The 57671-nt window shown below is 44.6% G+C and carries 46 protein-coding genes and 1 rRNA gene (1 of these 47 running past the window's edge); 32 read left to right on the top strand and 15 right to left on the bottom strand.

Features of this window, described 5'->3' with window-relative positions; all coding sequences use genetic code 11:
* Together ACYVE4_RS06175 and ACYVE4_RS06170 are read right to left on the bottom strand one after the other, a co-directional pair.
* Positions 1 to 2808 carry the 5' portion of a PVC-type heme-binding CxxCH protein gene (locus ACYVE4_RS06175; RefSeq protein ID WP_460996108.1) on the bottom strand. It extends 369 nt beyond the left edge of the window, so only the first 2808 of its 3177 coding nucleotides appear in the window; it begins with the start codon at positions 2806 to 2808; the stop codon falls past the left edge of the window.
* Positions 2809 to 2840: 32 nt separating this feature from the next.
* On the bottom strand, positions 2841 to 3698 hold the full coding sequence (locus ACYVE4_RS06170) for a sugar phosphate isomerase/epimerase family protein (protein ID WP_460996107.1): 858 nt from the start codon (positions 3696 to 3698) through the stop codon (positions 2841 to 2843).
* A gap of 159 nt (positions 3699 to 3857) precedes the next feature.
* Here ACYVE4_RS06170 and ACYVE4_RS06165 point away from each other — a divergent pair, with 159 nt between their 5' ends.
* The 10 genes from ACYVE4_RS06165 (at position 3858) to ACYVE4_RS06120 (ending at position 11830) form a co-directional block, all read left to right on the top strand.
* Positions 3858 to 4412: an RNA polymerase sigma factor gene (locus ACYVE4_RS06165; protein WP_460996106.1), complete on the top strand. Its 555-nt coding sequence runs from the start codon at positions 3858 to 3860 to the stop codon at positions 4410 to 4412.
* A 33-nt stretch (positions 4413 to 4445) separates the two neighbouring features.
* Positions 4446 to 6056: a hypothetical protein gene (locus ACYVE4_RS06160; RefSeq protein ID WP_460996105.1), complete on the top strand. Its 1611-nt coding sequence runs from the start codon at positions 4446 to 4448 to the stop codon at positions 6054 to 6056.
* 4 nt (positions 6057 to 6060) lie between these two features.
* Positions 6061 to 6534, top strand: coding sequence for a hypothetical protein (locus ACYVE4_RS06155; protein ID WP_460996104.1), 474 nt, complete (start codon positions 6061 to 6063; stop codon positions 6532 to 6534).
* Positions 6535 to 6616: 82 nt separating this feature from the next.
* Positions 6617 to 7855 (top strand): serpin family protein, encoded by a 1239-nt coding sequence (locus tag ACYVE4_RS06150; RefSeq protein ID WP_460996103.1) that lies wholly within the window; start codon positions 6617 to 6619, stop codon positions 7853 to 7855.
* The gene (locus ACYVE4_RS06145; RefSeq protein ID WP_460996102.1) at positions 7852 to 8310 is read left to right on the top strand and encodes an META domain-containing protein; all 459 of its coding nucleotides are present in this window, start codon (positions 7852 to 7854) and stop codon (positions 8308 to 8310) included. Before ACYVE4_RS06150 ends, ACYVE4_RS06145 begins: the two co-directional genes overlap by 4 nt.
* Entirely contained in the window at positions 8311 to 8772 is a 462-nt protein-coding gene (locus tag ACYVE4_RS06140; RefSeq protein WP_460996101.1) for an META domain-containing protein, read from the top strand.
* A 2-nt stretch (positions 8773 to 8774) separates the two neighbouring features.
* Positions 8775 to 9206: a hypothetical protein gene (locus ACYVE4_RS06135; protein ID WP_460996100.1), complete on the top strand. Its 432-nt coding sequence runs from the start codon at positions 8775 to 8777 to the stop codon at positions 9204 to 9206.
* A 129-nt stretch (positions 9207 to 9335) separates the two neighbouring features.
* A complete protein-coding gene (locus ACYVE4_RS06130) occupies positions 9336 to 10646 on the top strand; it encodes an LVIVD repeat-containing protein (RefSeq protein ID WP_460996099.1) in 1311 nt (436 codons plus the stop codon).
* 12 nt (positions 10647 to 10658) lie between these two features.
* On the top strand, positions 10659 to 11297 hold the full coding sequence (locus tag ACYVE4_RS06125) for a hypothetical protein (RefSeq protein WP_460996098.1): 639 nt from the start codon (positions 10659 to 10661) through the stop codon (positions 11295 to 11297).
* A 335-nt stretch (positions 11298 to 11632) separates the two neighbouring features.
* Positions 11633 to 11830 carry a hypothetical protein gene (locus ACYVE4_RS06120; RefSeq protein ID WP_460996097.1) on the top strand — a complete coding sequence of 66 codons (198 nt, stop codon included), beginning with the start codon at positions 11633 to 11635 and terminating at the stop codon, positions 11828 to 11830.
* 73 nt (positions 11831 to 11903) lie between these two features.
* Here ACYVE4_RS06120 and typA read toward each other — a convergent pair whose 3' ends face one another.
* Together typA and ACYVE4_RS06110 are read right to left on the bottom strand one after the other, a co-directional pair.
* The gene (gene typA / locus ACYVE4_RS06115) at positions 11904 to 13718 is read right to left on the bottom strand and encodes a translational GTPase TypA (RefSeq protein ID WP_460996096.1); all 1815 of its coding nucleotides are present in this window, start codon (positions 13716 to 13718) and stop codon (positions 11904 to 11906) included.
* Between the two features lie 231 nt (positions 13719 to 13949).
* Positions 13950 to 14156, bottom strand: a complete 207-nt coding sequence (locus tag ACYVE4_RS06110) for a hypothetical protein (RefSeq protein WP_460996095.1) — start codon at positions 14154 to 14156, stop codon at positions 13950 to 13952.
* 72 nt (positions 14157 to 14228) lie between these two features.
* Here ACYVE4_RS06110 and ACYVE4_RS06105 point away from each other — a divergent pair, with 72 nt between their 5' ends.
* Positions 14229 to 14657 carry a gamma-glutamylcyclotransferase family protein gene (locus tag ACYVE4_RS06105; RefSeq protein ID WP_460996094.1) on the top strand — a complete coding sequence of 143 codons (429 nt, stop codon included), beginning with the start codon at positions 14229 to 14231 and terminating at the stop codon, positions 14655 to 14657.
* A gap of 78 nt (positions 14658 to 14735) precedes the next feature.
* On the opposite strand, the gene ACYVE4_RS06100 is transcribed toward ACYVE4_RS06105, so the two are convergent.
* The 3 genes from ACYVE4_RS06100 to ACYVE4_RS06090 all read right to left on the bottom strand — a co-directional run bounded on the left by ACYVE4_RS06100 (position 14736) and on the right by ACYVE4_RS06090 (position 16534).
* On the bottom strand, positions 14736 to 15029 hold the full coding sequence (locus ACYVE4_RS06100) for a hypothetical protein (protein ID WP_460996093.1): 294 nt from the start codon (positions 15027 to 15029) through the stop codon (positions 14736 to 14738).
* 83 nt (positions 15030 to 15112) lie between these two features.
* Positions 15113 to 15529: a hypothetical protein gene (locus tag ACYVE4_RS06095; protein WP_460996092.1), complete on the bottom strand. Its 417-nt coding sequence runs from the start codon at positions 15527 to 15529 to the stop codon at positions 15113 to 15115.
* A 144-nt stretch (positions 15530 to 15673) separates the two neighbouring features.
* Positions 15674 to 16534 (bottom strand): dienelactone hydrolase family protein, encoded by an 861-nt coding sequence (locus ACYVE4_RS06090; protein WP_460996091.1) that lies wholly within the window; start codon positions 16532 to 16534, stop codon positions 15674 to 15676.
* Between the two features lie 387 nt (positions 16535 to 16921).
* On the opposite strand from ACYVE4_RS06090, the gene ACYVE4_RS06085 reads away from it, so the two are divergent.
* The 7 genes from ACYVE4_RS06085 (at position 16922) to ACYVE4_RS06055 (ending at position 25980) form a co-directional block, all read left to right on the top strand.
* On the top strand, positions 16922 to 20050 hold the full coding sequence (locus ACYVE4_RS06085; protein WP_460996090.1) for a SusC/RagA family TonB-linked outer membrane protein: 3129 nt from the start codon (positions 16922 to 16924) through the stop codon (positions 20048 to 20050).
* A gap of 91 nt (positions 20051 to 20141) precedes the next feature.
* Entirely contained in the window at positions 20142 to 21686 is a 1545-nt protein-coding gene (locus ACYVE4_RS06080) for a SusD/RagB family nutrient-binding outer membrane lipoprotein (protein ID WP_460996089.1), read from the top strand.
* A 14-nt stretch (positions 21687 to 21700) separates the two neighbouring features.
* Positions 21701 to 22492 carry a DUF4397 domain-containing protein gene (locus ACYVE4_RS06075; protein WP_460996088.1) on the top strand — a complete coding sequence of 264 codons (792 nt, stop codon included), beginning with the start codon at positions 21701 to 21703 and terminating at the stop codon, positions 22490 to 22492.
* A 344-nt stretch (positions 22493 to 22836) separates the two neighbouring features.
* Positions 22837 to 23532: a response regulator transcription factor gene (locus ACYVE4_RS06070; RefSeq protein WP_460996087.1), complete on the top strand. Its 696-nt coding sequence runs from the start codon at positions 22837 to 22839 to the stop codon at positions 23530 to 23532.
* Entirely contained in the window at positions 23529 to 24890 is a 1362-nt protein-coding gene (locus ACYVE4_RS06065; protein ID WP_460996086.1) for a HAMP domain-containing sensor histidine kinase, read from the top strand. Before ACYVE4_RS06070 ends, ACYVE4_RS06065 begins: the two co-directional genes overlap by 4 nt.
* A 232-nt stretch (positions 24891 to 25122) precedes the next feature.
* The gene (locus ACYVE4_RS06060; RefSeq protein WP_460996085.1) at positions 25123 to 25512 is read left to right on the top strand and encodes a hypothetical protein; all 390 of its coding nucleotides are present in this window, start codon (positions 25123 to 25125) and stop codon (positions 25510 to 25512) included.
* 114 nt (positions 25513 to 25626) lie between these two features.
* On the top strand, positions 25627 to 25980 hold the full coding sequence (locus ACYVE4_RS06055) for a TerB family tellurite resistance protein (RefSeq protein WP_460996084.1): 354 nt from the start codon (positions 25627 to 25629) through the stop codon (positions 25978 to 25980).
* Positions 25981 to 25987: 7 nt separating this feature from the next.
* On the opposite strand, the gene ACYVE4_RS06050 is transcribed toward ACYVE4_RS06055, so the two are convergent.
* The 6 genes from ACYVE4_RS06050 to recF all read right to left on the bottom strand — a co-directional run bounded on the left by ACYVE4_RS06050 (position 25988) and on the right by recF (position 35423).
* Positions 25988 to 27277 carry a metallophosphoesterase gene (locus ACYVE4_RS06050; protein WP_460996083.1) on the bottom strand — a complete coding sequence of 430 codons (1290 nt, stop codon included), beginning with the start codon at positions 27275 to 27277 and terminating at the stop codon, positions 25988 to 25990.
* 86 nt (positions 27278 to 27363) lie between these two features.
* Positions 27364 to 30798 (bottom strand): efflux RND transporter permease subunit, encoded by a 3435-nt coding sequence (locus ACYVE4_RS06045; protein WP_460996082.1) that lies wholly within the window; start codon positions 30796 to 30798, stop codon positions 27364 to 27366.
* Between the two features lie 74 nt (positions 30799 to 30872).
* The gene (locus ACYVE4_RS06040; protein ID WP_460996081.1) at positions 30873 to 32000 is read right to left on the bottom strand and encodes an efflux RND transporter periplasmic adaptor subunit; all 1128 of its coding nucleotides are present in this window, start codon (positions 31998 to 32000) and stop codon (positions 30873 to 30875) included.
* 86 nt (positions 32001 to 32086) lie between these two features.
* Positions 32087 to 33487, bottom strand: a complete 1401-nt coding sequence (locus ACYVE4_RS06035; RefSeq protein WP_460996080.1) for a TolC family protein — start codon at positions 33485 to 33487, stop codon at positions 32087 to 32089.
* Positions 33474 to 34088 carry a TetR/AcrR family transcriptional regulator gene (locus ACYVE4_RS06030; protein WP_460996079.1) on the bottom strand — a complete coding sequence of 205 codons (615 nt, stop codon included), beginning with the start codon at positions 34086 to 34088 and terminating at the stop codon, positions 33474 to 33476. The genes ACYVE4_RS06035 and ACYVE4_RS06030 overlap by 14 nt, the downstream gene beginning before the upstream one ends.
* A 216-nt stretch (positions 34089 to 34304) precedes the next feature.
* Positions 34305 to 35423, bottom strand: a complete 1119-nt coding sequence (recF, locus tag ACYVE4_RS06025) for a DNA replication/repair protein RecF (RefSeq protein ID WP_460996078.1) — start codon at positions 35421 to 35423, stop codon at positions 34305 to 34307.
* A 249-nt stretch (positions 35424 to 35672) separates the two neighbouring features.
* On the opposite strand from recF, the gene pdhA reads away from it, so the two are divergent.
* From pdhA to ACYVE4_RS05990, 7 genes are all read left to right on the top strand, one after another.
* Positions 35673 to 36719, top strand: coding sequence for a pyruvate dehydrogenase (acetyl-transferring) E1 component subunit alpha (gene pdhA / locus ACYVE4_RS06020; protein ID WP_460996077.1), 1047 nt, complete (start codon positions 35673 to 35675; stop codon positions 36717 to 36719).
* Positions 36720 to 36861: 142 nt separating this feature from the next.
* Entirely contained in the window at positions 36862 to 37800 is a 939-nt protein-coding gene (locus ACYVE4_RS06015; RefSeq protein WP_460996076.1) for a ring-cleaving dioxygenase, read from the top strand.
* Positions 37801 to 37887: 87 nt separating this feature from the next.
* The gene (locus ACYVE4_RS06010) at positions 37888 to 38538 is read left to right on the top strand and encodes an alpha/beta hydrolase (RefSeq protein WP_460996075.1); all 651 of its coding nucleotides are present in this window, start codon (positions 37888 to 37890) and stop codon (positions 38536 to 38538) included.
* Positions 38539 to 38548: 10 nt separating this feature from the next.
* The gene (locus ACYVE4_RS06005; protein WP_157584116.1) at positions 38549 to 38845 is read left to right on the top strand and encodes a muconolactone Delta-isomerase family protein; all 297 of its coding nucleotides are present in this window, start codon (positions 38549 to 38551) and stop codon (positions 38843 to 38845) included.
* A 191-nt stretch (positions 38846 to 39036) separates the two neighbouring features.
* Complete coding sequence (locus tag ACYVE4_RS06000; protein ID WP_460996074.1) at positions 39037 to 39483, top strand: barstar family protein; 447 nt, start codon at positions 39037 to 39039, stop codon at positions 39481 to 39483.
* A gap of 101 nt (positions 39484 to 39584) precedes the next feature.
* The gene (gene mfd, locus ACYVE4_RS05995; protein ID WP_460996073.1) at positions 39585 to 42941 is read left to right on the top strand and encodes a transcription-repair coupling factor; all 3357 of its coding nucleotides are present in this window, start codon (positions 39585 to 39587) and stop codon (positions 42939 to 42941) included.
* Positions 42942 to 42980: 39 nt separating this feature from the next.
* On the top strand, positions 42981 to 44243 hold the full coding sequence (locus tag ACYVE4_RS05990) for an SUMF1/EgtB/PvdO family nonheme iron enzyme (protein WP_460996072.1): 1263 nt from the start codon (positions 42981 to 42983) through the stop codon (positions 44241 to 44243).
* Positions 44244 to 44306: 63 nt separating this feature from the next.
* On the opposite strand, the gene ACYVE4_RS05985 is transcribed toward ACYVE4_RS05990, so the two are convergent.
* Entirely contained in the window at positions 44307 to 45017 is a 711-nt protein-coding gene (locus ACYVE4_RS05985) for a ComF family protein (protein ID WP_460996071.1), read from the bottom strand.
* A gap of 66 nt (positions 45018 to 45083) precedes the next feature.
* Here ACYVE4_RS05985 and ACYVE4_RS05980 point away from each other — a divergent pair, with 66 nt between their 5' ends.
* The 5 genes from ACYVE4_RS05980 (at position 45084) to ACYVE4_RS05960 (ending at position 54012) form a co-directional block, all read left to right on the top strand.
* Entirely contained in the window at positions 45084 to 45428 is a 345-nt protein-coding gene (locus ACYVE4_RS05980) for a hypothetical protein (protein ID WP_460996070.1), read from the top strand.
* A gap of 18 nt (positions 45429 to 45446) precedes the next feature.
* On the top strand, positions 45447 to 48749 hold the full coding sequence (locus ACYVE4_RS05975; protein ID WP_460996069.1) for a DUF4175 family protein: 3303 nt from the start codon (positions 45447 to 45449) through the stop codon (positions 48747 to 48749).
* A gap of 143 nt (positions 48750 to 48892) precedes the next feature.
* Positions 48893 to 50755: a tRNA uridine-5-carboxymethylaminomethyl(34) synthesis enzyme MnmG gene (mnmG, locus tag ACYVE4_RS05970; protein WP_460996068.1), complete on the top strand. Its 1863-nt coding sequence runs from the start codon at positions 48893 to 48895 to the stop codon at positions 50753 to 50755.
* A 47-nt stretch (positions 50756 to 50802) separates the two neighbouring features.
* Positions 50803 to 51717: a class I SAM-dependent methyltransferase gene (locus ACYVE4_RS05965; protein ID WP_460996067.1), complete on the top strand. Its 915-nt coding sequence runs from the start codon at positions 50803 to 50805 to the stop codon at positions 51715 to 51717.
* 486 nt (positions 51718 to 52203) lie between these two features.
* Positions 52204 to 54012, top strand: coding sequence for a tetratricopeptide repeat protein (locus ACYVE4_RS05960; RefSeq protein WP_460996066.1), 1809 nt, complete (start codon positions 52204 to 52206; stop codon positions 54010 to 54012).
* Between the two features lie 93 nt (positions 54013 to 54105).
* Here ACYVE4_RS05960 and thrC read toward each other — a convergent pair whose 3' ends face one another.
* Positions 54106 to 55416: a threonine synthase gene (thrC, locus tag ACYVE4_RS05955; protein ID WP_460996065.1), complete on the bottom strand. Its 1311-nt coding sequence runs from the start codon at positions 55414 to 55416 to the stop codon at positions 54106 to 54108.
* Between the two features lie 201 nt (positions 55417 to 55617).
* On the opposite strand from thrC, the gene pruA reads away from it, so the two are divergent.
* Together pruA and ACYVE4_RS05945 are read left to right on the top strand one after the other, a co-directional pair.
* Positions 55618 to 57249 carry an L-glutamate gamma-semialdehyde dehydrogenase gene (gene pruA / locus ACYVE4_RS05950; RefSeq protein WP_460996064.1) on the top strand — a complete coding sequence of 544 codons (1632 nt, stop codon included), beginning with the start codon at positions 55618 to 55620 and terminating at the stop codon, positions 57247 to 57249.
* 332 nt (positions 57250 to 57581) lie between these two features.
* Positions 57582 to 57671 (top strand): 16S ribosomal RNA (locus ACYVE4_RS05945); the annotation flags it as partial.

The following is a 57671-nucleotide window of genomic DNA, read 5'->3' as shown; positions in this document are numbered from 1 at the left end:
CAATCGAAAGAGCGATTGACCGCGTTGTGCATCGCCCGTCAATAACGCAGCTTTTGCCAGCAGGGAATTCTCTTCTGGAGCGCTTGCCGTAGCTGTTGACTTTTCAGGGCCTGCATCAACCGAAGCCGTTTGGGGCTGAGCCTGCATCGGAACTGTTGATACGGGCGGGGTTTTAACCGGCTCATTATCAACTGGTTTATACTGTGTAACAACCTCCTTCGAAGCTATTGGTTCGGATGGCGCTGGCGCTACAGCCACGGCAGGCGTTTCGCTTTGCTTAGCTGGTTTGAAAGGAAAAAACTCTTTCCCCATTGTGCGAACCGTTTGGTCTTTGTTCGTACGAATGCCAGGTCCGGCTACTTTAATTAAATCGTCTGATAACTTCTTATCCGCAGCTAAGCCAATCAAAATCTGAGCCCCTTCCACATCGCGTGACATCTCAACGGCGATTTTTCGCTTTTCGCTATCCGATACATTCGGATCCAGTAACTGTTGCCGCTTGTCGAGCATTTTTTGCTCTTCAGCAGATACTTGTGGTTGCACCACGGCTACGTCATCCCAATTCAACAGCTTTGCCCAATCATTTCCTTTTCGGAAATCCAGCCAGTAGGCCGCCTGACTAGCGACATCTTTATCCGTTGATTTCGCTAAGTCAGCCATTGCTTTAGCGGCCTGCGGTGTTTTGATAAAGCCTAAAGCGACAATCGCCTTCTGACGGTCGGCGGGAGTCAGTTTATCACTCTCCGCGCGTTTTTTAAGCATGCCCACCGACGATGCAGGATGCAATTCCCAGACAAGATTGGCTGCTCGCTGATCCCAGGCTACAGGGTCTTCGGGAAATGTTTGACGTAGATCAAAAAACAGCGCTTCTTCTTTACCATCAGCGGCTTTGCCCAGTGCATCTAAATACCAGGCGTCCTGGCCATCGTACCCTTTGACCAGATTCAATAGCATGAACTTAGATTCGTCGTAAGGAATATCGCGCAAAGCAATAGCGACTTCCCGCCGAACTGCTGGACTACGATCTGTAGAGAGATTACCCAATAAGGGAAGTAATGCTTTCTGGGAGGCTGTTAATCCTGGATTCGATTTAGAGTTTTCGGGAGTAATGCTCCGTAACGCCCGTAGAGCGGCTATACGTATAGGAGGATCAACTGCCTTTAACAGTCTTTCTACTTCAAATTGACCTTCTGCTCCCAGTTGCGCTAACAGGAAAATAGCCCGCGCCCGGTGAAATTGGTTCGACGAACTAAGAAGTGCCTTTATCGGTTCGATTACCTTTTCGCCCTGTTCGCGTAAGGCTTCAAATCCTAGCATTCGTACGTTCACAGCCGGATTTAGCAGCGCAGCGATTTGGCCTTGGGTCGTCCGCAGATCAATTTTCGGCACTTTCAGATTCCTGCCTTTGGGGGTGATCCGGTAAATCCGGCCGTACCCTTTTTTATCCTGCATCTGATGCCCACCCACAATCGGATCATACCAGTCAGCAATGTAGATTGCCCCATCGGTTCCAACAGCTACGTCGCTGGGACGGAACCATTTACGAGTGTCTGCAGCGACAGCGTTCCATTTGTAATTAGCATCGACTTCGGGTAGCGAACTGATAAAATCGATTCGTGGCATCCGATAACCTGCACCCATGGGTTCGGGCTTGCAGCCAAAAATCACATTTCGCCCCGCATCGGCGCTGAGAAGCATACCCCGGTATTGAGCCCCTAATTCATCACCTTCGTACATCACCATCCCTGTAGGTGATCCAGCACCCGTAATATCGCCAACGGGCATAACGCCGGGATCCTGCTGGTGCCAGTGCGCGGTTGGCACTTCCTGGCCCGGTCGTTGGTCCGCTTTCCAGGTTCGGGTACCGTCAGAACTAAAGAAACCTGCATTTCCTCCTTCCATTAACCAACTCAACCGGCAAGCAACCACTTCGTCGTCGTTGTCGTTCTGCCACATAGTTCCGTATGAATCCAACGCGGTTTCGTAGTTATTCCGGAAATTATGGGCCATCACTTTCAGCTTCGAACCATCGGGATTGATACGTAACGCTAATCCACCCGTCCAGACTCGGCCGTCGTCACTTACCTGATTGCCGTGATTACGTTTGTTGTAGGGCGTTCCGCCAGCATACATACTTCCCGAACGCAGCGTCCAGCCGTCGATATCGCTTACGATGTGTGGGCCGGCATTACCAGTATTGAAATAATATTTTCCATCAGGGCCAGCTACCAGCGCATGAAGTGAATGATCGTGATCCATACCGCCAAATCCGCTGAGCATGATTTCTTTACGATCGGGTTTATCGTCGCCGTTTTCGTCAGTATAGATGATAAGATTGGGCGCAGCGGATACAATGACCCGGTTTCCGATAACAGCAATACCCAGGGGCGATACGATATCCGGATCAGTTATGTACACTTTACTGCTGTCTGCTTTACCATCGCCGTTCGTATCCTCCAGAATCATGATCCGCTCCCCTTCTGGATGGTCGAGCCGGTTTTCAGGTTTGTTATTGAATTTGCGGTAGTTGACAGCTTCTGTAACCCAGACACGGCCTCGGGCATCAATGTCCATATTGGTCGGATTATAGAACATCGGAGCTTCTGCCCAGAGCGTAGCTTCCAGATCGTCAGGCAAATAGAGTGTATTGGAATCCAGGTTTACCACAGCTGATGACTGCCGGGCAAATTCTTTAGGAGAAAAAGGTTCCGTCGATTTTTGACCTTGAAACCCCTGACCACTTAGGTATAAAATGCCAATAGTGGTCAGCGCAAGCGGGAATGGACTTAGAGAGAATATTTTTTTCATGTTCTGGGTTTCATGTTCACCGCAACAGTGTCTCAACCAAATAGCGACCGAACGGTCTTATTATTGTCAATATAGCTTTCCAGCATCGGCTTGCCTTTCGGCACAGCGCCTTCCAGGTGTAACCAGCCTGTATAACCAATCTCAGCAATCACCTGCCGCACTTTTGTTAAATCAACGATACCTTGTCCAAGCAAATGATCGTTTTCTTTTAGGTGAAATTCGCAGATTCGGTCTTTTCCGAGTTGGCGAATTTCATCAAAAATTGGATAGCCCTGAACTGATGAGTTACAAACATCATAATAAACCTTTACGGCTGGCGAACCTACCGCGTCCAGAATGGCCAAATGTTCACGTGTCGATAGCCACGACTCAATACCGAGTACGACGCCTAATTTCTCCGCTTTCGGGGCTACCGTTTTCAGGCGATCAATAACAACTTGTGTACCTTTCGGATCATTTCGCAAATCGTTGTTATTGAAAAAAGCCAGGAGAATATTCTTCACCCCCAATGCATGCGCTGCATCGACGCTATCCTGTACCCATTGCTCCGTACGCGGATCGGATTTGTAGGGAATGCTGTTCAATAAACCAATAGCCAGACCGCCAATAGCAATGCCCGTCTTTTGCGAGGCCTCTTTGTAAGCACGTTGCTTATCGGGATTACGCAAATGTTCGTGATCAGTAGCCGTATTCAGACTAACCTGAAGCCCATCGAGCCCGATTTGCTTCGCTACAGTAAACGCATTGATATCGCCAGCCGGGCCGATTGACCAGTCGCAGGCACCAATTTTGAACTGGGATTTTGTGGGAATGGAGCGTGAACGAGCGGGGAAAGCGAAAGCGGTTAATCCAATACCTAATGAGTAGCGTAATGCATCACGACGGTCCATAAGTTCTGACGGAGAAAGGGTTAACAAAGGTACGTATCAACGGTTCATTTAACAGTAATTATCGCAGACAGTATATAATTGTAACAAGAAAAAGTAAATATTTCGGGCAAATTCCAACCGTTCTTTACTAGATGTGGTCATGGAGCTGTCAACGTTGCTATGCAGGATGAATACGCGCTAGTTGAAGGATGCCGAAGGCAGGACCGAAGTACACAGCGAAAGCTCTATGAGCGGTTCGCCGGGAAGCTCTTTGTCGTTTGTAAACGGTATGTGAAAGATCCTGATGAAGCCGAAGATGTGTTACAGGATGCCTTTGTGAAGATTTATCGACATATCGATTCCTTTCGATTCGAGTGTCCGCTGGAAGCCTGGCTCAAACGGATAGTCATTAATACGGCTCTGAAGTATCTGCGAAAGCAGAAGCCCTGGGAGCATACGACTGACGTACAGGAACTAGCTCCCGTGTTGCCGCAAGCGGATGAAAGTTTGCCAACGCTAAACTATCAGTATCTGCTGCAACTGATTCAGGAACTTCCACCCGGTTGTCGAACCGTTTTCAATCTCTACGCCATTGAAGGTTATAACCACCCGGAAATTGCGCAGATGCTCGACATTGCCGAAGGAACCTCTAAATCGCAATATGCCCGTGCCAGAAGCCTATTGCAACAAAAACTACAATCCGATGGCCATCCTGCCGAAGGACGACCACTTTGATGATACAGGAAGATGGATGAATTAGAAAAAAACGTGCCGGACGATTTTTGGCGAAAGGCATTCGACGACGCGGCCGAAACACCCCCAACCCGCGTGTGGGATGCGATCGAACGTCGGCTGGATGAGTCTGACAGGACAAAAATACTACCGCTGTGGGGATTGGGCCTGACTTCGTCGAGATCGATGGCCTGGGGAATTGGTGTGGCTGCGGCTATTGCGGTATTACTACTTGGCTGGTGGTCTGTCAATACGCTGTCAACCAATCAAACGTCTGTTGCTACATCTGCAACCAGTTCTGCAAAAACAACGCAAAAATCAGTACCGCAGGAAGCAGAAAAGGAGGTTAGTGCGAATAATGCTATTGATCATAAATCGGCGGAAAAAGAATCAGAAACGATTATCTACGAGTCAAAGCCAAACACAACTGCCGCTACACTGCGAAACAAGAACAATAACGCTGACGTAAAAACGGGATTACAGTTAAAACGATCAGTTAATCATAAATTAGTTGCTAAAGCTACGCCAGATCGGTTGCCGGATCTACCCGGTGTGGAAAAATCAATAGCAGCTGCTTTTGCTCCGCAATCCAGACGACCCAATTCCAGCCCCAGCACTATTCCGACAGTAGACTTTTCATCCAGTACACCTGTGGTCGTGACGCCAGCTTATGGGCGATCAACATCCGGAAATTCGGAAGTAATCACCAGCCAATCGGCAACGTTAGCGGCCTTTGATCCACTTTCGAGTCGATCATTTCGTTTCCGCGATTTAGGACAGATTCACCGGATTGTCTGGTTCCGCGCTGCCGAACCTCTTTCACAACCGGAAGAAGTCAAGTCGAAGCAAAAAAGCCGCGAAGTTTGGGCATCGGCTAGTGTGATGCCAGGATCGTTTAATCCGATGGCCACCGTAAAAACGGCTTCATATACGGGTGCTTCGGCTACGGCATTAGATGCCTTAAAAGGGGCAAATATGAGTCAGCAATCAATAAGCAGCCGGGCGAATTTTTCGATTGCTTATCAGGCTGGAGCTGGTGTACAACTGTCTGATCATTGGTCCGTTGAATCAGGAATTGGCTACTTAGCAGGTCGTTCGACAGTAGAAACACCCGTTCAATTAGCATCGTCCTCGTTACAGGCGATGGCTGGAGGTGCTACAGCCAGCAATTTATATGTAGATGCACTGCGGAACAGCATTCATCAGGATGGCTTAGCCTATTCGATGCCGCAGGCAAATTTTGCGAATTCGAATTATGTAGCAGTAAACAACAATTACAATAATCCGACACGCCAGGTACTGACCAATGATTATCAGTATATGCAGGTGCCGGTTCAGGTAGGTTATCAACTCCGGCCCAAGAAACGGCTCAGCCTGGCTTTACTGGGTGGCTTGATCACGAATATCTTCATTCGGAATACTGTAGAAAATGAAGTAGTGATTACGGCAAAAGATGGCGTTTATCGACCTCTGTCATTTGCGGCTGCGATGGGAGCGCGATTCCGCTATCGGCCTACGCGTCAATGGTCAGCCTCTTTTGCGGGTATGTATCAACCGTCGTTAGGATTAGGCACGCAGTCTGATTCGCAGATTCAAACGCAACCAACCACAACCGGCATGAGTTTTGGCGTTGACTATCATTTCTAAAGAAATGAAACCAATTGCTATTGCGACCATATTGATCATTGCCTTTGGGGGCTGTATGAGTAGCTTCACTCCACAGGACCAGCCAGAAACAACCGGCCTGATTATCCGGACAGGTACGTCGGCTGGTATGTGTGTGGGATACTGCGCTTACGATTACGTATTCAACGGATCCAGTGTTACGCTCACGCAAAGTGGCAATCGTACCCAATCAACGGTTAGCCCGAAAAGCTGCCAGTCAACGATCAGTCAGGATGACTGGAATACGCTTCAGTCGGCGGCAAATCTGGACGCGTTCAGTAAGCAACCAACTGTGATCGGCTGCCCTGATTGTACGGATGCGGGCGCTGAATATGTGGAGCTCGAGTTAGGTGATAAAAAACACCGGGTTACGTTTCCATTTGCGCAAACAATTCCTGGGTTCGAATCCCTGCTAAAAGCATTACGAAGCCAGCGAGCCGCTTTTAAAGAATGCCAATAAACCAGTAAACAACAAAGGCAGGACATACACGTGAAAGGCGCCTTCACGTGTATGTCCTGCTCATAAACCCTGTAAATCAAGTATGAAAACGACTCTTTTTTCAACGTTATCCATTGTTATCACCGGCGTATTATTGACAGCAATCAGCTGTAAAAATGCCAACGTAGATCCCGGTACAAGCACGGCAGAAAACTTACGGGTATCGACTCAATTCGCCGATCAGACTTCCCAATTTGCGTTCGACGTAACGAAAAAAGTTATAGCGGAGGAAGGTCAGGCTAAAAATGTATTTATCTCTCCGCTTAGCCTGCACATTGCTCTGGGCATGATTATGAATGGTGCCAATGGGCAAACCGCTCAGGAAATTCAGAAAACGTTGAAACTCGACGCTCAAACCCTGACCGAAGCCAATCAGACGTATCAGAATCTGATGGAAAATCTGCCCGGCGTGGATTCGCAGGTGAAGCTTTCGCTGGCCAATTCGGTTTGGTACCGAAATGGCTTTACCGTCGAAAATTCGTTTCAGGATTTGCTGAAGCAATCGTTTCAGGCAGAAATTTCAGCGCAGAATTTCGATGATGCGGCCACTGTGGGGAAAATCAACAATTGGGCAAGTGAGAAAACGAATGGTAAAATCCCGAAAGTAATTGAGCAGATTCAGCCGGATAATGTCATGTTTCTGATGAACGCACTTTATTTCAAAGGCGACTGGAAGTCTAAATTCGATCCTAATCTTACGGTGGCTACCCCCTTTAAGCTAGCTTCGGGGACAACAAAGAACGTACCGATGATGTGGCAAAACACGGAGTTAAAACGATCTTTCCAGCCAACCTATACAGCCTTCGAATTACCCTACGGTTCCGACAAATTTGCGATGACAGTGCTTTTACCGGCCGAAACATCTACGGCTGACGCCCTGGTCAATAATCTTACTGGCGCAGATTGGACCCAATTGCAGAAATCCATGACGGCCGGAACAATCAACGTAGGTTTACCCAAATTCACGCTGAATTATGAAATTAAGCTGAATAACGCATTAACGGCCCTGGGGATGCCAACGGCTTTCACTGATGCCGCTGATTTCACGAAAATAAACCGTAATGGTGGTTTGACACTCAGCTTTGTCAAGCAGAACACATTCGTAGCCGTTGACGAGAAAGGCACCGAAGCAGCTGCCGTTACGACTGGCGGCATTTCGGTAACCTCTGCCCCTGCTCCTGTTGTTTGTAATCGCCCATTTGTTTTTGTTATTCACGAAAAAACGTCGGGAACGATTCTGTTTGTTGGAAAAATCGCCGACCCTAGCCTGACAAACTCATGAAAACATCGGTCATCGCTGTAATCGCTTTCATTCTTATGCTCAGCTTTGGTTGTCAGCGGGAGTCTGAAAACGTCATTGCGCCAACAAATACACAGGCTTTATTAGGCGAATGGCGGATGCTAGAACCAACAGCAACGTTCACTACGTCGTTGACCATTACAGTCGATAAACCATCTGGCGGGACCATTTCGGGAATTTATTCCTTTAATTTTGCTGGGAAAGCCGCTGTTAATATGTACATGACCAGTGCTCGTTTGCTGGATTCCTCAACAGGCAGTATCAATGTAGATAGTGGCGTTGCGACAACGAAAGTAGGTGGTTCGAAAGAAGAAATGCAGTTTGAGCAAACGTATTACGCTAATCTGGGAACTACCACAAAGTATGAACTGACAGACCAGAATAAACTTCGCCTTTATTACGACGGGGGCGTATTGGTTTATGTAAAAGTGAAGTAAATGCAAAACGTGATTCGAGTTGTAAAGCCAATGCTAATCGCCTTACCCCTTTTGGTGGTAATGGTCCAGTGCAGAAGTTCAGAAGTGGAGCTTGCGCCTAAAATAGCAGGACTGATCGGTACCTGGAAATTAGTAGAACCCGACTCGAGCTATGCTATCACTTTAGTTTTTGCACTCGATACAGCACATCCACCTCGCGATGTTACCTCATTCAAGGCTAGTGGTAAATCGGCAGTGAATGCTTATAGCGTGAATTTATTTGCCGCTGTGGATGGTATGATGATGGCTGATCAGATAAGTAGTACGGATATGGCTGGCACACCCACTGCGATGCAGTTTGAGCAGAGTTATTTTAAAAATCTGAAGTCTGTAGCACGGTACGAATTGCCATCCAGCGACCGCCTGCTATTGTATCATGGTGGCGATCAGCCGCGCGTCATGGTGTACAAAAAACAAAACTGACGATGAAAAACCTACGCATTTTTTCCTGTTTCGCTTTTGTGTTTTTGCTGGTTTTCAGTTGTGAAAAACCTATGTGTGGGTGTGTATTTCCCCCGTCACCGTTAGCAGGTGAATGGGTTTTGAATACCATTACCTATCCGATGACGAACAAAACAGTAACAGCTTCTGAAGCGGGCTATAGTGAGACGTTATCCTACGATGGGGTTATGAACAGTGGAAAATACAAGCAGGTTCGGAATGGCTTACCCTTAGAAAATACGTCCTATACGATCTCCTTTCCTAACGGTGGAAGTACTCAAGGCATAATCTACTATGGTCAGGAGTCGACCGAGCAATCGTTTAAGTTAGTGGACAACAAACTGTATTTGTCAGAACGAATTCCTCGTGGAGCAACGCTTGCCGACGGAGCTACGTACGAATATAAACGACAATAATTTGCCCTTTTTGTGTAAGATCAACATTGCCAGGCCGTAATCAGGACAGCCTGGCAATTTATTTTTAATCTCATTCCAACGCTTACACAATTCATAGAGTCATGATTTTGTCTGGTAACCATGCACGCTATGAAACACCCTCTACTTTTTCTGCTTCTGCCCCTACTCTACCTGACTAGTTGTACGGACAATTGTGAACGGACGACAACGTACCGCAAATACACGGCAGTCCAATTACCAATTTCCGATATACGGCAGGCCGTTTCGTCGGGTTCTCCCCAATCGCTGGTAGAACCGGGCAAATTGTACGTCAAAGATCAATTCCTGTTTATTGTCGAGATCAAAAAAGGAATCCATGTTTTTGACAATAGCAACCCAGCCAATCCTAAAGCGATTTCCTTTTTAAGCATTCCTGGTAATGTGGATATCGCCGTACGTGACAACATTCTCTATGCCGACAGCTATATCGATTTAGTAGCGCTGGATATCAGCAATCCTACAGCCATCAAAGAAGTAAGCCGTACCGAAACCGGTTTTCTCAACGGACGAGTTGGTCGCACGTATTGGTCGTATGATAAACAAACGATGAAAATCTACGACCAGAAAGAAGAGATTGCCACACAAACAGTCAAAACAGATTGCGAAGGTACCTTTAACGTACTTCCTTATCTGGTGCCAATTGCCTGGTTTGGGCGCTATTACGAAAGTCTGGCGTTTGCCGATGCGAGTTATAGTAATGCTGCGGGTAGCCAGAACCCTACGGCTCCAACCACTGGTGTTGGTGGTTCTATGGCTCGTTTTGCTATCAGCAATAACCAGTTGTATGTTGTCAATAATTATTCGCTACAATTGTTCGATATCACAAACCCAGCGACGCCAGTAAAAGGCAAAACCGCGAATCTGAACTGGAATGTTGAAACGATTTTTCCGTATCGCAACAACCTGTTTATTGGCACAACTACGGGCATGTACATTTATGATGTTACGAGTCCAGCCGAACCAAAACAACTTTCTGCCTTCTCACACGTTCGCTCCTGCGATCCGGTCGTTGTTCATGAGAATTATGCCTACGTTACCTTGCGGGGAACCAGTACGTGTGGTGTGGTAGGCACGCAAGACGTGCTTGATGTCATTGATATTAGCAGTTTATCTTCTCCCCGACTAGCGAAATCGTACCCAATCGAAACCCCATACGGTCTTGGAATCGACTATCCAACGCTGTTTGTTTGTCAGGGTAACAAAGGCTTAAGTGTTTTCGATGCATCCAATCCGCTCGATATAAAACCCCGTCAGACGTTCGCCAATGTGAATGCATTTGATGTTATTCCGCTTTCGAAAACACTGCTGACCATCGGTAAAGACGGCCTGTATCAGTACGATTATTCGAATCCTGCTGATCTGCGCTTACTCAGTAAGATTGACGCCAAACAACCTAACTAGATCCAGATGAGTATGAAAATTTTTACCTGCCTGTTTTTAAGTCTCTTGGTTAGTGCGGCATACGCGCAAACTGAGCCCGCCCATCCGAGCCATTGGCGAACAACCATTGAAATGGGCGTTCAGATGGGTCGTGTTAGGCCCGACCAAACTAATGCCTATCCGTATTATGATTACGGTTATATAAGCTATATCCCCTATTACCCAAGTTATTCACCAAATCGGGCGGCTGGCAATCGGATTGGTCTGACGATCCATGCGTTTGCAGGATATATTTTTCGTCCGCAACTAGTAACAGGACTTACAGTTGGGGTTGATTATTTTAATAACTCGGCATTTCTCCCTATTGCAGCTGCTGTTCAGGGTGATTTATTTGGAAGCAAAAAACGAGTTACCACGTTTTATACGCTCGAAAGCGGATATGCCATTGCTGGCCCAAATCCGCACGATAATGAGTTAAAAGGAGGTTGGTTATGGAGCCCCGGAGTCGGCCTGCGGATTAATAAAGGAAACGGAACGGGCTTTTTGATCAGTGCTGGTTATAAACACCAACAAGCAAAGCACATCGCTTCAGTTGATGGGGTTCAAATTCTGTCTCAGGAGGAAAACAGGGCCTATAATCGGATCTATTTTCGGATGGGATTCAGCTTTTAATTTTACCGTTTAATTGAATTTATTTAAGTTATTTAAAAGTGGTTCTAACATTTTTACCAGTTAAAAGTTAGGTAGATGGCATTCTGATACAGATAAGGCTTTAGGTCATTAAAACAGGTTTTTAGTCGAATATTATTTTTCTTAGAAAATAAGTTCTCTAAACCTGTTCCTTTTACAGGATTTGTCCGTCTAACCTTTAAGTGTACGGCCATTTCTTACCGTATGATAAGTGGATACTGGAAATTGCACTATTGTCAGTAATATTGACCCAAGTTTGAGAACTATCGAGTAAACGTATCCATACTAAATGAATCGTTAGGCGAAATACAACTGTTATGAAAAAAGTTATTGTTGCGCTCATTGGTGGTACACTTTTTATTGCCGGATACTTTCAGGTACATCGGCAGACTGAGTATGTTTCAGCAAAAGCTATGCAGGTAAATCCTGCTCCTTCTTCACAACCCATGGCAATCCCGGTTAAGACAGGATCGGCCTTTGCTTTTAGTCTAGACAAAGCATTTTTAAGCAACTGATTTAGATTTCTACCATAAAAAAATCCCCGTTGATGACTCAACGGGGATTTTTTTGTACCTGTGCGCTCTGGCATTAAGCCATCACGAATTTATTTTGATTCCGTTTCCGTTCGTTTTCGTCCAGATAAATCTTACGAATCCGCATCGACTTCGGCGTTACCTCCAAGTATTCATCCTTTTGGATATACTCCATATTCTCTTCCAGCGAGAAGGAGATTTTTGGCGCAATTTTCACGTTAGCATCTGAACCAGAAGCGCGCATGTTCGTTAATTGCTTGGCCGTTGTCACGTTAACAACAATATCGTTCTGACGGTTATGTTCGCCAATCACCTGACCCGTATAAATTTCATCGCCCGGTTCGATAAAGAACGCTCCCCGATCCTGAAGTTTATCAATCGAATAAGCCGTAGACATACCGCTCGTCATTGAAATCAGTGACCCGTTGATCCGCTCTGGGATTGGACCTTTAAACTCCTGATACTCTTTAAAGCGGTGGCTCATCACAGCCTCACCATAGGTAGCCGTCAGAACGTTTGATCGCAAACCGATCAGACCACGCGATGGGATATCGAACTCAAGGTGTTGTAAATCGCCTTTCGGTTCCATTATCAACAGTTCGCCTTTACGCTGCGTCGCTAATTCGATCACTTTTCCGGCGGTTTCTTCCGGTACGTCAACCACGAGGGTTTCAATTGGCTCTAATTTACGACCGTCCTCATCTTCTTTGTAAAGAACCTGAGGCTGGCCAACCTGCAATTCGTAGCCTTCCCGACGCATCGTTTCGATCAGAACCGAAAGGTGAAGAATACCACGGCCATATACCAGGAATCGGTCTTCGCTATCCGTATTTTCAACACGCAGAGCAAGGTTTTTCTCGATCTCTTTATACAGACGATCACGCAGGTGACGCGATGTTACGAACTTGCCTTCTTTACCGAAGAACGGCGAATTGTTGATCGTGAACAGCATGTTCATTGTCGGCTCATCCACCGAAATCCGATCAAGTGCTTCTGGGTTATCGTAGTCGGTAATCGTATCGCCAATTTCGAAGTCTTCCAGACCCGTCACAGCACAAATATCACCGCACTGAACTTCAGACACTTTCTGTTTGCCAAGGCCCTCAAACGTGTGCAATTCTTTAATCCGAACCCGCTTCAGCGAACCGTCGGATTTCATTAAGCCCATGCTAGCGCCTTCTTTCAACGTTCCGCGGTGCACACGTCCAATAGCGATACGACCAACGAACGCTGAATAATCAAGCGAAGTGATCTGCATTTGTGGCAAACCCTCATTGATCGGAGCGGCAGGAATCGTTTCAACGATCGTGTCGAGTAAGTACGTGATATTATCCGTTGGTTTCTGCCAGTCTGGTCCCATCCAACCTTGTTTCGACGAACCGTATACGGTTGGGAAATCCAATTGCTCTTCTGTAGCGCCAAGGTTGAACATCAGGTCGAACACTTGCTCGTGCACTTCGTCGGGGCGGCAGTTTTCCTTATCGACCTTATTGACAATAACAATGGGTTTCAGTCCCAATTGAAGCGCTTTACTCAATACAAAGCGCGTTTGTGGCATAGCCCCTTCAAAGGCATCGACCAAGAGGCAAACGCCATCGGCCATTTTCAATACACGCTCAACCTCACCGCCAAAGTCGCTGTGGCCTGGTGTATCAATGATGTTGATTTTAACATCTTTGTAACGTACCGATACGTTTTTCGAGACAATGGTAATGCCTCGTTCACGCTCCAGGTCATTGTTATCCAGAATCAGGTCGCCGAATTCCTGATTTTCCCGGAATAGTTTAGATGCGTGAATAATTTTGTCGACTAGGGTCGTTTTGCCGTGGTCAACGTGGGCGATGATAGCTATATTGCGAATCGATTGCATACTGTTTCTGAACCGGGATTTAGCTGATTGATGGATTTACAGGATTTTGTCATTTCTAGCTTTCTACAAAAGCAAAATCTTGGTCGGTCAGTTAAATCATAAAAATCCCGGTCATTTTTCCGCAAAGGTACGAAATTTTACGCTGAAACACAGATTTTTACAACTAATTAAACGAAAAAAGGCCCGTATACGGGCCTCACTCTATTATAAATACAATTTCTTAATGATTGCTTAATGCTTCGGGCATCCACAGGGGTTTTTCTTTCGGAAAAGACCTGTATTGAAGAGACCTCCGCGTTTTACTTTATAGCCCTTTTTCTTCCGACCAATCGCCGAAAGTTCGGTGCTGTTTTTGTTGACCGCTGCCTGCGTCTGGACAGGTACATCGACTAGGATCAGCGATGCAGTCAGTAGTAGAAGTACGTGTGCCTTTTTCATTGATCAAACCTGATTTTCACTAATAACGGTAAAATTAATTACTTTCGTCATCCAATTCGCTTTTTTTATTGAATGACTAACGACCCCGATTTTCTGATTGTCTACGGTACGCTCCGACGCCCTTTCGATAACCAATTTGCCCAATATTTAAGGCAGCGCGGTCGCTACACAGGCGAAGGTCGTTTTGCCGGTCAAATCTTTGACATGGGAAGCTATCCGGGTGCTGTTTATCAGGAAATAGGGCCAAACTACGTTCAAGGTACTGTTTTCAACATTAGCAATCAGAAAGGGGCTACCTTGACGTATCTGGATTATTACGAAGGAGTAGGAAACGATTTTGAAGATCCGACTGAGTTTATCCGGGCGATTGTTCCTGTAGAAGTAAATGGCGCAACAATCGATTGCTGGGTGTATTTATATAATTTATCTACGATTGATAAACCGCTGATTGAATCGGGGGATTATGCCCTGCACATTGGTAATCCCTATAAAACGGCTTAATAGTTAACATCAATAGTCCTGAATAAAAAATGCCGTTCTCTTGAAGAGAACGGCATTTTTTATTCAGGACTCAATTACTTATCTGGGTCCACGCGAACGGCCTCCGCCATAGCTATTACCACCGTATCCTCGTCGGGCGCCTGGGCTACCACCACCATAATACCGGGGAGCAGGGGCATAATAACGTGGCCGAACCACTACAGGTGGAGCTGGGCGGTAGTAACCATAAGGTCGATACCCATAATTATAGCCATAAGGTCGACCGTAATAGCCTCCACCATAGCCAGTATTTACATAAGCAGGACCGCAGCTCGCCAAAAGCATTATGAGTAGAGCGGCTGTTAATACGGGAATTAATCTTAGCGTTTTCATATCTCTAAAAAGCTTCACTTGTTGAACCATCTGTTTTACTTCTCCAAAATAACTGTCACATTTTGGAGGCAATCTACTTTATGCTACCAACGACGTCCGCCATATACTCCACGCCATCCATGACCTCTATACCCATAATTGTAACGAGGATAGGGCCGTACAATCACAGGAGGTGCCGGAGCAACAACCACTGGTGGAGCGATTACAACCTGGGGCGGTACAACGACCACCGGCGGCTGAACAGGATATGGTCTACCATATGAATAATAGCCATTATTGTATCCGTAATTCGGGCTGGAATAGCCTCGGTTATAGCCATTTGGATAAGGTTGCCCGTATCCGTTTGAATACCCTTGATTATATCCTTTCCGATAATTTGGATTGCAATTGTTTCCGTTGGAATAACCCTGTCCATAATTTGGTCCGTACTGGCCAAAACTAACTGTAGCCACTCCAACAAACAGACCAATTAATAATGCACTCCATTTATGCGTTTTCATCGTTGTAGTGAGTTTTGCTCGTTTTGTTGGTTAGACATCGGCTAAGCTCCTACGTTTAATGTAAACGTCAAGAAAGTCGTTAAAGTTTTATTAAAAAGCCTGACCATCAGATAGTCAGGCTTTTATCTATGTATTTACTAGAGATTAGGCTTTCAGTTTTTCTTTCAGATAGTCTAGTGCCAATTTGTAAGCATCAGTAGCTGCTTCTTTGTTGTAAACGGGATTGCTGGGATTAGCGAAACCATGATCGGCGTCATACATTTTCACGGTAACGCTCTTGCCAGCCTTCTGCATATTTTCTTCAAACTGCTTTACCGATTCAGGCGTAATGCCTTTGTCTTTGCTACCAAAAATGCCTAGTACGTCGGTTTGAAGCGTTTTCAATTTTTCAACATCCTGCTCCGGCCGACCATAGTACATTACACAACCTTTCGCTTGTTTACCCTCCGCAAGTGCCGATTGCAGCGATAACATACCACCAAAACACCAGCCAACACTAGCAAATTCTGCTTTGGGGCCAGCATAAGCAATTGCTCCTTTGACGATACTCATCAGCCGATCTTTATTGGCCGCAGCCATCAGTTTACCAGCCTCAGCTCGTTCAGTAGCCACTTTTCCATCATACATATCGACAGCCAGCACGTTTACATTCTTCAGATCATTATAAAATGCTTCGGACTGTTGTTTGATATTATCGTTCAGTCCCCACCACTCCTGATAAACCAACAGCCATTTATCAGAGGGCTGCTTTGATTTCAGCAGGAAGCCATTCGCCGATTGGCCGTCGGGGGTTGAAAACTTAATCATTTCTCCAGCTCCCGTGTAGGTAAATGGGAGGGGATTCGCATGTAGTTGCTGAAAAGCGGGATCGGCTGCCATCATAGCCATATCATTGGCAGGTGCGTGGCAAACCGGAATTTTTGTTTCCTGAGGTTCTGATACGGGATACAGATACGACAGGATCGACATAAAGAATGAAAGACCTGTAAGAAAGACGATTTTCATGTGTGCTTGATGGTTAATTAGTTGTTTAGCGTAACACGTTGACGAATGATTTGGTTAGGAACAGCTAAATCCGTCAGACGTAGTCAAATATAGCATTCTGTTGCTGAGAAACAGATTTTCGCTGTTTTAGAGTATTTTACTACCCCGGCCTTTTACCTCGTCTATCAGTTGATTTGCCCATTCAATCAGATTTTTAACTCAGTAAAATCATTATTGAGTAGATTAATTACTCATTAAATAACAAACTCCTCATAATCAGACAATTAATTAAAAACAAACTGTCTTTTGGGAATGAGGTAGCTAGTCTTTACTCAGGAGTCACGATTAATTACTTCTTCACAGTTCAAAAGTAAATTTTTATTAGTGTTCATCAACCTTTCTTAACTTATGAAGGCAATTCTACAAAAAGCTTTTTTGCTGCTGCTCAGTGTGACCACACTAACGGTCACCTACGCACAGGATCGGCAAATAACCGGTAAGGTTACCTCAGCCGAAGACAATACCCCTATTCCGGGAGCCAGCGTCGTGATTCGTGGCTCCACGCGCGGAACCACTACCGATGCAACTGGTACATACCGCATTCAGGCTCGCTCAGGCGAGGTGCTTCGGATTAGTTTTATCGGTGCTACTTCGCAGGATATTCCCATCGGTACGAGCGATGTCGTCAACGTATCGTTAAAGGCAGAAGCTAATGCGCTCAATGAAGTTGTTGTAACGGCTCTCGGTGTTAAGCAGGAGCGACGGGCGTTAGGCTATGCGATTAGTGAAGTGAAAGGCGCTGAATTAGCAGAAACACAGCGCGAAAACTTCCTAACCTCCTTACAGGGCCGTGTACCAGGCTTGCAAATGGCAACTACCAGCGGTCTACCAGGAGCATCGGTTCAAATTCAGCTTCGGGGCGTAAACTCAATCGGGGGCGACAATTCTCCGTTGTTCGTTGTCGATGGCTTACCGATTAATAATAGCACGTTTAGCCAGGGCGCGTTAGTATCCGACGGGCCAAACCGAAACAGTGATTACCTGAACCGGGCGGCTGATATCAATCCGAATGATATTGAGAGTATTAGCGTGCTGAAAGGCCCTGAAGCAGCCGCTTTGTACGGGATCAATGCCGCTGCAGGTGCTATCATTATTACAACCAAAAAAGGAAGAGCCGGGCGCAGCAACGTGAGTTATGACAACGTATTCCGGGTCGACCACGTGTACCGATACCCAAAAGTACAGTCGGTTTATGGGCGGGGTGCGGTTGGAACACCTAGCCCAACTGCATTAACGTTTTTTGGCCCTCGATACCCGGAAGGAACGCAGGTTTTTGATAATCCAAGAGCTTTTTTCCGCGATGCGTTTACAAATCGGCACAATTTAACGTTCGATGGCGGCAGCGAAAAGTTAACCTACCGCGCGTCGAGCAGCTATACCAATGCGCAGGGCACTATTCCGAATACGGGCTCCCAGATTATGAATTTATCCCTGAATCTGGTATCAACGATTAGCTCGAAACTCGAAATTTCACCTTCCATTCAATACACAAACAATAAAATTCAGAAACAAACGGCTGGTCCATTGGGATATTTGATCAATCTGCTGACCTGGCCCACGAACGACGATATCACCAATTACCTGAACCCAGACGGCACCCGCCGACGAATTGTGACTGAAGCCGGTGGAGAACTGGATAATCCGCTCTTCAACGTCAACCGAAATCAGGCCAGCGACCAAACAAACCGAACCATCGGGCGACTAGCGGTGAAATATGATCCAACCTCCTGGCTCAATATTACAGGCCGGATCGGAACAGATTTAGCGGCTACAACGGGCAATAATTTTATTCATCCCGAAACAAATGACGGTATCGCGCGAAGAGGTGCGATAGAAAATTACACGCAAAACAGCCGGATTCTGACTAGTAATATTCTGGCAACCGCTCGCAAATCATTCGGCGACAAGATTAAATTGTCATTGTTGGTTGGCGGAGACCTTTACGATTCCCGCGAGCAAACGACGGCCATCTACGGTGAGAATCTGTACATTCCCGATTATAATTCCTCGAATAATACCGATCCTATTTCGCGCAATCACAAATACACATTCCTCCAACGACGCGTGGTCAGTGCGCTTGGTCAATTTACGGCCAGCTATGGTGATGTAGTTTATTTGAGCGTCACGGGACGTAATGACTGGACCTCGACCATGCCAATTCAATCCCGGTCGTTCTTCTATCCGTCGGTCAGCGGTAGTTTCGTTCTGACTGAGTTGCCTGCTTTACAGGGGAACAAAACCGTGTCGTTCGCCAAATTGCGCGCTTCGTATGCCGAAGTTGGTAAAGATGCCCGTCCGTATCGTGTATTATCGAGTCTGACAACGCAATTGACAACGGGTGGCGGTTTTGGCTATAATTTCTACGCGGGCAATCCGAATCTAAAGCCGGAATTTGGCAAGAGTATGGAAATTGGGGGTGAAATCCAGCTCTACAACGGACGCCTTGGCCTGGATTTAGCGTATTATGATACTCGCCGAATCGATCAGATTGTGGAGCAGCGGCTGAGCTACGGAACTGGTTTCGTATTTGGCTTGCTCAATGGAGGTTCATTTTCAACCAAAGGAATTGAATTTGTTTTAACAGGAAAGCCTGTTAAAACGGCTGATTTCAGCTGGGATGTTATCGCTAATTTCTCCCGGTACAAAACTGCTGTATTGACTCTGCCAGCGGCTAACGTGCCGGAATATTATAACTCCGATACCTGGCTGTATGGCAATATTCGGGCTTCTGCATTCGTGCCCAATGTAACTGAATATTTCCCCGAACAGGCGTTACGACCGGAAGATATGCGCGGAGCCGGATCTGCTCTGGCATTCGGTGGATACGATTACGTTCGCAATAAGCAGGGGCAAGTTCTTATTACTCCGTCTACAGGTCTGCCGGTTATCAACACTAACTTTCTCCCCATCGGAGACCGTACGCCCGATTTTACGATTGGTTTAACGAACTCGTTCCGGTATAAAAACCTGAGCCTGTCGTTCCTGCTCGACATTCGGAAAGGGGGCGATGTATTCAACGGGAATGAAATGTACATGTTCCGTACAGGGATAAGTACCAATACCTTAAATCGCGAGCAACCCGTTGTTTTCAATGGCGTTCTTCGCGATGGAAAAGAAAATACGGATAATCCGACGGTCAATACTATTCAGGTTACACCGCTTTACCGTAGCGCCGATTATTTTTCGTCCTTACCTGAGTCGGCTTTTGTGGAGCGAAATATCAACTGGATGCGTTTACGCGATCTTACACTAAACTATACGTTCCCAACGGATTGGCTCAGCAAAACAAAGGTGATTCGCCAGGCGGGTGTATTTGTGACGGGTACCGATTTATTCCTGCTGACCAACTACACCGGTGCTGACCCGAACGTAAACGGGACCACAGCTACTTCACAAGGAGCCGGCGCTGCTGGTTTTGACTTCGGTAAGCTGGCCGTTCCTCGCGGCATTTCCTTTGGTATTCGGGCTGGTTTCTAATCAAGAATTTCATCAACGATTTCGTCGAAAACTGACTTGCTGCAAGCGTTCAATTTTTCGACTGTTATCCGAACTAATAGACTTATTAATCATGAAAAAACTATTCATTTTGCTACTGACCGGGCTTGGATTTGGGCTGAGCAGTTGCAATGACTATTTAGATATAAATGCCGACCCCAGTTTTCCGCAAGTATCGGATGGAAATGCTTTATTACCACCCATTATTGCCAATATGGTACGGGGCGAAGTATTTGACACACGATACGTCGGCAAGTACGATCAGTATTTTGCCAGCTCAGCCGCACAGGATACCTGGGATCGCCAAGGTTACATCTTCGGCTCGGGCGATTTAGGCGGTGAAAAATGGAGTACGCACTACTGGCGGATTGGCAAAAATATCGATCTGATGATTGAGGATGGCATGAAAACCCAGCGCTACGATCTCGTCGGTATTGCCAAAGCGATTCGTGCCTGGAGCTGGCAGTCATCCACTGATTTATACGGTGAAATGATTCTAAAACAGGCCTGGGATAGTGAACGCTACCAATTTGACTTCGATACGCAGGATGCTATTTATGCCGAAGTAATCCGACTCAATCAGGAAGCCTTGACTGACTTAGCCCGTACGGATGGTAAAGAACCCACAGCCGCTACTCGTCCCGGTGATTTGGTGTACAAAGGCGATAAAGCAAAATGGGTGAAATTCATTTACGCTACGCTGGCCCGTAACATGTTGCACATAAGCAACAAAGCTACCTTCAACGCCGACAAAGTAATTGAGTATTGCGACAAATCGCTGGCCAGTAATGCCGATAATTTTAGCGTACCGCACCGGGCCAGTTCCTCAAACGACGCAAATTTCTTCGGTCCACGCCGGGGCAATGTTAATGCATTTCGGCCAACAGATTTTATGATTTCGCTGCTGGATGGACGTGTGTTCAGTACCGTCGTCGATCCGCGTTTACCGCTTATGTTTTCACCATCGCCTGATGGCGTTTATCGGGGTGTGGTGCCCATCGCTGGCGATCCGAACAATGTAACGGGGAACGTCAGACGAACGCCTTTATTGTTTGGTTATTCGCCTGCTATTACGCCTACGCCGGGTACAGGCAAGTTTTTGTTTAAAGACGATGCCGATCATCCAATCTTTACGTATTCGGAAATTCAGTTTATGAAAGCGGAAGCTGCTTTTCGGAAAGGGGATAAGACAACAGCACTCGATGCCTACAGGAAAGGTGTCCAGGCTAATATCGAATGGGTCAGTACAGTAGATCGCACAGCTACGCCTATTCCAGCAGCGGAAGTTACTAAATACATGACGAGTAACGCCGTTGTTCAGACAGGTGATGCGCTTACGATGCGTGATATCATGCTTCAGAAATACATCGCTTTATTCATGCATGGTTCGCTCGAAACCTGGGTCGATTTACGTCGATTCCAATATGATCAGACAATTTATACAGGCTTCATCATTCCTACAGGTACTGCACTTTTCCCTGATAATCTGGGAAAAACCGTACAACGAATGCGTCCTCGATACAATTCTGAATTTATCTGGAATCGTGGTTCGCTGGCGAATATCGGTGCTACGTTACCCGAATATCACACAAAAGAACTTTGGTTCTCAACCAAATAAACCTGTCTAAATTCATGAAACAGACTCTAGCCATTTGTTGCGTATTTATGACTGGTTTACTGGCCAGCAGTTGCAACGATAAATTCAATTTTTTACAGAACGTACAGACGCCTACGGGTGCGCAATTTCGCCTGATACACGCAGCCCCTGATGCTCCAGCGCTCGATGTTTACGTAAATGATCAGCGCATTTCGGGTGCCGCCGTTACTACGACGAACCCAACCGGAAGTGTTTTATACACAACGACTGCGTTAGCCGCTTTCCCGGCCAATGAGTACGCAGCAATTCCAACCGGAGCGGCTAAGATCAAATTAGTCAGTGCTACCGGTGGGTCAGTTGCCAGTCCGTTGGTAGCAACTGATCTGACGGCTGAAGCAGGGAAACGATATTCATTATTTGCAACAGGTGTAGCGCCCAGTTATAGTATCATAGCCATTCCTGATGAGTTGCCACCTCTTTCCGGAAACAACATTTTTGCCCGTATTGTGAATCTAGTGCCTAATTCAACTGATGTGACGCTGACGTATGACGGAAAAGATATTATTACAGGTGTTGCACCCGGCAAGGCTAGCGCATTTGTCCCCATTGCTCCACCTGCGGATTATAAATCAGGGCTAATTCGTACGGCGAATTTTCTGGCAAAAGTCAATGGAGCAATTCCTGTAACAACGGCAACATTTGCCAATGCGGCACCGGGAATGCAGCCTGGGGGCGTTTTTACTTTTTACGTGCGAGGAGTTATGACAACAGACCCCAAATCGCCAACAAAATATGCAATAGGGTTTTCGAATTACCTGAATCGATAAGATTTAAGACTATGAACCTGTTTTAACTTTTAAAAATAAATTTCTCAATAGACTCTTTTGTCATTCTGACGCAGGAAGAATCTTTAACTATCCTCACTCACAAGTAAGTAAACCTTAAGATTCTTCCTGCGTCAGAAGGACAAAAGCTATATGCCAAAAAGTTTAAACAGCCTCTCTACAAAAAAGGGCTTCAGTACATGCTGAAGCCCTTTTTTAATGGACCAATGTTATGGTTCGATTTGAGTTCTGTGTAATTACTGTTTTGGAATAAATCTGACCTCACTATCTTACAAGTCAATTCTGATTCTCTGAGCGATTTCCTCCATACTGTATCTACCAATCGTATGAATACCGGCTCGAACGTACAGTTGCTTTTGGTTGAAGATGAACCTAAAGTAGCGATGTTTATTAAAAAGGGACTTCAAACGCAGTCGTATGCAGTTGAGATTGCATCGACGGGCGAAGAAGCAAAAAACCTGCTCAGTAAGTCGCGCTTCGACCTGATTATTCTGGACGTAAATCTGCCCGATATTAGTGGTCTGGAGCTGGCTGAATACATCCGTAATCAGCCTAATCAAGTGCCCATTCTGATGTTGACAGCGCTCGATACAGTTGCCGATAAACTCCTGGGTTTTGAAGCGGGCGCCGACGATTATCTGGCCAAACCGTTCGATTTCATGGAACTCCTGGCAAGGGTGAAAGCGCTGCTAAAGAGAGCACCGACAACCGAAGAGCCAGACCGAACCCTACGAGTGGCCGATCTGGAACTTGATCTCCACGAACGTGTAGCCCGACGCAATGGACAAACCATCGATCTGACGGCGCGTGAGTATGCATTGCTGGAATATCTGATGCGAAGGGCCGGGCGAGTAGTTTCGCGGGTTGATATTGCCGAACATGTATGGGATATTGGGTTCGATACGGGCACCAACGTCATTGATGTTTACGTCAGTTATTTGCGGGCGAAAATCGATAGAGACTATCCAAATAAGCTCATTCACACGCTGATCGGTATGGGTTATGTGCTAAAAGAAAAATGAGCCTTCGTAATCGACTGACCCTATTTTTTACGGCCATCGTATCCATTTCACTGGCCTTGTTCTGCCTGTCGCTGTACCTGTTGGCTGAGCGATATCGCGAGCGTGAATTTCAGCATCGTTTGCGTAACGAAGCCTTAACGGCCGGGCATCTGCTTGTTGGCAAAGAGCGTGTTAATCCAGCTCTCTATAAATTAATGGACAAGAATCAGTTAACGGTTCTGCCCGATGAGGAGATCATTATTTATAACGCGAAAGGGGAACTCGTCTACGAAAGCGGTACCGATTTTCTTACCGTATCGAAAGCTACGTTAACGCGCATTCGAAAAGAGCAGCAAATTTATTGGAAACAGGACAATCGGGAGATTATGGGCGTGCTCTTTAGTGACGACCAAGAGCCCTTTGTGATTATTGCCTCTGCCGTCGATACGTATAACAGGCGAACGCTACTGAATTTCGCTCAACTATTAGGTGTTGGCTGGTTTCTGATGACGGGACTCATGCTGGTAGCGGGACGCCTATTTGCGGGCCGGACGCTAAGGCCGATTAGTGTGATTAATGGGCAAATTGATGCTATTACAGCGATGAATCTGTCGTTACGGCTGCCCGAGGGCGATCAGGCCGATGAACTGGCACAGTTGGCACAGCGCTTCAATCGAATGCTGAACCGATTGGAAGAATCTTTCCGATTGCAGCGTTTTTTTATGTCCCACGCTTCGCACGAGTTACGAACGCCATTAACAGCCATTACGGGTCAGTTGGAGGTGTCGCTGCTGGCCGAGGACGAGCCAGACGAACTGCGCGCTACGCTACGTTCCGTGCTTGACGATGTGCGTGGTCTGAATCGCCTGATGAATGGCTTACTGGCGTTGACGAATGCAAGCATGGATTCATCAAGCGTGCCGATGGGGACGGTGCATATCAATACGTTATTGACGCAGATACAGGAAGAATTCCGGCGACTTCATCCCGATTATACGATTGAATTACGTATTGGATCGCCCACTGCGTTGATTCCCCACTGGCAACTGTTAGGTAATGAAAGTTTGTTGCGAACGGCCTTTTTCAATCTCCTCGATAACGGGGGCAAATTTTCGGTTAATCATTTCGTAGCGGTCAGTCTATCGGCCCAGCCAGCAGCTATAGAGGTGAAGGTGCATAATACCGGCTCCGTGATTCCAGCCGACCAGCTCACGGCTATTTTCGTCCCTTTTCAGCGGGGACGTAACGCGGGTGGGCACCCCGGTCATGGTATCGGTCTGGCACTGACAGAGCGTATAATCCAACTACATAAAGGCACGATTCAGGTTGAATCATCAGCCGAATTGGGTACTACGTTCACCGTTATACTTCCCCGATAAGGAATAATAGAGTTGTAAATTGATAAGGTTGTAGAGTTGACTAGCGCATCCTGTAAAACTCTATAATCTTACAATTCTACAACTTTATAACCCCTGATTGCATTTCTAATCCCATTCTAATGCGGCTCTAACACGAGCCTAACCCCGACTTCTGACCTTTGTTGTGTCAATCTGGCAGTGGTTTACTAAAAGCCGTTTTCGCTGGACTGACGACATAAAAACAACAAAAGCCATGAAAAAATACCTTGCTATAGCCATCCTAAGTACCCTGACTATTTTCAACGCTTCGGCGCAGGATGATTCCAAATTACGTCGTGATGTGACGTATTCTACGCACAATTATAAACATGCTAATAAAGCTGCTACTGCTCGTCAGTGGGATTCTAAAAAAGGGGTGACGGTAAACGCGCCTACGCTGAATCAAGGGCCTGCGATTAGCTACAAACACCAGGCTCCCAGCCCTGCTGTGGGTGGAGTTGTGGCAACCCACACGCCCGAAATGGACGTAGCCGTTCGGAATTACAAGATTCAGCGAGTCAGTGAGTCACGCTCGACTTCATCGTCTGAAGCAGACATAGCGTCTGGTGCATCGAAAAATCAACCGAATACAGGTGGCAACTAAGGCATTTAAGTAGAAGCATTGTCCTGTAAGTACTCAACGTTTTCCTTTTTTCGCTGTGCAAACGTGTGGACCTGAGGTGATTTGCCTCAGGTCCACTATTTTTCCATTGCCAATATGTATTCACCCGATATCGCTCTGGGCTTAGGTAGCCTTGTTTACGCCTTATCCTGCTTAGATGGGCAACCTCATAAGGAGGAAATATTAATTGCAAAAGATTTGCTGGTCAGAGAACCACACGGCTCACTGGCCCTCAACGGCTTTTTTCTGCGGGAAGACGTAAAGGAGTCGACCGAAGAAGCCTATGCGTTTGGTATGCGTCGGCTAGTTAGCAAACGTACCGAATTGACACTTAAGACGAAAAGGCGATTTGTAACTCTGCTGCTACGTGTAGCGCGGGCGCACAAGGGTATTTCGCCGAATGAGTGGTCGTTTATTCGTCGATTCTGGCGTGAAATCCGGCCGCTTTAACAAATCGTTACGCTTTCACCAGCTCAAAAATGGTGATCTCGGGCAGAATACCTACACGGCCCGGATAACCGATATAGCCGTAACCCCGATTCACATAGAGCCGCTGAGCCCCTTCCTGATATAATCCAGCCCATTGCCGATAAAAATACTGCGTTGGGCTCCAGCGAATGCTCCCAATCTCGACGCCAAACTGTGCACCGTGTGTGTGTCCACTAAATTGAACGTCAATATCCGGGTATTTAGGACGAACTTCAGCGTCCCAGTGCGTTGGGTCGTGGGAGAGGAGGAGTTTTACGGGATAATCTTCGGTGCCTTTGTACGCTTTCGCCAGATCACCAGCGCGTAGTGCGGCCGGTCCAAAGCCCAAGTTTTGTACGCCAATCAAGGCTATTTTATCGCCGTTCTGTTCCAGGATTTTATTCTCGTCCAGCATGATATTCCAGCCCATTTGCTTGTGGGCTGCTACAACGTTTAATACGTTCTGGCGTTCGGCCTGCGCACTTGGCCATTGTACGTATTTGCCGTAATCGTGATTACCGAGGGTTGAATATACCCCTAGCGGAGCTTTCACTTTATCAAATACATCGATGTAATCATTGGCTTCATCGGCATGGCTATTCACTAGATCACCAGTAAAAAAGACGAGATCGGGCTTCTGTCCCATCAACATTTCTACACCGCCTTTTACAGCCGTTTTGTTAAAAAAGCTACCGGTATGGATGTCTGAAATCTGGGCAATGGTCATTCCATGAAAGCCTGATGGTAGGTTTTTCAGTGGGAGTTTAATCCGTCGTATTCGGTAGTCATGCGCCCCCGAAATAATCCCCCACGAGAAAGCAGCTAATGGAATAGTACCGACAACCAGTGCCGTTTTCATCAGAAAATCGGACCGAGTGATCGTGTCATTTGGCATTATATTCGTGCTCGCAGCCTTCTGGCTACTCTCAACCGCCTCTATAACAGCTGGTTTATAGAATAGCGACACGATCCAACGAAAGAATCGACCAATGTCATCGATCAGAAGAATGAGGATTGTAAAGACTTTCGAAAAATACGGAATGGCAATACCGGCCCATAAAAACGTACGGACCTGACGGCTCAATGAATCGGCCGGCAGAACCTGCATCACAACGTAGAGCACCAGCGATAAAACGGTGAATCCCCAAAAGATGATTGCAATAATCCGTTGGGTACTTTCGGTAGCCGACCGACTAACGGTTTTAACAGCCTGCCAGACATACCAGTCAATCAACAGCATGATGACAGGCAGGATAAATACAAGTCCAGTGCGGTTCATAAATTAATGAGCAAAAAGAACGATGATTGATAGGTTTGCTGACGCATGTTACTTATCAATCATCGTTCACCACTTATCGTTCAAAACTATACCAGTTCTTCTTCGGGTTCCTCCACGAATTCCAGCGCAGGGTCTTTCTTACCAAACCACTTCATCCGGATACGCTCGTTTATCCAGTACATACAAGGTACAACTACCAATGTCAGAACGGTTGAGAAGGTCAAACCGAAAATGATGGTCCAGGCCAGAATGTTCCAGAATACCGAGCTATCGCCACCAACGACGAGGTGTGGATTGAAATCACGGAATAGGCTTACAAAATCGACGGTTATCCCTAAAGCTAGCGGAATCAAGCCCAGTACAGCTGCCGAAGCCGTTAATAATACTGGCGTCAGACGAATACCACCCGCATCAATGATCGCGTCGCGAAGCGGCACACCTCGTCCACGTAATTCCTCAATGAATTCAATGAGCAGAATCCCGTTTTTCACCACAATACCGGCCAGGGCAATGATACCGACGCCCGACATGATAATGGAGAAATCCTTGTTGAAGATCACAAATCCAAGTAGTACCCCAATCAGCGAGAACAGAATAGTAACGAAGATAATGAGCGGCTTCACGACCGAGTTAAACTGGGTCGACATAATCAGGTAAATGAGCATCAGGGCAATACCAAACGCAGCGCCCAAGAAGCTCATGGACTCTTGCTGATCTTCCTGCTCTCCACCCATACGTACGGTATAGCCATTCGGAACTTCCATCTGATCAATTACCTGCTGAATCTGAGCGACAATCTGGTTTGCATTGTAGCCCGGTACCACATCGGAACTGAGCGTTACCAGACGTTCCTGATTTTTCCGGTTGATCTGACTAAAGGTTGTCGAGTAGCTGATATTGGCCACTGAGGTAATCGGAACCTGGCGCAATTGACCACCCATAACCATGTCGCGATAGACGATATTCAGGCTTAGCAGGCGATCAATCTGACTACGGTCATCCTGTTTCAGGCGTACCATAATCGGATATTCATCTTTCGCATCCCGGAATTTCGATACTTCCAAACCAAATAAAGCGGTCCGAATAGCCATCGCAATCTGACCCGATGAAATACCTTCCCGCTCAGCTTTCTCACGGTCGATATCAATAACGATTTCAGGCTTGTTCGTAATCAGGTCTGATTTTAACTGGTCGATCCCCTGAATACCTGCTTTCGCAATTGCCTGTTTAACCTGATTTTCCAGTTTTTTCAGTGCATCGAATTCTTCACCGGCAATTTCAATGGCAATTGGTTTACCCGTTGGCGGACCATTCGATTCCCGTTCGACAGAAATCTCGCTACCTGGCAATCCGCGCATTGCTACGCGAACTTTAGCCAGCAATGAATCCGTCGAAATACCATTACGTTCTACGCCAGGAACAAACGCTACGGTCACTTTCGATTTATGGGGAGTTGCTGACCGGTCGGGATTCATTGGGTCACCAGCGTTTTTACCGACATTGGAAATAACCGAGTTTACGATGCCCATGGCTTTGTTATCTTCCATAACCTTGAACACTCGCTTCTCAATTTCCTTTGTTGTCGCGTTGGTAACACGCGCATCCGTACCGATCGGCATTACATTGTACACGTAAATGTAATCGGGCTCACCACTTGGGAAGAAGAGCACTTTTGGTTTTGCGATACCTACGATGAAGAAGGTCAAAATCAGCAAACCAAACGCACTGACGATAGCAAATACTGGACGCCAGCCGTGCAAAATCCACGAAATCAATTTACGATAGCCATTCTTCAGTCCTGGTAAAAGATTATCCTGGAATGGCACAATCAGTTTCGGTGTAAGCACATAATGGTTAAAGACGTACAGAATCAGGAACAGTACAAACAGGTTACCAATACCTCGGTCAATGACATAGCCGACACCAGCCAGGGCAGTCAGAATCAGAACAGGGCGTTTGATCTGCTCAAAAGTTGGCTTCTCGTCATGGTGACTCTCATCGTGCCGTTTCATAAACGTAACGGCGAACACGGGGTTGATTACGTAAGCTACAAACAGCGACGCAAACAAGGTCAGAATCAGCGTAAGCGGCAGGAACTTCATGAATTCACCCACAATGCCCGGCCAGAAAAGAAGCGGAAAGAACGGTGCAATCGTCGTCAATGTACCCGATAATACGGGAGCAAACACCTCGCCAGCAGCAGCTTTTACGGCTTTTTTGATATCCCAGTCTTTATGTTGATTGAAGAGTCGGTGTGCGTTTTCAATAACCACAATAGCATCATCAACTACCAGCCCTAATCCAAGCAGAAAGGCAAACAACACCATGATATTCAGCGTAAACGAAGTGCCTACAACTGGCCCAACAACGGGCATCAACACAAAAGCAACCAGTGCTGATAAGGGTACCGAAAGACCAACGAAAATGGCGTCGCGAACACCCATAAAGAACATCAATACGAGTACAACGAAAATGAAGCCCAGTACAACTGTGTTCACCAGGTCATTCACACTTTCGCGGGTTCGCTCAGATTGGTCGGCGGTGATTTTTACATCCAGACCGGGAGGGAAATGCGTTGTTTTATATTCCGCAATGGTTTCTTCGATTCGGTCGGCAGCCGAAATCAGGTTAGAGCCCGCCCGTTTGATAACATTCAGTGTAACAACTGATTTGTTGTTCAACCGGGCAAAATCCTGCTGTTCTTCAAAATTGTCAGTTACTTCAGCAATATCGCCCAAACGAATCGTAGCGCCCGTTGCAGTACGAATATTCAGGTTTTGAAGCTGCGATACGTCGGTAAATTCACCTTTCACACGCACCGTCCGACGAATGCCATCGACGGGCAGTTCACCACCTGATACGTTAATATTCTCACCCTGAATAGCTTGTTGAATATCGGTGAACGCCAAACCTGCCGACTGCATCCGGGCTAGATCAAGATTAATCTGAACCTCCCGCGTTAAAGCTCCAACGATATCGACACGTCGGATTTCGGGCATTCCTTCGATTACGTCCTGTAAATCCTCAGCGTACTCTTTCAACTGTTTCAGCGAGAAATTACCGGCCATATTGATGTTCATAATCGGCATTTCCGAAAAATCGACATCCTGCGCCGTTGGGCCTGCATCTAATTTTTGCGGCAGATCAGGTTTCGCTTTGTCGATGGCGTCACGCACACGCTGCAAGGCTTCAGCTGATTCTACATCTGGGTTAAACTCAACCAGAATAACCGATACGTCCTGCAAGGCATTCGACTTAATCCGTTTTACACCGGATATCGACTTCAACTGCTTCTCAATCTGCTTGTTGATCGTATTTTCGATATCAGCCGGAGCCGTTCCTACGTAAACCGTATTAATATATACCTGTGGAACTTTAATATCCGGAAACTGCTCCTTCGGCAGATTATTGTAGACGAACAATCCACCAATCGTTATCAGGAAGGTGAAGATGTAAATCGCCGTCCGATTTTCAACGCACCAGTTGGTGAATCCGAGGGTTTTATACTGTTCAAATTTCATAAAAATAGTCGTTAGTCATCAGTCGTCAGTTGTCAGTCGATAATCGTTGATGGCTATCGACTGACAACTATTGACTAAAAGTTTATTGGTTGTCCATCCACCAAATCCTGATAACCAGTCGTTACGATTTGATCCCCCGACTGTAGCCCTTGCGTCACCTCAATCTGGCCGCCGTACGACTGCCCCGTTTTAATCGTTTTAGCCTTTGCAATTTTCTTACCGCCTTCATTTACAGCAACATAAACCAGCTGACCAGCTTCTGTGCTTTGAATCAGATTTTGATTAATGACGATTGCCTTGGCTTGCGTTTTATCGTTGATCTTAATTCGGGCCAGCATATTCGGCTTCAATGCATTATCTGATGGGAGGGGAGCTTCAATGGTAAATGTTCGGTTTGACGGATCAACAGTCGTCGCTACGAATGAAATTTTCGAATTCAATTTCTTATTCAAATCCGGGAATTCAATATCGACAGCATCACCTTTTCGCACACTTCCTGAATACGTATCCGAAACTTTAGCCACCGCTTTTAGCTGAGACAGATTCACAACCTGAACCAGGCCCATACCTGGAGCTGCTGACTGACCTACTTTCACCATAACGTGGTCAACAACACCCGAAATAGGGGCTGTTACAGTCGATTGGCCGAGTTGGGTATTTAACGTACTCAGCCGACGTTCCAGCGACTCTTTGTTGTTCTTTGCCTGTAGGTATTGAATCTCCGTACCAATCTGCTGTTTCCACAACGAAGCCTGTTTTTCAAACACGGTGTTTGCCAGCGACAGTTGCGTTTTGACTTCTTCCATCGATTCACGTAACAACTGATCGTCTACTTTGGCAATTGCTTGTCCAGCCCGTACGTTGTCACCTTCTTTCACATAAACTGCCGTAACAACTCCACCTGATTTAGGGGATACTTGTACGTTGTTTTTGGCGTCGATAGTACCTTGCAACTCAACAAAATGCTTGAACGTACTAGCTGTCAATGGAGCAACCGTTACGTCTTTCACGCGGACATCTTCCTGTTTCTTCGGGTCGAGTTTGGTCAATTCCGCTTCCAGTGCTTTAATCTTCGTGTTTAATTCGCCCTGTTGCGTTTTCAACTCGCTGAGCTCTTCGCGTTTAGTTTCCAGGTCCGACTTTTTTTCCCCCGAGCAGGCCGCTAATAAGCTCATCAGGGCAATAGCGTAGTATGGTTTCATTTTTAAACTTGTTTAAATCTTGTTTTCAGGTTTCAAGCACAAGGCCGCATTGAATTGAAGTATGGAACCTTGTAGCTGGATTAATTTTACTGTCCTATGTAGAGTTTGCCACTGGCTTTATCCGCATCAACTTTCGCGAGCATAAAATCCAGTAATGATGCGAAATAGTTGGTTTGCGCTTCCCGCGATGAACTTTCGGCGTTCAATACTTCGATGTTTGACCCAACCCCTTCTTTGTATTTGATGCGTGTTACTCGAAGGATTTCCTGAGCCAGATCCAGATTACGCTTCTGGGTACGCAAAGTTTGTAGACTATTTTGCGTTGTAATCTGCGCTTGTCTAATCTGTAGATCAATGGAATTCTTCAACAAATTGCTGCCCTGTTTAGCTTTCTCTAATGCGAATTTTCTCTGCTGAGCTGCGTATCGTTTCTGAAAACCGTCAAAAACGGGCACCTGGATTTGTATATTGACTGCTGCGGAATTGAACCATTGCGTTGTGAAAAACTCACCTAAGTTGTTACGCCCATTATTATGACCGTATACCACTGATCCAACCACCCTGGGCAGATACTGTTTCCCTACACTTTGGTAATCAAGATCGGCGAGTTGTATCTGACTTTGTAACGTTGAAAATTCAATTCGCTGGTTATAGTCGAAATCCGGTGTAACTGCTACCGAACGCTCGAGTTCTTCCAGGTTCAAATCCTGAATTTTATCTGTCAATGCAATGGGGTCATTGATACCCAGACCCATCTGGAATTTCAGCAGGTAATAACTTAGGCCAACCAGATTCTGCACATTTTGACGCTCGGCCTTCAAATTATTGGATTGAACTTCCAACCGATTTACGTCAATTTTTTCAACGAATCCCTGTTTGTTAAGTGCTACTGTTTCGTTCAGAAGCGTGTCGATACGGGCAATGTTGTAGTCCAGCAATTTTATTCGCTCCTCGCTCACCAGTACATTATAATAGGCTTTGGCTACTTGTTCGGCTACGGTAATTTTTGACGCCTGTACGTTTTTCTGACTCAGTTCACGCAGCGTGGCAGCGGCTTTCAAACCAAGTTTATAGCTAGCGTCGTAGAGTAACTGATTTAGTGTTGCCTGTACGTTTCCCTGGAAATTCACGCCGAACGGAATGGCCGTCACACTCGCGTTTTCGGGCTGATTACCACTAGTGGCTGTTGATGAAGTAGGACCTCCAAAACCACCAGCTGGCAGAATAAACTTCTGAATAATCGCATTGTACGTTAGCAGACTTCCAATGCTTACCTGTGGCAGAGCCGTTGACTTAACCTCTCGAATCCGAGCTTCTGAGCTTAGCGCGTCTAGGCCCGAGTTTTTTACATTGATGTTATTTTCAACAGCGAACTTAATGGCTTCATTCAGCGATAACTCCTGCTTACTCTGAGCCAATAAGGATCCGCTACTCACGAACGAGAGCAGTCCGATCATTACCGCTATTTTTGTCTTATTGAACTTCATGGTTGTACTGATTAACATACTGGTTGTAGATGGTGAATCCTTTCTCTGTCAGCATTCCGCGCACGAAATGATGGATCAGTTCATATTGAATTTGTTGCATAGTAAATTGGTCAGATGGGAAGATGTCACTATTGAAAGCAAGTTCGATTTGCTCAACCCGTAGACGAGCCAAAATAGCCGGATTTATGTCGGACCGATATAGACCTTGTTCAATACCTTTTTGGATATTTTCAAGAATAGATCGCATTATCTGTCCTTCCTTATATTGTCTGAACAGGGCAAAAGCCTGTGGATAGTATCGCTTCACATCGACCAACAGATTAGGGCTAATTTGATCGTGGTGTTTCTGCATCATGCGTAATACATATAGCATCTCTTCAACCGGATTAGTCCCCTCTGTAACCAAACAATCCATTTCTGAAAGATTTCTAAGCGATTTATCCTCGATAACCTGGTATAAAATCTGCTCTTTGTCGCTGAAATGTTGATAAATTGTCTTCTTTGAGATACCGAGTTGTTTCGCGATATCCTCCATTGTTACGGATCGTACACCATATTTCCAGAATAACCGTTCAGCCTCTGCCAGAATCCTTTGTTTCATCAAAAAATAGAATTTTTACAGGATGAACTCTGGAAACTCAAATATAGTTCTCAGTTTCCATCTTATTTTTTATGAAATGATGAACGGCCTAAAAACCTGCGTGAAATACCCTAAAAGTCCGACGAACCGTTGGCTAGTCTGACGATTTATGGGCGTAAGAGGATGGTTACCAGACTTACTTAGCCGGTATTTAGAGTGAAATTTTGAAGAAACTGGCTAGGATTGACCTATTTCAAAGAAGCGTACTTCCGTTTGTACGCTATCGAGCAGCGCACGGGTCCGTTCTGGGCGGGCATCGGTGATGAAGAGCTGGCCAAAGGCTCCTTCGTCCATCCGTTGAATCAGTTTACTGATCCGTCGGTCGTCTAACTTATCGAAGATATCATCTAATAATAGGATGGGCTTAACCCCTTTCTCGGACTCTAATGAATCGAATTGAGCCAGTTTCAAGGCGATAACGAAAGTCTTTTGTTGGCCTTGTGATCCGAATTTTTTCAGCGGCATCGTCTGACTACTGCCATTATCGATCATGAACGAGTAGTCATCTTTATGAATACCCATCGTAGTCCGCTGCAATACCGTATCCCGTCGACGGAAATGCCGGAACTCATTCGCAAAGTCAGGATTACTCAGTTCCGACTCATATACAATATTGACCTCCTCGCGACCATCACTTAGGTAAGCGTAATGCTCCCGAAAGCCAGGAAGAAATTCATCGACAAACTGTTTCCGACGATCATATATCTTCTGACCTAACTCCAAAAGCGGTTCATCATAGGTATCCAACATATCGTTATCGACCTGATTCCGTTCTGCAAATAGTTTAAGAAGACTATTCCGCTGCTTCAGCACCTGTTGATACATCAGGTAGTTTCGGAGGTAATCTGAATCAAGTTGAGATAGGACGCCATCGAAGAAATGTCGTCGATCTTCGCTATGCTCCCGTACTAGATCGGTGTCATTGGGTGCAATCAGAACGACAGGGAATCGCCCTATGTGCTCACTAATTCGTTCATAGGGCTTTTTGTCAGCCATTAGCACTTTGCGCTGACCACGTTGTAAGCTAATCGTAATTTGTACCCGACTAGGATGCCCATTGTGTTCCTTCTCCTGAAAAATGCCGTCGATGATAAAGTAATCGGCATTATGCAATATGCTCAGCGCATCTTGGCTCTGAAACGCACTCTTACTTAATGCCAAAAAGTAGATGGCATCCAGCAGGTTTGTTTTGCCGCTACCATTTGGCCCTACAATAACGTTTATCTGCGGCCCAAACCCGTATCGACCATCTTCGTAATTCTTAAAATTTGTCAGGCTTAGTTTTTCAAGGTACATAGGTGTAGCGCATAACGCGATAATGCGTAATTTCGCAACCATTAACTGGTTTGGCTTCAGGGCTCAACTGTTTAGATCACCCCTGATCGGGAAAACTCTACAGTAGAACAACCGATAGCAGACTATATTAGAATGGCAACAAAGATACGGTCGGTTTGTTAAATACACCGTGGAAACCGTTGGCTTCGTACGACAGTCAGTCTATTTACTAATTGTCGGTGATTGTTGATTTTATCGAACAAACTCCTCATGGCAAGCGTCAAAGAGAAAACCCCAAAACAAAATGGTCAGGCTCCGGCCGCTGCGAAAACACAGCATCCGAAAGAGCGGTATATGTACTGGTACGAATCCATGCAGTTGCAACGGAAATTCGAGGAGAAAGCCGGTCAATTGTATGGTCAACAGAAAATTCGGGGATTCTGTCATTTGTATATCGGTCAGGAAGCTTGTTCCTCAGGTTCCTATACGGCACTTACAAAAGATGACAAATGGATCACAGCTTACCGGGATCACGGTATTCCACTTGCTTTAGGTTCTAGCCCTAATGCGATCATGGCTGAGTTGTTTGCCAAACAAACGGGTTCTTCAAAAGGCAAAGGCGGATCGATGCACATTTTCGATAAGTCGGTCAATTTCGTTGGTGGACATGGGATTGTCGGTGCGCAGATTCCGATGGGAGCGGGGATAGGCTTTGCTGAGAAATACAATAAGACTAAAAACCTTTGCATCACTTTTATGGGTGACGGTGCTGTTCGTCAGGGCGCTCTACACGAAGCCTTCAACATGGCAATGCTTTGGAAAATCCCGGTCATCTTCGTTGTTGAGAACAACGGTTATGCAATGGGTACATCGGTTGCCCGTTCGTCGAACGTAACCGATTTATATACGCTTGCTGAAGCGTACGATATGCCTGCTGAGCCAGTCGATGCGATGAGTGTTGAAGCGGTTCATGAAGCAGTAAGTCGTGCAGCAGAACGTGCTCGTGCTGGTGAAGGTCCAACCTTCCTGGAGTTCCGCACATATCGCTATCGCGGTCACTCCATGTCGGACCCGCAGAAATATCGGTCAAAAGATGAAGTTGAAGATTATAAGCGACGTGATCCGATTGAACAGGTAAAGGCTGCCATTTTAGAGAAGGGAATAGCTACCGAAGAAGATTTGGCCGCTATTGATCAGAAGATAAAAGGCATTGTGGATGAAGCTGTAAAGTTTGCAGAAGAGTCTCCTTATCCACCAGCAGAAGAAGCATTCAAAGATGTTTATATGCAACAGGATTATCCATTCCTCATGGAGTAATAGTTATGTTATATGTACTAAAAAATGTCCAGCCTAGCAACTGGACATTTTTTTTGAACTTACTTTAAAAATTAAATGTATATACATCAAATGTTATTACATTTAATTCAGAATTCATTTTAACCTCTTACTTTTTACGCATATGGAAACGCTCATAAATGGTCTTCATCACGTTACTACCCTTGCTGGCGATACCCAACGCAATGTTGACTACTATACAGATATACTCGGACTTCGTCTGGTTAAGAAAACGGTTAACTTCGATGCGCCTGATGTATACCATTTATACTACGGCAACGAAACAGGTTCACCAGGCACCATCCTGACATTCTTTCCTTATGGTGATTTGCCACGCGGTCGTAAGGGTGTTGGGCAGTTAACGTATACGGCGTTTTCAGCTCCAATCGCTTCGCTCAGTTTCTGGATGGATCGTTTACATGCACGCAACATTCCTTATGCTGGTCCTTACAAACGCTTCGATGAAACATACATCCGATTTGAGGATTTTGATGGCATGGGCATTGAACTCGTGTTCACAGACGAAGATAGCCGACCCGGTTGGGACAATGGAAAAATTCCAGCTCAATACGCTGTTCGTGGTTTTCATACTGTTACATTGAATGAGTTGAAAATTGATCGAACCGTCAAACTTCTAACGGATACGATGCAGCACACATTGGTAGGAGAGGAGGAAGGCCGGTTCCGGTTTAAAGCTGGTGATGGCGGTCCTGGAAACTTTGTAGACGTTTTATATTCTCCCAAGGATGTACATGCGTTGCAAGGAGCTGGTTCCGTACACCACGTTGCTTTCTCGACGAGTACAGACGAAACCCAGGTAATGATTCAACAACAATTATCGGAGGCTGGTTATCATGTTACGCAAGTGCTAGATCGTAATTATTTTAACAGTATCTACTTCCGCGAACCCGGTGGTATTTTGTTTGAAGTCGCTACGAATCCTCCAGGCTTTGCTGTTGACGAACCAGTTTCAGAATTGGGTACTGCGTTAAAATTACCTCCACAATATGAACCACGTCGCGCCAAAATTGAAGCTGAACTTCCACAGATAATTGTTCGCTAAACTAGAAACGTATTCGATTTACAATGGCTGATTAAAGATGGCGAGTTACTCCGCTATCGTAAATCGAATACTGAATTTCTTACTGCTATGAGACACAACCCTAACAATATTCGTATGGCTGGCAAGCCTTTAGAGGAGGCCACTAAAGTCATGATTATGGTTCATGGTCGAGGTGGTTCGGCGCGAGATATTTTGTCCTTATCAGAGTATATTCAGGACAAAGATTTTGCCTTCGTCGCACCCGAAGCTTATAATAATACATGGTACCCTTATTCCTTTCTGAGACCCTTTGAAGAGAACGAGCCTTACCTGTCTTCGGCACTCGAAACGCTTGCGAGTATTCGTGCCCGACTGCAAGCTGATTTCAATTTCAAACTACCTCAAATTTACTGGCTGGGGTTCTCTCAAGGAGCTTGTCTTGCACTCGAATTCGTTGCCCGAAATCCATCAGAATACGGTGGTGTTTTTGGACTCAGTGGCGGTTTGATTGGCCCGCCAGAAACGGTTAGAAATTACGATGGGACCTTAGAAAATACACCGATTTTTTTGGGATGTAGTGACACCGATCCGCACATTCCGATGGAACGGGTTTTAGAATCGGAGCGTATTTTTCAACAGATGGGTGCACGGATTACAACGAAATTATATTCAAATTTTCAGCACACAATCAACGAAGATGAGCTAAACATTGTTAATTTGCTATTAGCCGGAAATCAACCACAACCGGCGAGTACTTAACAAAAAGCCTATGAGTCAATACATGGTTGAATTTGATTTGCCAGCTGTCATGGATGAAGGTTTTGAAAATCGGATTCCTGCCCAACGGCTCAAAGTAGAAGAGCTTATGGAGAAAGGCTTCTTACTATCATATTCACTTTCCATCGATCGACAAAAACTCTGGTGTATTTTTAAAGCGGATTCGGAGCTGGAAGTTATGGAGTCGATATCAGAATTTCCGCTCATAAAATACATGACCCCAATGATCACCGAGTTGATGTTTCATAATATGGTTGCCGCACGAATACCCCTATTTTCGTTGAACTGATCTAATCGTGAAACCCTCTAAAAAGAGGGTTTTTTATTGCTATGCTAATTGCACTATCTCTTTAGCATTTTGCTAAAAACACGTAAGTAACCAGGGTTTAACTGGTTACATATAATTACAAGTCACTGATAATCAAGTTTCACGTGGAACACGCTTCGAATCTAAAATCCACGATTTAGTACAATGAACCCATGAACCCAAACGTACTTCTCTGTCAGTCTGAACAAGAATTAGCAGACCATTTTTTCAAAGATTTTATTGTTCACATCGACGGCAAAAAGGTAATTACCCTGAGGCAGTTCTATGAAGAGATCGCCGACTTGCTGGAGATTTCAGATTTCGGTTTTAACATCGAATCGCTGAGTGATGCGCTCAATGACTTACAATGGTTAGACGAAAATCGGATCGTTTTCTACTTCACGAACACGGTTGAACTAATCAGTAAAGAGCGAGATCCGGCAAAGCTTGGCGCCTTATTTAGTATGCTGGATGCAACTGCCGAAGATTGGAAATGGGTAAGCGAAGAAGAAGAAATCGACCAAAAAGAAATCATACTAGTATTCGAAGATAGTCCGCGAATCCGAAAATTGCTGGACGTTGATGGCATCAAATATACGCCAATTTCTGAATTGAAATAGGGGAGGAGAAGCAACAAATTTTCAAAATATTCTGTTACCAATACGTGCCGCGGGAATGTCCTTCCAGCGGTTTTTCGTGTTTACCAATAACCTGAATTCAATTGAAACCAGATGAGTTGCTCGGCCTATATGCCGACGATACGTATATAAAATTATTGGCTGAACCATTAACCCAAAAGCCACCTTTCAAGGAACCTCAACGCATCCAAATCAAAGGGATTGCGGGAAGTTTAGATGCTGTAGTTGCATCGGCAATTTTTAAGTCGGTGGGCGGGAATCATCTATACATTCTATCCGATCGGGATGAAGCAGCCTATTTTTTTAATGACTTACAAAATCTGTTAAGCCGGGAAATTTTATTGTTCCCAATGTCGTATAAAAAGCCGTATCAATACGAAGAAATTGAGAACGCCAATGTATTGATGCGGGCAGAAGTACTGAATAAATTAAACCCAGCTCCGAAAGATGGCCTGCTGATGGTGACCTATCCAGAAGCACTTTTTGAAAAAGTAATCAACAAGCGATCCTTACAGGCGAATACGCTGACAATTCGAAAGGGGGAAAAATTAGATACAGGATTCGTAGCGGAATTGCTTCAAACGTATGAGTTTGAGAAGACCGATTTTGTTTACGAGGCCGGACAATTTTCAGTACGAGGTGGAATCATAGATGTCTTTTCGTTTGCGAGTGAGTTCCCGTTTCGGATTGATCTGTTCGATGATGAAGTTGAAAGCATTCGCAAATTCAATCCGGAATCTCAGCTATCGACAGATGCTGTTGAATTTATCAATATCATCCCGAATATTCAGACTAAGCTCATTGAAGAAACTCGCGAACCGTTTTTCAATTTCTTACCAGCCGATACGAATATCTGGGCAAAAGATATCGAATTCACCCTTGAGATCATTGAGAAGTGTTACGAGAAAGCTGAGCAAAGCTTTGCATCAATCGTGGCCAGTAGCGGAGGTATTCAAGTTGTTTCCAATCCAGCTGAATTGTTTGAAACACGTCGATCGTTTCTGAACGACTTAAAGCAATTCCGGACGATTGAGTTTGGTCGGAAATTTTACTTTAAAACAGAAGGTAAACTTCAGTACACGTCAAAGCCGCAGCCTTCCTTTAACAAGGATTTCAAGCGACTGATTGATACGTTAGGCGATAATCAGGCAAAGGGTTTCACAAATATTATTGCCGCCGAGTCGTTCAAACAGCTGGACCGTTTGCGAACTATCTTCGAAGAGCTTGATCCGTTCGTAAAATTCCAGCCGATGAATATTGGCTTGCGAGAAGGATTCATTGACGATATACTCAAAGTCGCCTGCTTTACGGATCACCAGATTTTTGATCGGTATTATAAATATAAGGTCCAGGATAAATTCTCAAAGTCGAAAGCTTTAACGCTTCGGGAATTAAAGACACTTCAACCGGGCGATTATGTTACACACGTCGATCATGGTATAGGGCGGTTTGCAGGTCTGGAAAAAGTTGATCATGCCGGTAATGAGCAAGAGGCAATTCGGCTAATTTATCGAGATAACGACATTCTACTAGTCAGTATCCACAGCCTTCATAAAATTGCCAAATATAGTGGCAAAGAAGGTGGGCCACCTGTGATGAGTAAGCTGGGTTCTCAGGAATGGGAGAATAAAAAATCAAGAATTCGGAAACAGGTTAAGGAGATTGCAAGAGAGTTGATCGCACTCTATGCCAAGCGTCGGACAGCACCGGGGTATGCTTATAGTCGAGATAGTTTTCTTCAAGCAGAATTGGAATCTTCCTTTCTTTATGAAGACACGCCCGATCAGGCAAAAGCTACGAATGATGTAAAAGATGATATGGAAAAGCCACACCCAATGGATCGATTGGTCTGTGGAGATGTTGGTTTTGGTAAGACGGAGGTAGCAATCCGAGCTGCTTTTAAAGCGGTTACTGATAATAAACAGGTAGCGATTCTTGTACCAACGACTATTCTGGCTATGCAGCATTTTAAAACGTTTAGCGAGCGTCTGGCCGATTTCCCTGTCAAAATTGATTATATAAATCGGTTTCGCTCTGCCGCACAAATAAAAGATATTCTAAAAGGTACAGCATCTGGTGAGATTGGAATTTTGATCGGTACTCACCGAATTGTCAATAAAGACATTAAATTCAAAGATTTGGGGTTGTTGATTATTGACGAAGAGCAAAAGTTTGGCGTAAAAACCAAAGACCGATTGAAAGAATTGCGCGTGGAAGTCGATGTGCTTACGCTTACTGCTACACCGATCCCGCGTACCTTGCATTTTTCGCTAATGGGCGCTCGTGACTTATCGGTCATAGCGACTCCGCCACCGAATCGTCAACCCGTTACAACCGAAATACATGTCTATAATGAAGCGACAGTTCGTGATGCTGTAAGCTATGAGCTTCGTCGGGGAGGACAAGTTTTCTTCGTTCACAATCGGGTAAGTGATATTGAATCCATTGGAAACTTGATTATGCGCCTTGTACCGGAAGCCCGAGTCGGCGTTGCGCATGGGCAAATGGAGGGAGATCGGCTCGAGCGAATTATGACTAGATTTATTGAAGGTGACTATGATGTATTAGTATCCACCAATATCATCGAATCGGGGCTGGATATTCCCAATGCGAATACAATTTTGATCAATAATGCGCATTATTTCGGCATGTCTGATCTGCACCAAATGCGGGGTAGGGTAGGGCGTTCGAACCGCAAAGCCTTCTGTTATTTATTGACTCCACCGCCAACTGTACTGACAGCCGATGCCCGAAAACGACTCCAAACACTTGAGGATTTTTCTGATTTGGGAGAAGGTTTTAAAATTGCGATGCGCGATTTGGATATTCGTGGTGCAGGGAATTTATTAGGTGCGGAGCAGACTGGATTTATCAATGATCTCGGATTTGAGATGTACCATAAAGTACTTGACGAAGCTGTTCAGGAATTGCGCGAAAATGAGTTTAAAGACTTATTTGAAACGAAGCCGGGTGATCTAAAAATAGCCTTGCCTGACACGGTCATTGAAACAGATTTACAGGTGGTTATCCCTGAACGATATGTTTCCAATATATCGGAGCGATTAGCGTTATATACTCGGTTGGATAGCCTGGATAATAATGAAGAACTACAGGCATTTCGACAGGAAATAATGGACCGATTTGGCCCATTACCGGAAGAAGTAGAAAATCTTATTAAGATGGTCAATGTTCGGTGGAAAGCTGAGCATTTATACCTTGAAAAACTGACAATTAAGAATAATATCCTGAAAGGATACTTCGTTTCTAACGGGAACGACGACTTCTTCAGATCTGACCAATTTGGCAAGGTAATTGAGTATATCAAGCGAAACCCGACCAAATGTTCACTGAAAGAATCGAAGGGACGACCCATATTTACCCATACCGACGTATTTTCAGTTGAACAATTGGATGAAATATTGGGCGCGATGACGAATTAAATCCGATTTTTGCACCTACGTTTTACACAAAATAGAGCAATGATTCAAAAGTATCACCTGCAACGAGCGGCTTATGTATTGTTGGCTACGGCAGCCCTTGCATCCTGTAAGCCCAAGCACCCGACCAGTGTGCAACCCGGTAAGAAGAGTACGGCAACTGGTATTGCTTATAACCAGAAAGATGGTTTTCAGGTAAAGAAATTTGCAGGACAGAAAGCTGGTCCAAACTTGGTATTCATTGAAGGAGGCCGATTTACGATGGGTGCTCTTGAAGAGGATGTGATGAATTCTCGCGATAACCGTGAGCGTACCGTTTCAATTCAGTCCTTTTATATGGACGAAACCGAAATGGCAAACGTCCACTACCTCGAATATCTGAACGCAATCACACGCGATTCTTCGGAGGAAGTTGTAACGCGGGCGTTGCCAGATACAACGGTTTGGGCAAACCCACTTTCATTTAATGATTCTTACGTCACGCAGTACCTTCGCTACCCAGCTTTCCGCTATTATCCAGTAGTGGGTGTATCCTGGGAGCAGGCAACGGACTATGCTACCTGGCGCTCGGATGCTGTAAATAATGAACTGGCAAAAGGTGGTGCTCCAAAGAAAAAAGGTGGTGGATTTTCGTTGAAGCGGAAATCGAAAAAAGCAGAAGATCCAGCATTGGCCGAAGCAACGGCGTCGACAACTCCGACAAAACCAAGCCTGGAAAGTGGTATGGTTTTGCCAGATTATCGCCTACCAACAGAAGCTGAATGGGAATATGCAGCAAAAGCGCTGATTGGAACGCAATACATGGACGAGAATCAAATCAATCAGCGAATCTATCCTTGGGATGGTTCGTCGGTTCGAAATCCTAAGAAAGGCCGTAAACAAGGTCAGATGTTGGCGAACTTCAAACGTGGTCGTGGAGACTACGCTGGTATAGCTGGCAAATCAAACGATGGCGCTATCATTACAGCTGAAATTTATGCGTATCCAGCCAATGATTTTGGATTGTATAATATGGCTGGTAATGTGAATGAATGGGTAATGGACGTGTACCGTCCGCTATCTTACCAGGATGTAAATGACCTTAACCCAGTGCGTCGAAACGGTTATCTTGATGATGCGCAGAAATATGATACAAAAAATAAGCAATCGCTTATTGATGATAAATTACGTGTCTACAAAGGCGGTTCCTGGAACGATGTAGCTTACTGGCTATCACCTGGTACTCGTCGATTCTTAGCTCAGGATTCTGCAACAGCAATGATTGGTTTCCGATGTGCCATGATTGGCGTAGGTCGGAATAAATAAAAGTAAAAAATTGATCAAAAATGGGCGTTCAGAAATGGACGCCCATTTTTGATTGCCATCAACTTATTGACCCGCTACAGCTAAGGTTACCACATGAACTGATTTACACCCCGCTTTCAGCAGTTCGATTGTACAAGCTTCAAGAGTAGCACCAGTTGTCAATACATCGTCAACCATCAAAATATTCTTACCAAGAACCGCTTCTCGATCCACGACAGAAAATACTGTTTTTACATTGTCCCAACGATCAAGCCGATTTTTGTGCGTTTGTGAATCTTTAAATTTCCTACGAATTAATACATCATTACGAGCGGGAATCTCTAACGATTCGGCGAAACCATCAGCAATCCAATCCGCTTGATTATAACCTCGTTGCTGCAACCGACTAGCATGCAACGGAACACCAAGAATCACGTCTATTTCATTGATCAGTGGACATTCTGATTTTAGCTGATGTCCATACCAGGAAGCAATCTCCTTCGCTGCTTCCTTTTGCCCATTGTACTTGATTTGATGAATTAGCTTTTGAACAACACCACCTTTGCTGTAGTACAGGTAAGACGATAAAAATTGAATAGGCACTTTTCCGGCAAACTTATTGAGGAGATTTTGGTCGTAAGGTTCGCAATGTTGGCCTGTTTCAGGAAGATGAATTCGGCAGGAAGTACAGAGAACTTTTTCATTCGCCCCTAACGATTGTCGACAACCTAAACATAAGCTAGGGAACAGTAAATCAATAAAATCAACAAAGGCTGTCTGGATAAATCGAAACATGGCAAACTTTCGTTAGATAATCGTAAATACTTGTAATTTAGAGAGAAGAATATTTGGCTGCGCGTTATGGAAGACAAAAGTATAGATAAAGAATGGGAAGAGTTACTTAATCAGCTACAGCAATTAATCGGCAAGCGTCCGGCTGATCTGAATGCGGTACTTTTTCTAATAGGCGTGCAAGAGTTGGGCAAAGGCCCTAAACGATTTTCAAAAGAGGCAAAACAGGATTTAATGCACATTGCTGTTTGCAGCGTATTAAGTCCGGCCGGGTATTATGTATTCGAGGGATATGATAAGGACGATTGGCCTAAGTGGACATTAACAAAGCCAATTCCACACGGAGACCTGCTAGCACAGGAGACTTTCTTAAAACAACATATTATTCACTATTTCGAGACACTCTCTGTTTAACGACTCAATCTGAATTCTATGCAATCATCAGTCGCCTATACAACCCTGTTGCACCGAATAGACGAGTATAAAAAGCGCTACTTTCAAAACCAATTGGTGAAAGGCAGCCTGTTTTTTATAGCCCTATTAGGCAGTGGTTATCTGCTAATCAACACAGCTGAATTTATTGGTCGATTTAATTCAGCTGGCAGAGGGGCCTTATTTTTTGGCTTCTTATTATCCGTTTTAGCTGGACTATATTTATTCATCGTTCGACCGCTGATGAGTCTTTACGGGCTTAACAAGCCGCTGTCAAATGATGAAGCTGCTCGCCAGATTGGTACATTTTTTCCTGAAGTAGGAGATAAGCTTTTAAACACGCTTCAGCTTCAACGGCTCTCTTCAGCACAGGAAGATTTACTTCAGGCAAGCTTAAATCAGCGCTCTCAGCAATTGTTGATAAATCGATTTGCCAATGCAATTCAGATTAGTCGTAACCGGCAATTCCTGAAATACGCGATTCCTCCGCTTGCTTTAATCCTGGTTATTCTACTAATAAATCCGGCGTTTTTTACCAAGTCATCTACCCGGATTGTCAATTACGATCAGGATTTTGTTGAGGAAGCTCCCTTTCAATTTGTGATTCAAAACAAATCGATGCAGGCGTTTCGCAATGAAGATTTCCCACTATCCGTTAAGCTGACCGGTGATGCAATCCCGCAAGCTGTCTATGTTGTAGCCAATGGCACTCGCTTTAAACTCGATCAGACTGGCGATAAATTCACCTATAATTTTGACAATCTACAACGTGATCTAGACTTTCGACTTGAAGCGGCTGGCTTTAATTCGCCTGCTTACAAAGTCACTCTAATAGATCGCCCAGCGGTTTTATCATTCAATGTCCGACTCGATTATCCGGGTTATTTGAACAAACCAACTGAGCAACTTTCAAACGTGGGCAACCTATTAGTACCACAGGGAACCGTTGTCAACTGGGAATTTGCGGCTGACCATACAGACTCATTATTATTTCGATTTAACACGGACGCCAAGCCTGTAGCAGCTCGATTGGTTGATGATAATACCTTCGAACTAAACCGTCGATTGATGCAGAACGCCGTATACACAGTGTCTCTTAAAAATGGGCAAGTTTCGGCTCCGTCTACGATTCAATATAATGTTCAGGTGATTCCGGATCGCTACCCACAAATCTCCGTAGATCGAATTCAGGACACCGTCACGTATAATTATATTGCCCTTTCGGGTCTAGTTTCAGATGATTATGGCTTCTCGAAACTGAAGCTAAATTATAAGATCATCCGAGCTGGCCAGTCTTCTCCACAGTTCACGAAAGACATTCCTGTCAACCGTTCAACCACTTCTCAGAACTTCGTTTATAACTGGTCGCTGGATAGTTTGAAGTTAGGGCAGGAGGATCGTTTAGAATATTTCGTTCAGGTTTGGGATAACGACGGGGTGAATGGACCAAAGTCAAGTCGCTCTAATCAATTGAATTTCGTTGTCCCATCCAGTGCAGAAATCCAAAAGCAAGTCGATAAATCGGCTGAAAAAACCGAGCAGCAGATCGACAATGCGCTAAGCAAAACACAAGCGATCAAGAATGAATTGAACCAAATGGAAGACCGGATGCGCACGAAAAAGTCCTCCGATTTCCAGGATAAAAAGCAACTCCAAGACGTACTTCAGAAGCGTGAAGAGTTGCTGAAAGAGATTCAGAAGTTGCAAGAGCAGTTCCAGAAAACGAACGAAACCCAACAACGTTTTGCGGATAAAAACCAGCAGATGCAGGACAAGTTAGATCAGCTTCAAAAGCTATTTAACGAATTACTCGATCCTGAATCGAAGCAACTGTACGAGCAGTTGAAGCAACTCCTCGAGCGCAAGCAGGACGAGAAAGCTTCAGATGTATTGAACAAATTAAATAAGAAAGAGCGCAATCTAGAACGTGATCTTGACCGGGCTTTGAAGTTGTTCAAGCAAATGCAGCTAGAGCAAAAGGTGAATAACATTGCCGAGAATCTAGAGAAGCAGGCTGAGAATCTAGAGAAACAGGCTGAAGAAAACGCCAAGAAAAATGAGACAACTCAGGATCAACAGAAGCAACAGGAGAAGTCTCAGGAGGATTTTAAGAAAACAGAAGAGCAGTTGAAAGAGCTCGAACAGCAAGCGGAGAAGGAAGATTTGAATAAGCCTGAAACTTCGGAAGAAGACCAGAAGGATATCGAGAAAGAGATGGAGGAAGCGGCCAAAAATATGAAAAGTAATCAAGGCAAGCAGGCTGCTCAAAAACAGCAGAAGTCTGCTAAATCCATGCGTCAGATGAGTAAGAATATGAAGGAATCTATGGAATCCGCTGAGATGAAAGAGATGCAGGAAAACATGGATGACCTTCGAAATATCTTGGATAATCTGATAACCCTCTCGTTTGGACAGGAGCGTGTGATGAAAGATTTCCGGGGAATGAGCCTGCAAGATCCGCGCGTTACCAAGCTTTCTCAGGAACAATTGAAACTTCAGGACGACGCAAAAATCATCGAAGATAGCTTAAATGCTTTAGCTAGTCGGGTAGTTCAAATCCAATCATTTGTGACTCGTGAGCTAACGAATATGAAATCATATATGGACGAAAGCGTTCAGCAATTACGCGAACGTCGTCTGAGTATGGCTTCATCGAAACAACAATTTGCTATGACATCAATCAATAACCTCGCCTTGATGTTGAGTGATGTATTGAAAAATATGCAGCAGCAAATGAATGCGATGGCAATGCCAGGAAAGGGTAAGGGAAGTAAGAAAGGGCAGAAACCAGGTGGAGCGGGAGAGATGCAAGAAAAGCTCAACGCAAAAATGCAACAAATGCAGAAAGGCGGAAAAACGGGTCGAGGCCTTTCCGAAGAACTATCGCAAATGGCAGCTGAACAGGCAATGATTCGTCAGATGTTGAAGAAAATGGAGGAAAATGCCAAAGGAACTGAAGCCGGAAAAGCGCAGGAAAAGCAGATAAAAGACTTAATGGAAAAGATGGATGAGTCTGAAACAGACCTGGTGAATAAGCGCGTGAATCAGAATCTCATCAATCGTCAGAACGAAATCTTGGTGCGGTTGCTTGAATCCGAAAAAGCGTTGAAGCAACAGGAAGAAGATCCAAAACGTCAGGCAGAAGCTGCAAAAACAACAAAACGTGCGACTCCTGCTTTCTTTGATTCAACCAATCTTCAGAATAAAACAAAGCAAGTTGAAGTGCTTCGTTCTGTAACGCCTAATTACAATCTCTTCTATAAGAAAGAAGCGAACCAATATTTGCAGAAGGTAAGTAAGTAATAGTTTACCACACACTTAAACCGCTGACTTGGCACGAAGGTCAGCGGTTTTTTGTTGCATTTTCATCAAAGGTTTAACATTCTCACAACTTTCAACAATTTTGTAAAAAGTTTCACGTGGAAACTTTTGCAGAAATCTTTAAAATGTATTCTTCATACGACATCATTGTAGTAGGAGCAGGGCACGCCGGATGTGAAGCAGCAAGTGCAGCAGCCACAATGGGCTCACGAGTTCTACTGATTACAATGAACATGCAAACCATTGCTCAAATGTCCTGCAATCCAGCAATGGGCGGAGTAGCAAAAGGACAAATTGTTCGCGAAGTAGATGCGCTAGGCGGAATGTCTGGTATTATCAGCGACAAGAGCATGATTCAATTTCGAATGCTTAACCGCTCAAAAGGGCCAGCAATGTGGAGTCCTCGTTGCCAAAGCGATCGGAATTTATTTGCCTGGGAATGGAGAAAAGCATTAGAAGAAAATAGAAATGTTGATTTTTGGCAGGATACTGTAAATGAAGTCATCGTAAAAGATGGACGAGCTGTTGGCGTAAAAACAAGTTTAGGCATAGAATTCTCCGCAAAATCTGTTGTCTTAACGAACGGTACATTCCTCAATGGACGAATGTTTATTGGCGAAAAAGTTTTTGGCGGAGGACGAACAGCTGAACGAGCAGCCACAGGTTTAACTGAGCAACTAGTCAGTTTAGGCTTTGAATCAGGGCGAATGAAAACTGGAACACCTCCACGAGTAGATGGACGAAGTCTGCACTACGACATCATGGAGGAACAATTAGGAGATGAAAAACCAGGTAAATTCTCCTACACGGATACGCCAATCCTGACCAAACAACGAAGCTGTTGGATAACCTATACGAATCAGGCTGTCCATGATGAGCTAAAAACTGGATTCGAAAAATCGCCCATGTTCACTGGTCGAATCAAAGGGTTAGGCCCTAGATATTGCCCATCTGTAGAGGATAAAATAAATCGTTTTGCCGATAAAGATCGCCACCAGATTTTCGTAGAGCCAGAAGGATGGGATACAGTCGAGGTATATGTGAATGGTTTTTCGACTTCGTTACCAGAAGATGTGCAGTACAATGCGCTCAGAAAAATTCCCGGATTTGAAGATGTGCGAATGTTCAGACCAGGATATGCAGTCGAATATGATTTCTTTCCACCAACACAATTAAAGCCAACGCTGGAAACTCAGTTGGTAAAAAATCTATTCTTTGCTGGCCAGATTAATGGTACAACTGGATATGAAGAAGCAGCCTGTCAAGGTTTAATGGCAGGTATAAACGCGCATCGGAATGCATTCGAAGAAGAGGAGTTTACCATCAAACGGTCGGAAGGATATATCGGCGTTTTGATTGATGACCTAATAACCAAAGGGACTGAAGAGCCTTATCGGATGTTCACGTCGAGAGCAGAGTATCGCACATTACTACGTCAGGACAATGCTGATTTGCGACTAACTGAAAAAGGGTACGCCATTGGTTTAGCCTCTCAGGAACGTTATGATGCGATGGTCAGAAAGCGGAATGGCGTTGCTGAATTATCGGAAATGATCCGAGCAACGAAAGTTAAACCAGAAGAAATTAATCCTTGGCTGGAGACAAAAGCAAGTTCTCCTATACGTGAAAAGGGTAGTTTATATACACTTCTAAAGCGCCCCGAAATTGAACAGAATGTTGTGAATGAACTTCTAAAATTCATTCCTGATTTACCGAGTGGGGTAGGGGAGGAGATAATCGAACAAACGGTTATCGAAATCAAGTATGAAGACTACCTAAATCGAGAGAAACAAAATGCTGAAAAGCTCGACAAATGGGAAAATCTAGCCATCAATCCAGCCTTCGATTATGATCGATTGAAAGCACTTTCCTTTGAAGGAAAAGAAAAATTGAAGCGTCTGCGCCCAGCTACAATTGGTCAGGCATCGCGAATTAGTGGGGTTAGTCCATCTGATGTTTCGATTCTGTTAGTATATATGGGTCGATAATTTTTATTGATACGGGCTACTATTCTGTTGGAGTAGTAGCCCTTTTTTTGTTCTCATTTTCAAAATCTCATTTCATAGCGTTGGAAACAGTAAGCTCCTGCCCAGTCTGCGGCAGCAATACATTTAGTCCATTTTTAATCTGTAAAGATTATTTGGTAAGTCAACAGGACTTCGTAATTGTTCAATGCAAGCAATGTGGTTTTCGTCTGACAAACCCTCGGCCGGATGAAGCATCGATAGGAGTCTATTATAAATCAGATCAGTATGTTTCACACAATGATGAAAGCAGTGGGTTGATAAATACGGCTTACAGATTAGTTCGAAAGTATACACTAAAATCAAAGCTAAATCTGATCGATAAACTGAATGGCGGAAAGGGGCGAATCTTAGATGTGGGATGTGGGACAGGTGCATTTCTGGAAAGTTGTAAAGAAAGTGGTTGGCAAACAGTGGGAATGGAACCTGACAACGATGCCCGAGCAATAGCCATCAAAAAACTTCAAAGCGATATCCAGCCAAATCTAGCTAGCCTATCAGGAGCTGAGCCTTTCAATATTATTACCCTGTGGCATGTGCTCGAACACGTAGCCGACCTTAACAATACAATCGAGCAGCTCCATCAATTACTTGCGGAAAAGGGGACACTATTAATTGCAGTTCCAAATTCAGATTCCTACGATGCCGAGTACTTCAAGCAATACTGGGCTGCCTATGATGTACCCCGACACTTACATCATTTTACCCCCTCGACAATAGAGCCATTGTTTAAGAAGCATGGATTTACTCTGGTGGGAAAGAAGCCAATGGTGTTCGACGCATTCTATATCGCCATGCTGAGTACACGCTACCAAACAGGGAAGACGGACTATCTGAAAAGCGTTCAGGTGGGATTAACCTCAAATAATAGAGCCGGTCGAACCGGAAATTCCTCTAGTCAGATATACCTGTTCAAAAGGGCATAATAATTGTACTATACCCATTACAAGTTGCCTTCTACATACCTGTCAGGTAAAGGTCTATTCTAAATTAAAAAAGTTAAAGTTTTCTGTGAATAACTATGTGCATAAATAGGCTATGCTCGTGGAAAACATGTTTATAAGCTACAGAGTTAATGTGGATGAGGAAGGCAGTAATCCACATTGCTTTTTGAGAAGCCGATTTCTGTGGAAAATAGGCAACATATCACGATCAATTCCACACATTTTCCCCACTCAAAATTGTGTATAGAATTTATGCACAAATCCACACAGAGTGAACACACAATTTGTGGATAAAATGTTATTTACTTAAAAATGAATATATTAGAAGTGGATAACTAAAGAAATACTTGTGGATATCTTCATTATCTTATCCACATTGTGTAACTTCAAGAGTGGACAACTTATTTGTTCACATTTCCACACAGCTAATGGTTATAATAACGTTTCTTTTTAAAAGAACTTTATAAAATGTTAATAAGGTCAAAAGTCATTATTGCACTATTGTGGGTGTCGTCGGTCGGACTGGCTTGGGGGCAAGGTGGAGCCACATTGGCCGAGGAATATTATAAAGCTGGCGAGTTTGACAAAGCGGCAAATGAATACGCCAAATTGTTGAAGACCGAAGTAACGTGGGAGCGGTTGTCACGATACGTGACCAGTTTACAAAAAAGTAACAAGTCAGAAGATGCGATCAAGTATCTGAAGAAGCAGCAACGAAGTGACGAAGCGAACCGATCGTTCTATGAAATCCTGACTGGCCAGCTGGCAACACAGCAGGGCGATACGGTTCAGGCAAAAACGCAATATGCTGCCGCGCTACAATCAGGCAAGTCATCGATTCCAAAACTCGAAAAGATTGCATCGGCCTTTAATGAAGCCGGAGAGTCGCGCTGGGCGATTAAAGCGCTCGAAACGGCACGAGAGGTCAGTAAGGAGCCAACGGCTTACAGCGAGGATTTAATGGCCTTATATCGGGCGACAGGTCAATCCGAAAAAGCAATTGATGAAATTATTACAACGGGTAAGCAGCCTGATAAAAAAGAAACTGTTTTAGCGGCTTTGCAAGGGTTTATCAACACAAAAGATGAACCGCTTGTGGAAAAAGCCTTGTACACGCGAATCCAGCAGGAACCAAACGAGCTTGCGTATAATGAATTGCTGATTTGGTATTTCGTTCAGAAACAAAAATTCAGTCGGGCGTTATTGCAGGAAAAAGCGACCGACAAACGACTGAAGCTAAATGGTAGCCGAGTGTATGATTTGGGTACACTCGCCATGAACAATAAGGAATACAAAACAGCTGCCGAAGCATTCGAATACATTGCAACGACTTATCCACAAGGACAGCTTTATCCATTTGCCCGACGATTAGTGATCAACGCGAGGGAAGAGCAGGTAAAAAATACCTATCCAATTGACAAGCTGGAAATCCGTAAACTCATCGGCGATTATCAACGGATGTTGCAGGAGATTGGAACAAATGTTAAAACCTTAGAGGCTCTACGAAGTACCGCAAATCTGTATGGAAATTACCTGGATAGCAAAGACACGGCCTTAACCGTACTGGATTTAGCCATAGATTTGGGTAAATCAGACCGGAATTTTGTTGATCGATGCAAACTCGATAAAGGAGACATTTATCTCTTAAAAGGTGAACCCTGGGAGTCTACCCTGTTGTATTCTCAAGTCGAAAAGTCGCAGAAAGAAGAATTATTGGGGTACGAGGCAAAGCTAAAGAATGCAAAACTTCAGTATTACAAAGGCAGCTTCGCCGTAGCGAAAGATCTTCTGGATGTATTAAAACTAGCCACTTCACGAGAAATCGCGAATGATGCTGAACAGTTAAGCCTCTTAATTGTGGATAATACAGGCATGGATAGTACCGAAGATGCAATGCGCTGGTATGCTGAGGTTGACCTGATGCTATTTCAGAATAAAACAGATGAAGCCATTGCAGCCCTGAATAAAATGCAGGCAAAATACGGTGACCATACAATTGCGGATGAGGTATTATGGCTTCGGGCAAATACATACATGAAACAGGGTAAGTATCCAGAGGCACTTGAAGATCTAAAAATGATCGTAGCAAAATACCCAAATGATATTTTAGGAGATGACGCTATGTTTACGCAGGGAAAAATATATGAAGAGCGTCTCAAAGATAAACAAGCTGCGATGGATGCATACCAGAAAGTACTGACTCAATATCCCGGAAGCATATATGGAGCTGAAGCCCGCAAACGATTTAGACTATTACGCGGTGACACCGTGAATTAGTATTGAAATCTTATCAAGTTATCCACAAAAAAGGCCTTATCCATGTGAATAAGGCCTTTTTTGTGGATAACTTACTGTAAATGTGAATTTCTTTCAGCCTACACTTTTTAGAAATGACTCTTTAAAAGCGCCATAATCGGCAGGAATAGAGATACTCTGTTTCGTTCGATTAGCCAAAAGAGCAAGACGTTCTGGAACGTCTATTTCCATTTCTAAAACTTCTTCGACCAACGGTTTGAATTTTGAAGGATGAGCCGTGGCAAGTGCGATACCAAAATAATCGTTTTCAGAAGCTCGTAAATAGGCTTGCATGCCCATAATTCCGATGGCAGAATGGGGGCAGGCTATATAATCATAAAGCTCATATATTCGCTTCATGCCGGCCCGAGTTTGATCATCGTCATAAAAATACCCCGAAACATTGTCCTTTAAACGATCAAAATCATCACCGTAGAGATGTTTCAATCGAACGAAATTGCTTGGATTACCAACATCCATCGCATTCGAAATCGTTGCTACAGAAGCTTTTGATTCGTAAATACCAGAATCAAGATAGGAGGGAACAATATGATTCAGATTTGTAGCGGCTACAAAATGCGCAACAGGCAAGCCCATTTGCTGCACCATAACGCCAGCACTTAAATTACCAAAATTGCCACTAGGTGTTGAAAACACAATAGGCTTCCCAAATTTCTTAGCTTGACTATAAGCTCGGACGTAATAAAAGCCTTGTGGTATGAGCCGGAAAATATTGATTGAATTGGCGGAGGAAAGCGATAATCGAGCATTCAAATCTGCATCAACAAACGCTTGTTTGACAATAGCCTGACAATCATCAAACGAACCATCAACTTCAAATGCCTGCACATTTCCACCCAATGTCGTTAGCTGCTTTTCCTGTAAATCACTGACACGACCACTGGGATATAAAATTGTCACTCGAATTCCTGGAACGTTATGGAATCCCATCGCAACGGCTCCACCTGTGTCTCCAGAAGTTGCTACCAAAATATGAACCTCCTTATCATTTCGTTTTGAAAAGTAGGACATTAATGCCGACATATACCGCGCTCCAACGTCCTTAAAAGCTAAAGAAGGCCCGTGAAATAATTCAAGAACAGCCGATTTACCTGGCTCCAGATACACAATGGGTGTATCGAACGAAAAAGCAGAATGCGTTAATTCCTCTAAATCTGCATCACTAATTTCGCCATCAAATAAAGCCTTACTGATCGAATAGCCAATATCAGCTAATGATTGGTTGGCAATGCGATTAAAGAATTCAGCACCTAAAACTGGTAAAGGTGTAGGCATATACAACCCTTTGTCATCAGGCATGCTGTGAAAAAGAGCTTCTTCAATGGTTACAGTTTTCTTCGGGCTGTTTGTGCTGTAAAAACGCATAAGGAAATCAAAATGAGGGTACAAAGAACGATAAATTGGCCCAATGAATCGAAAAGGAACTATTGAAATGTGGAAAACTATTGTGGAATAGTGGATAACTAGGTCAATCCGTAAATTTGTAATTCAATCACTTCGCAACGCGATGAGTCGTTTTCACAATCAGTTAATTAGAAAGGATTTGTCGTAAACTATTATTAATTTATGTCTCTCGGAATTTTTAATATCCCAACACCGGTTAACGAGCCAGTTAAAGAATACAGACCTGGTTCTCCAGAACGAAATGCTGTAAAGCAGGCGCTCGAGCAATTTCGATCTCAGGAAACAGATATTCCAATGGTTATCGGTGGAAAGGAGGTTCGCACAGATCGTAAACTGCGTGTAACACCCCCTCACGATCATCAACATACACTGGGTTATTTTTATGAGGGAGATGCAGAACACGTAAAACAGGCCATAGACGCAGCATTGTCGGCTAAAGAAAGTTGGGCAAATCTGTCATGGGAGAACCGAGCCAGTATTTTCCTCAAAGCGGCCGATCTACTTGCTGGCCCATACCGTGCTCGTATCAACGCAGCAACAATGCTCGGCCAATCGAAAAACGCGTACCAGGCTGAAATTGACTCTGCTTGTGAACTAATTGATTTTCTGCGATTTAATGTTCATTACGCTGACGAAATTTATCGGCAGCAACCAAATTCCTCTCCTGGTGTTTGGAATCGACTGGAGTATCGGCCACTCGAAGGATTTGTCTTTGCGTTGACTCCATTCAATTTTACAGCCATTGCAGGAAATCTACCAACATCGGCTGCATTGATGGGTAATACTGTAGTTTGGAAACCAGCTTATACGCAGGTTTTAGCAGCTAAAGTAATTATGGAGGTATTGCAGGAAGCAGGACTGCCTGATGGGGTAATTAACCTGATTTATATAGATGGACCAGTTGCCGGAGAAGTGATCTTCAATCACCCAGATTTTGCAGGAATTCATTTTACGGGCAGCACAGGCGTTTTTCAGAAAATCTGGAGCACAATTGGCTCGAATATCCACAAATACAAAAGTTATCCACGAATAGTAGGGGAAACCGGTGGAAAAGATTTCGTTTTAGTTCATGAATCAGCGAATGTGGATGAAGTCGCTGTCGGTTTAGTTCGTGGAGCCTTTGAATATCAGGGGCAAAAATGTTCAGCAGCTTCTCGTGCTTATATACCTTCGACGCTCTGGCCAGAAGTTGAAGCCAAGATTAAACAGTTCCTAGGCGAATTGAAAATGGGTGGTACAGAGGATTTTACCAATTTTATTAACGCAGTAATTGACGAAAGATCATTCTCGAAAATTACTAGCTACATAGATGAAGCGAAAAAAAGCGATCAGGTGAAAGTAATAGCAGGAGGGAATTACGACGGTTCGAAAGGGTATTTTATCGAACCAACCGTACTACAAGTGACTGATCCCGCATATCGAACGATGTGTGAAGAGATTTTTGGGCCTGTACTGTCAATCTATGTGTATGAGCCAGCAGATTTCGAAAATATTATCGAAATAGTAAATAACACATCACCTTATGCATTGACAGGTTCCATTTTTGCAAAGGATCGGTACATAGTTGATCACGTTTCACAGAAGCTAAAAAATGCTGCTGGCAATTTTTACATCAACGATAAACCAACTGGTGCTGTAGTTGGACAACAACCTTTTGGTGGAGCAAGAGCATCGGGTACAAATGATAAAGCGGGCTCAGCGTTGAATCTATATCGCTGGGTTTCAGCAAGAACGATCAAAGAAACGTTCGTTTCACCGAAACAATACGGATATCCATTTCTAGAAGCTGAATAATTTTTTTCAAATAAGGCTTGCGTTTAAAAACCAGAAAACATAATTTTGCACTCCCAAATCGAAGAGAAGGACAGGAGTTTAATAATATAACTATCTTTTTATCAACGAGTTAGTGGAAGATTAAAATAAAAATCTGATAAAATATTTTCGGATTTTTACTTGACAAAACAAAAAGAGTGCCGTACCTTTGCACTCCCAAATATAAGTAAGGCCAACAACGGTTGGCCGCCATCTCGAAAGAGAGAAAGTTCTTTGACGTATTGACATCAACAGGTTAGCACTAATTAAGGCTAAAAACACAGTGATTAACTGGTTTAGTCACACAATTATTTACGATGGAGAGTTTGATCCTGGCTCAGGATGAACGCTAGCGGCAGGCCTAATACATGCAAGTCGAACGGGCCGCAAGGTCAGTGGCAAAC

The organism is Spirosoma harenae, assembly GCF_054776975.1.
This window is presented reverse-complemented; position numbering and strand designations above follow the sequence as displayed.

Bases quoted from the DNA above. Each gene is read 5' to 3' on its own strand.
- ACYVE4_RS06170 (WP_460996107.1), bottom strand. From the start codon at position 3,698: ATGGACCGTCGTGATGCATTACGCTACTCATTAGGTATTGGATTAACC.
- ACYVE4_RS06165 (WP_460996106.1), top strand. From the start codon at position 3,858: ATGCAGGATGAATACGCGCTAGTTGAAGGATGCCGAAGGCAGGACCGA.
- ACYVE4_RS06155 (WP_460996104.1), top strand. From the start codon at position 6,061: ATGAAACCAATTGCTATTGCGACCATATTGATCATTGCCTTTGGGGGC.
- ACYVE4_RS06150 (WP_460996103.1), top strand. From the start codon at position 6,617: ATGAAAACGACTCTTTTTTCAACGTTATCCATTGTTATCACCGGCGTA.
- ACYVE4_RS06145 (WP_460996102.1), top strand. From the start codon at position 7,852: ATGAAAACATCGGTCATCGCTGTAATCGCTTTCATTCTTATGCTCAGC.
- ACYVE4_RS06140 (WP_460996101.1), top strand. From the start codon at position 8,311: ATGCAAAACGTGATTCGAGTTGTAAAGCCAATGCTAATCGCCTTACCC.
- ACYVE4_RS06135 (WP_460996100.1), top strand. From the start codon at position 8,775: ATGAAAAACCTACGCATTTTTTCCTGTTTCGCTTTTGTGTTTTTGCTG.
- ACYVE4_RS06130 (WP_460996099.1), top strand. From the start codon at position 9,336: ATGAAACACCCTCTACTTTTTCTGCTTCTGCCCCTACTCTACCTGACT.
- ACYVE4_RS06125 (WP_460996098.1), top strand. From the start codon at position 10,659: ATGAAAATTTTTACCTGCCTGTTTTTAAGTCTCTTGGTTAGTGCGGCA.
- ACYVE4_RS06120 (WP_460996097.1), top strand. From the start codon at position 11,633: ATGAAAAAAGTTATTGTTGCGCTCATTGGTGGTACACTTTTTATTGCC.
- typA (WP_460996096.1), bottom strand. From the start codon at position 13,718: ATGCAATCGATTCGCAATATAGCTATCATCGCCCACGTTGACCACGGC.
- ACYVE4_RS06110 (WP_460996095.1), bottom strand. From the start codon at position 14,156: ATGAAAAAGGCACACGTACTTCTACTACTGACTGCATCGCTGATCCTA.
- ACYVE4_RS06105 (WP_460996094.1), top strand. From the start codon at position 14,229: ATGACTAACGACCCCGATTTTCTGATTGTCTACGGTACGCTCCGACGC.
- ACYVE4_RS06100 (WP_460996093.1), bottom strand. From the start codon at position 15,029: ATGAAAACGCTAAGATTAATTCCCGTATTAACAGCCGCTCTACTCATA.
- ACYVE4_RS06095 (WP_460996092.1), bottom strand. From the start codon at position 15,529: ATGAAAACGCATAAATGGAGTGCATTATTAATTGGTCTGTTTGTTGGA.
- ACYVE4_RS06090 (WP_460996091.1), bottom strand. From the start codon at position 16,534: ATGAAAATCGTCTTTCTTACAGGTCTTTCATTCTTTATGTCGATCCTG.
- ACYVE4_RS06085 (WP_460996090.1), top strand. From the start codon at position 16,922: ATGAAGGCAATTCTACAAAAAGCTTTTTTGCTGCTGCTCAGTGTGACC.
- ACYVE4_RS06080 (WP_460996089.1), top strand. From the start codon at position 20,142: ATGAAAAAACTATTCATTTTGCTACTGACCGGGCTTGGATTTGGGCTG.
- ACYVE4_RS06075 (WP_460996088.1), top strand. From the start codon at position 21,701: ATGAAACAGACTCTAGCCATTTGTTGCGTATTTATGACTGGTTTACTG.
- ACYVE4_RS06070 (WP_460996087.1), top strand. From the start codon at position 22,837: ATGAATACCGGCTCGAACGTACAGTTGCTTTTGGTTGAAGATGAACCT.
- ACYVE4_RS06065 (WP_460996086.1), top strand. From the start codon at position 23,529: ATGAGCCTTCGTAATCGACTGACCCTATTTTTTACGGCCATCGTATCC.
- ACYVE4_RS06060 (WP_460996085.1), top strand. From the start codon at position 25,123: ATGAAAAAATACCTTGCTATAGCCATCCTAAGTACCCTGACTATTTTC.
- ACYVE4_RS06055 (WP_460996084.1), top strand. From the start codon at position 25,627: ATGTATTCACCCGATATCGCTCTGGGCTTAGGTAGCCTTGTTTACGCC.
- ACYVE4_RS06050 (WP_460996083.1), bottom strand. From the start codon at position 27,277: ATGAACCGCACTGGACTTGTATTTATCCTGCCTGTCATCATGCTGTTG.
- ACYVE4_RS06045 (WP_460996082.1), bottom strand. From the start codon at position 30,798: ATGAAATTTGAACAGTATAAAACCCTCGGATTCACCAACTGGTGCGTT.
- ACYVE4_RS06040 (WP_460996081.1), bottom strand. From the start codon at position 32,000: ATGAAACCATACTACGCTATTGCCCTGATGAGCTTATTAGCGGCCTGC.
- ACYVE4_RS06035 (WP_460996080.1), bottom strand. From the start codon at position 33,487: ATGAAGTTCAATAAGACAAAAATAGCGGTAATGATCGGACTGCTCTCG.
- ACYVE4_RS06030 (WP_460996079.1), bottom strand. From the start codon at position 34,088: ATGAAACAAAGGATTCTGGCAGAGGCTGAACGGTTATTCTGGAAATAT.
- recF (WP_460996078.1), bottom strand. From the start codon at position 35,423: ATGTACCTTGAAAAACTAAGCCTGACAAATTTTAAGAATTACGAAGAT.
- pdhA (WP_460996077.1), top strand. From the start codon at position 35,673: ATGGCAAGCGTCAAAGAGAAAACCCCAAAACAAAATGGTCAGGCTCCG.
- ACYVE4_RS06015 (WP_460996076.1), top strand. From the start codon at position 36,862: ATGGAAACGCTCATAAATGGTCTTCATCACGTTACTACCCTTGCTGGC.
- ACYVE4_RS06010 (WP_460996075.1), top strand. From the start codon at position 37,888: ATGAGACACAACCCTAACAATATTCGTATGGCTGGCAAGCCTTTAGAG.
- ACYVE4_RS06005 (WP_157584116.1), top strand. From the start codon at position 38,549: ATGAGTCAATACATGGTTGAATTTGATTTGCCAGCTGTCATGGATGAA.
- ACYVE4_RS06000 (WP_460996074.1), top strand. From the start codon at position 39,037: ATGAACCCAAACGTACTTCTCTGTCAGTCTGAACAAGAATTAGCAGAC.
- ACYVE4_RS05990 (WP_460996072.1), top strand. From the start codon at position 42,981: ATGATTCAAAAGTATCACCTGCAACGAGCGGCTTATGTATTGTTGGCT.
- ACYVE4_RS05985 (WP_460996071.1), bottom strand. From the start codon at position 45,017: ATGTTTCGATTTATCCAGACAGCCTTTGTTGATTTTATTGATTTACTG.
- ACYVE4_RS05980 (WP_460996070.1), top strand. From the start codon at position 45,084: ATGGAAGACAAAAGTATAGATAAAGAATGGGAAGAGTTACTTAATCAG.
- ACYVE4_RS05975 (WP_460996069.1), top strand. From the start codon at position 45,447: ATGCAATCATCAGTCGCCTATACAACCCTGTTGCACCGAATAGACGAG.
- mnmG (WP_460996068.1), top strand. From the start codon at position 48,893: ATGTATTCTTCATACGACATCATTGTAGTAGGAGCAGGGCACGCCGGA.
- ACYVE4_RS05960 (WP_460996066.1), top strand. From the start codon at position 52,204: ATGTTAATAAGGTCAAAAGTCATTATTGCACTATTGTGGGTGTCGTCG.
- thrC (WP_460996065.1), bottom strand. From the start codon at position 55,416: ATGCGTTTTTACAGCACAAACAGCCCGAAGAAAACTGTAACCATTGAA.
- pruA (WP_460996064.1), top strand. From the start codon at position 55,618: ATGTCTCTCGGAATTTTTAATATCCCAACACCGGTTAACGAGCCAGTT.